The organism is Methylobacterium brachiatum (assembly GCF_900113845.1).
Lineage (GTDB): Bacteria > Pseudomonadota > Alphaproteobacteria > Rhizobiales > Beijerinckiaceae > Methylobacterium > Methylobacterium brachiatum.
In genome coordinates, this window is sequence record NZ_FOQW01000009.1 from 1 (window position 1) to 56581 (window position 56581).

A 56581-nucleotide genomic window follows, 5' to 3' on the forward strand; every position below is an offset into this window, starting at 1 on the left:
GATCGGCGGGGCGGCGGATGCGGTGTCGGGCTGGACGGCGGCCTGGACGGCGAATCTCGGGGCGGGCTCGGGTGTGTTGGCGGCGGCCGGCATGGGGGCTATCTTGGGATGGCTTGCGATTGTCTGCGGGCGTCAGGCCGGCTGGCCGAGGGGCCCAGGCAACTCATCAAGCGTGACACGGGAAGCGAAGCGCCGACCGAGATGACGACGGGCGTTGCAGCCCTATTCCGGGACGGTCGGCGCTTCGCGCCTGGTCCGGGTGGCCACCCGGACCAGGCATCCCGCTGCCGCGGAACACCCCCAAACTAGCAGACCTCCAACAGACAATTCCGGGGCGCCGCAGGCGAGCCCGGAATCCAGAGCCGCCGACGGTGCAAGATCCTGCTCAACCTATGGTTCTGGATTCCGGGCTCCGCTTCGCGGCCCCGGAATGACAGGGTAGATTCTCCTGCGGTCGCTCGAGTGCTGCTCGCAGAATGGCCGAGCGCGATCCGGAAGACCGCGCCCCGATTGACTTCTCCCCGCTCAACCACGGCAGTATCCAGGCGTACATCCAGAACGTGCGCGGGAGCATCGACCGTATGACCAAGCCGAACGGCGTCCCGGGCCTTTTCGAGACCGCGGAAGGGCAGCGGCTGGTGCAGGCGCGCACCGACCCGGCCTGGCGGCGCTGGGGGCCGTATCTCAGCGACCGGCAATGGGGCACGGTGCGGGAGGATTACAGCGCCGACGGCGAGGCCTGGGACTCGCTGCCCCACGACCATGCCCGCTCCCGGGCCTATCGCTGGGGCGAGGACGGGATCGGCGGCTTCGGCGACCGGCACCTCAACTGGTGCCTGGCGCTCGCCCTGTGGAACGGCCGCGACCCGATCCTGAAGGAGCGCCTGTTCGGCCTGACCAACGCCGAGGGCAACCACGGCGAGGACGTCAAGGAGCTGTACTACTACCTCGACGGTATCCCGACCCATGCCTTCATGCGGATGCTCTACAAGTACCCGCAGGGCGCGTTCCCCTATCGGCGCCTGGTCGAGGAGAACCGACGCCGCGGCCTGGACGACCCGGAATTCGAGCTGCTCGACACCGGCCTGTTCGACGAAGGCCGCTACTTCGACGTCGAGATCGCCTACGCCAAGGCCGGCCCCGACGACGTGCTGATGCGGGTCACCGCCACCAATCGCGGCCCGGAACCCGCCGACCTCACCCTGCTGCCGCAGCTCTGGGCCCGGAACCTGTGGTCGTGGAAGGCGGGGACCGAGAAGCCCGAATTGTCCGCCGGCTCGGACGGGTCGGTCTGGGCGCGCCATCCGAGCGTGGCGCCGATGCGCTTTTTCGCCGAGGGCGCGGCCGAGCTGCTGTTCACCGAGAACGAGACCAACACGCACCGGCTGTTCGGCAGCGGCCCGGAAGCGGGTTTCTACAAGGACGGGATCGACCGGCGGGTTGTCCGGGGCGAGGCCGGAGCCGCCAACCACCTGTCCGGCACCAAATGCGCGGCCCGCTACGACCTGCATCTCGGCCCGGGGGAGTCGCGCATTCTCCGGTTGCGCCTGCGCCCGGAGAATGCGCCGGGCGAGCCCTTCGCGGATTTTGATGCGGTGTTCGCGTCCCGCGCGGACGAGGCCGACGCGTTCTACGACGCCCTGCAGGCGTCGATCCCCGATCCCGAGATGCGGCTCGTCCAGCGGCAGGCGCTGGCCGGCATGCTGTGGTCGAAGCAGCTCTACCATTACGACGTGCGCGAGTGGCTGGCCGGCGATCCGGCCCAGCCGCCCCCCGCCCCCGCGCGGCGGCACGGCCGCAACGCCGACTGGGCGCATCTGCGCGCCAACGACATCATCTCGATGCCGGATGCCTGGGAATATCCCTGGTTCGCCTCCTGGGACCTCGCCCTCCAGGCGATCGTGTTCGCCCTGTTCGATCCGGATTTCGCCAAGAACCAGCTGCTGCTGCTCGTCGACGAGGCCTATGCCCACCCGAACGCGGCGCTTCCGGCCTATGAATGGGGGTTCGGGGACGCCAACCCGCCGATCCACGGGCTCGCCGCCTGGCGGGTGTTCGAGATCGACCGGGCGCTCACCGGCACGCCAGACCACGTCTTCCTGAAGCGCATCTTCAACAAGCTGACCCTGAACTTCACCTGGTGGGTCAACCGCAAGGATTCCGACGACCGCAACCTGTTCCAGGGCGGCTTCCTGGGGCTCGACAATATCGGCATCTTCGACCGCTCGAAGCCGGTCGGCGACGGCGCGACCCTTACCCAGTCCGATGCGACCGCCTGGATGGCGGCCTACGCGCTCAACCTGATGCGCATCGCCATCGAGCTGGCGATGCAGGACCCGACCTACGAGGACATGGCGGAGAAGTTCTTCGAGCATTTCCTGCTCATCGCCGCGGCGACCGGCGACGGCGTCTGGGACGAGGCCGACGGCTTCTTCTACGACGTGATCGAGGCCCGCGACGGGAACCGCCTGCCGATCCGGGTCCGGACCATGGTCGGGCTGATCCCGATCTTCGCGGTCACGACGATCAGCGAGCGCGATCTGGAGAAGCTGCCCTCCCTCCGGAGCCGGATGGCGTTCTTCCTCCGGAACCGCCCCGATCTGGCCACCCTGGTCTCGCGCTGGAACGTGCCCGGCGAAGGCCAGACCGTGCTGCTGTCGTTGCTGCGCGGCCACCGGCTGAAGGCGCTGCTGCACCGGGCCCTCGACCCGGCGGAGTTCCTGTCCGAGCACGGGCTGAGGGCGGTCTCGCGCAGCTACGCGGACCAGCCGTTCTGCTTCCCGTGGAACGGCCGGGACATGGGCCTCGCCTACGAGCCGGCGGAATCGCGCTCCCGCCTGTTCGGCGGCAATTCCAACTGGCGCGGGCCGGTCTGGATGCCGGTGAATTACCTGCTGATCGCCGGCTTGAGACAGTTCTACGCCTATTACGGTCCGGATTTCCGCGTGGAGGCGCCGACCGGCTCGGGGCGGACCTACTCGCTCCGGGAGATCGCCGAGAAGCTGTCCCTGCGGCTCATCGGCCTCTCGACCCGCGGCCCGGACGGGCACCGGCCGGTCTACGGAACGAGCCGGATCGAGCAGGAGGATCCGCATTTCCGCGATCTGGTGCTGTTCTACGAATATTACGACGGCGATAACGGACGGGGCGTCGGCGCCTCGCATCAGACCGGCTGGTCCGGCCTCGTGGCGCTCCTGATCCAGGAGGTCTCGACAGCAGAGAGCCGGCCGTGACGGGCACGGCCGGCTCGATCGACCCGATCAGACCCGCTCCTACTCGGCCGCCTGCTGCATCCGCAGCTTCTGGCCGAGCCCGATCTCCCGGGAGATCTTCGAGCGCCGGGCGCTGTAGGCCGCCGAGACCAGCGGGTAATCCACCGGCAGGCCCCACTTCGCCTTGTACGCCTCCGGGGTGAGGCCGCGCAGGGTCAGGTGCCGGCGCAGGGCCTTGTAGGACTTGCCGTCCTCGAAGCTCATGATCGTATCGGGCCGGATCGACGCGCGGATCTGCGCCTCGGTCGGCCGCTTGACCTGACGCTCGGCCGGCGCATCCAGCGCGGTGATCGAGCGGTGCACCTCGGACAGAAGGCTGGGCAGAGCACCCGCCGGCACGCTGTTCTTGGTGACGTAGGCGCTTAGGATCTTGGCGGCGAGTTCGACGCTCGGTGAGGTCGTCTGCATGGTCATCTCCTAAGGTGTCTCGGTCGGACGATGCGGCTTTGTCGGGTCGTTAGGCTGTTGTGCTGTCGGCGGCCGGCGATGGAGCCCGGAACAGAAATCCGGTCCGCCATCGGGCAGCGCGTGGTGGCATTATGCGCCCGCTCGCTACGCTTACAACCACCGCGAGCATCTATTTGGCGCCTGTTTCTACTTAGAATTGATAAATACGGTCAACGCCGAATCAACATGCGGGCCTACGAGACGGCACGGGTGCGGTATTGAGGACTCACCGGCCCTGTTGGGGCGAACATCGAGAGTGACGGGAATGGAGGTTCTGGTCGTCGGCGCCGGCGTGGTCGGCTTGGCCGTGGGGCGGGCCTTCGCGCTGCGCGGCCACGTCGTCAGCGTGGCGGAGGCCGAGGAGGCGTTCGGGACCGGCGTGTCGGCCCGCAGCTCCGAGGTGATCCATGGCGGCATGTACTACCCGTCCGGTTCCGCCCGCGCCCGACACTGCGTCGATGGCGCCGAGAAGTTATACAACTTCTGCGCGAACCACGGGGTGCCGCACCGGGCCTGCGGGAAGTTGATCGTCGCCGGCGACGATGCCGAGGCCGACACGATCGCGGCGATCCGGCAGCAGGGCGAGGCCAACGGCGTCCGCGGGCTCGAGCTGCTCGACGCCGCAGCGGCGAAGCGCCTGGAGCCCAACCTCGCCTGCACCCTGGCGCTGCACGCGCCCCATACCGGGATCGTCGACAGCCACGCGCTGATGCTCGCGCTGCTCGGCGTGATCGAGGATCACGGCGGCGCCCTGGCCCTGCGCACGCCGGTGGAACGCCTGTCCCGCCGGGACGGACAATGGCACGCGGCCTTCGGCGGCAGCGAGCCGGTCGAGCTGGCCTTCGACGCCGTGGTCAACGCCGCGAGCTTCGGGGCGCCCGCGCTCGCCGCACGCACGGAGGGCTATCCGGCCGAGCGCGTGCCGGTGCTGCGCCTCGCCCGGGGCAATTATTTCGGCTGCACCGGCAAGCCGGCCTTCTCGCGTCTGATCTATCCCGCGCCGCGGATCGACGGCGGGCTGGGCATCCACCTCACCCTGGATCTCGCCGGCCGCACCCGGTTCGGCCCCGACGTGGAATGGGTCGAGGGGTTCGACTACCGGGTCGACCCGGCCCGCGCGGATAGTTTCTACGGCGCGATCCGCCGCTACTGGCCGGGCCTGCCGGACGGGGCGCTCTACCCGGACTATGCCGGCCTGCGCCCCAAGCTCACCGGCCCGGGCGAGACGGCGGCGGACTTTCGGATCGACGGACCGTGGGAGCACGGGCTGCCCGGGATCGTCCACCTGTTCGGGATCGAGAGCCCGGGGCTGACCTCAAGTCTGTCGCTCGCCGAGGCGGTGGCCGGGCAGCTCGACGCCTGAGGCTCAGAACAGCAGGTGCAGCGCCAGGGGCGCGAGGATCGCGGTCAGGAAGGCGTTGAGCCCCATGGCGATCCCCGCGAAGGTGCCGGCGGTCTCGCTCACCTGGAAGGCCCGGGCCGTGCCGATGCCGTGGGCGGCGAGCCCGGCCGCGAAGCCCCGGGCGCGCATGTCGCGGATCCGAAGGAGATTCATCAGCGGCGTCACCAGGATCGCCCCGATGATGCCGGTGAGGATCACCAGGATCGCGGTGAGCGTCGGGTCGCCGCCCAGCGCCTCGGCGATGCCCATGGCCACGCCCGAGGTCACGGATTTCGGCGCCAGCGAGATCAGGATCGGCTGCGGGATGTCGAGGAGCCGCGCCAGCGCGATGACCACGGCCAGCGTCGTGGCCGCGCCGGCCAGGAGCGCGGCCAGCATCGGCACCAGGGCGCGCAGGACCGTGGCCCGGCGCTCGTAGAGGGGCATGGCCAGCACCACGGTCGCCGGCCCGAGCAGGAAGTGGACGAACTGCGCGCCCTCGAAATAGGTCGGATAGGGCGTGCCCGTCACCGCGAGGACGGTGCCGACCAGGATCACGGTGATCAGCACCGGGTTGGCGATCGGGTGCCGGCCGGTGGCGGCCGCGATCCGGTCGGCCAGGACGTAGGAGGTCAGGGTCACGGTCAGCCACAGCAGCGGCGTGCCGGCGAGATAGACCCAGAGCGAGAAATCGCCGTGCACCGCTCAGGCCTCCCCGTCGGGCCGGCGCCGCTCGACCCGGGACGCGACCGCGCGGAACACCAGCACGGTCACCAGCAGGGACAGGGCGGTGGAGACCACGAGCACGATGGCGAGCTTGAGCCCTTGCGCCCGGAGCAGGTCGAGGCGGCCGACGACGCCGACGCCGGCGGGGACGAACATCAGCGACAGGTTCATCAGGAGCCCCCGGGCCGTGGTCTCGAGGGTGCCGTCGGTGAGGGGCTTCGGCAGGATGCGCGGCAGGCCGAGGCGGCTGTCGCGCAGGAGCAGGAAGCCGAACATCAGCCCCATGCCGATCACCGGCCCCGGGACCGGAACGCCGGCGCCCCGGGCCAGGATCTCGCCCAGGAGCTGGGCGAGCAGGATCAGCGCCAGGCTCGCGATCATCGTCCGACCGGGCCCGCTAGACGGCGCCGACGCCCCGCTGCCCGGTTCGACGGGACGCGGCGATCGCCGCCTCGTCGAAGCCGAGCAGCCGGCCGAGGCGCTCGACCAGCGCCTCCTCGAACTCGTCGACGGTCCCGTCCGCGGCGGCGACCGACCAGGCCATGGTCAGGAGGTCCTGGCGCTCGGCCTTGTTGGCCTCATGGGGAATCATCTCGACCAGGCTCGCCAGGTCGCGGGTCTCGGCATCGACCGCGGTGGCGCGCGCGATCAGCGCCCGGGCGGCGTCGGGCCCCTCGGCATAGTGGCCCTGCACCAGCCGGGACAGGCGCTCGCTCTCGGCGGGGGCCAGGATGCCGTCGACCCGGGCGACGTGCACGAGGAGCGCGGTCGCGGCGAGGTGGGTGTCGTCCACCGGCTCGGTGGCGCCGACGCCGAGGGCCTCGGTCGCGTAGGCGCGCAGGCGTGCGATCAGGGACATGTCGGCTCCGGGGGTTCCTGACGCACAGTTCGGTTCGTGGGACACGCCGTCAAGGATGCCGGATCACGTCGGCGGCCAGCGTGGCACGGCTGCATCGTTTTGACGGTCTCACCCCCGCGCCGCCTCGGTCGCCCCCGCCACGAGCGGCGCCAGGATCGCATCCGCCGCGCGCAGGATCGCCGGCCCGGCCTGCGCGGGGGTTCCGGCCCGGAACGGCGGCTCCGGGGCGTATTCGGCGACGAGTTGCGCGGTGCGGGCGTAGTCGGGGCCGCGCAGGCGGGCGGCGAGCGCCAAAGCGAGGTCGAGCCCGGCCGAGATGCCAGCGCCGGTGGCGCGATTGCGGTCGAACACCACGCGCTCGGCCACCGGCACGGCACCGAGCAGCGGCAGGACGGCGTCGCGCACGCACCAGTGCGAGGTGGCGCGGTAGCCGCGCAGCAGGCCGGCCGCACCGAGGATCAGCGACCCGGTGCAGACGCTCGTCACCCAGGCGGTGCGCGGCGCACGCGCGCGCAGGAAGGCCAGCAGCGCAGCGTCGCGCATCTGGTTGGGCGTGCCGTCGCCTCCCGGAACGAACAGGACGTCGAGATCGGGCGGGCAGGCCGCGAAGGTATGCGTCGCCACGAGGCTCAGGCCCGTGTCGCTCGCGACGGGGCCTTCGGCTTGCGCCACGCAATACAGGCTGCCGGGGGCGAGGCCGGCGAGCAGCGCCTGCGGGCCGACGAGGTCGAGGGCGGTCATGCCCGGATACAGCACCATGGCGATCCGGACCGGACGGTCCTGCGGGATCGGACCCGGCGCGTCGGCGGCCTCGGAGCGGACCGGCCCGAACGCGGCGGCGGCCGCGGCGGCCGCGACCACGGCCCGGCGGCTGAGGTCCGGCGACGTCACGCCCGGGCCGGGCGCGTCACAGCGGCCAAGACGCGTCCCGGTAGGCGCTGTCCCAGAACAGCCATTCGAGCCGCGTCGCCTGCGTGAACGCGTCGTGCATCCGCGCCTGCAGGGCCGGCGAGGCCGAGGCCGCCGCGCGGTCGGTGGCGGCGATCATGCCCGCCACGGCATCGGCGAAATCCTCGCCGGCATAGGTGTCGATCCAGGCGCGATATCGGTTGTCCGGCGCGGCGCGGGCAAAGATGTCGTCGCCCACCGCCTTGTAGATCCAGAAGCATGGCAGCAGGGCCGCGCACAGGACCTCGAACGGCTCGGCATAGGCCGTGGCGACGAGGTAGGAGATGTAGTGGTGGCAGGCCGGGGTCAGCGGCGTGCCCGCGAAGGCCTCCGGGCCGATCCCGTAATCGCGGAAGAAGCCGCCATGCAGCGCGCGCTCGACCACGATGGCGTCCTGCGCGGCGCGGGAGAACTGGACGATCCCGTCCGGGTCCGGGGCCTTCGCGGCCGTGAGGCTCAACGCCCGGCCGAAGCCGATCAGGTAATGCGCATCCTGGACGATGTAGTGGCGGAACGTGGCCTGCGGCAGCGTGCCGGCGGCGAGCTCCGCGTTGAACGGCATCGTCCGGATCGTCTCGTAGGCGGCCGCATTGCGCGCCCACGCCGCCTGAGAGAAGGCATTCGGGCCACCGTCACCGTCGGTCAAAGGCACCTCCTCCTCGGTCGCGGACGCTATCCCTGCCGCTGCGCGTGCGTGACGGCCACGTGGATCAACTCCGCAAGGGTCCGCACGCCGAGCTTCTGGCGCATCTGCGAGCAGGCATTGGTGACGGTCTTGTAGCTCACCGACAGGTCGGCCGCGATGGCGCCGTAGGAACGGCCCTGGGCCAGCCGCGCCAGGATCTGCTGCTCGCGGGGGGTGAGCTGGGATTCCGGGGTGCGGCGGGCATCGGCGCGCAGCATGGCGACCTCGGTGGCGAGCCGGCGGTCGAGATAGACCTCGCCGACCCGGACCTTGCCGAACGCCTCGAACAGCTCGGCGGAGGCGTGGTCCTTGAGCACGTAGCCGAGCGCCCCGGCCTCCAGCGCCCGCGCCACGATCACCGGGTCGTTGTGCATGCTGAAGACCAGGATCCGCGTCTCCGGGGCGACCGCCCGGATGCGGCGGATCAGGCCGAGCCCGGCCATGCCGCTGCCCTGGAAGGTCAGGTCGCAGATCACCACCGGCGGCCGCAGCCGGTGGAAGATCCGGTAGCCGCCGACAACCGTGGTCGCCTCCGCGATGGTCTCGACCCCGGAATCCTCGAGGACCCGTCGACAGCCCTGGAGAACGATCGGGTGATCGTCGATCACGAGGACCGGCAAGCGTGTCGCGGCGGCGTCGATCTGGGAGGCGATGGCGTTCATGCGCTCGGCGCGTTGTTGTTCTCGTCGACCCGCTCGGGCGGAACGGGGATCATGATCCGGACGATTGCTCCGGGGCCGTCATTGTCAAGGCCGAAGGTACCATCCAAGGCCTCGACACGCTCGCGCATCCCCGAAAGACCGAGCCCGGTGCGGTGTTCGGCCGGGATTCCGCTGCCGTCGTCGCGGATCGTGACGCGCAGCTGGCCCTCGACCTCGGTGGCTTCGGCCTCGACCCGGGTCGCGCCACCGTGGCGGACCGCATTGGTCGCGCTCTCCTGCACGCAGCGGAACACCGTGAGATCCACGAGGTCGCCGTAGCCGCGGGCCAGGCCGTCGAACGTCCCCACGAAGGTCGTGCCGGGATGCCGCTGGCCGAAGCCGCGCAGCAGCAGGTCGAGACAGGTGGCCAGCGGCGCCTGCCCGAGCCCGTGCGGGCGCAGGCGGTTCAGCAATTCCCGGTTGACGGTCTGGACCTGCCCGACGATGGCGCTGATCTCGGCCGCCCGGGCGGCGAGTTTCTCGCGGTTGGGCTCGGCGGGCCCGGAGGCGATCCGGGCGATCGAAGCGGCGTTGGCCTCCAGGGCGAACAGGCAGGGGCCGAACTCGTCGTGCAGCTCGAGCGCGGTGCGGCGGCGCTCGTCGTCCTGGGCGGTGAGCAATTGGCGGTTGAGGCGCCCGTTGGCGGCGCGGACCTCGCTCAGGGCCTCGGCGACCTTGTTGAACCGCTCGGCGATCACCGCCAGCTCGCGGGCGCCCGGGGTCTCAAGACGCGCGGTGTAATCGTGATGTTCCAGCTGGGTCAGGCCGTCACCGAGCCGCTGCAGCGGCGCCAGGATTCGGCCGAGCGCCAGGTAGAGCGCGATCAGCATCCCCGCGTTGATCGCCAGGGTGGTCATCGAGAGGGCCCTCGCATAGCCCCAGATCTCGTCGATCTCGTCCATCGGCTGGGTAGTGATCTGCGCGGTGCCCAGCCTCTGGCCGTTGACGACGATCGGCAGCGTATGGCGCTCGATCGGCGGCATGATCAGCTCGGCGAACCAGCGGGGCGCCTCGCGCTCGGACCGGTGCGGCGGCATCGGGCTGCCGACCTGATCGCCATCCGCGTCGAGCACCGCGACGCGGACGTGGCGCAGGGTCTTGAAGCGCAGGTCCAGCGTCTGCAGCAGCGTGTCGGGCGAGGCCGCGTCGGACAGGCGGATCGTGTCGGCGACCAGGGACTCGACCGTAGCCAGCGAGGCGCGGGTCTCCACCCGCACCGCGTTCCGGGCGTTCAGCACGATCACCCCGCAGGAGATCAGCGCCGCCAGGGCGTCGATGAACAGCACCACGGCGACGAGGCGCGCGCGGGTCGACCAATCGGCCCAGGGCCGGAAGCCGGCCCGGCGGCTTGCAGGCGCGGTGTCGGGCGTCGAAATCACGGTTGATCTTGTATCCACCGGCAGACGCATAGCGAGCGCTCCGGCGAAGTCCATGCCGCCCCGTCCCGCCCGGCATCGGGAAGGCCGACCCGCCGCCCCTTCCCGGTCGCGCCAGCAGGGCAGAACCGAATACGGATTCTTAAGCGGCTTCGCTTTATCTTGTGGATAGCCGAGCCTCGACTGGCCGGGCCTGCAATGGGCGGCGACATCTTTGCGCCGTATTGCGGTTTCTCTATCGACGACAGAGTCGACCCATCTCCAACGTGATGGAGAGCGGCGGCCGGTCATGGGGGGCCCGGTCGCGCGTGTCGTGCATCGTGTCAGAGACCCCGGATCATGAACGATCTCGCCCTGGACCCGTCCGACAGAAGACCGCATCGGTCGCCGGAGCCACGTCCCGGTCGCAAGCCCGGCCTGAAGCTCGTCCTCGCCGGGCTGGTCGGCGCGAGCGCGATCGCAGGCTTCGGCGTCGCCGCCTCGACACTGATGGCCGGGCTCGCCGCGCCCACGCCGATCAAGCACGCCCCGATGGGCCGGGCCGCGGACTGGCCCGAATTGAAGGACGGCCTGCCGGCCGTGGCCGGGATCGCACCGGCGCCCCCCGTCGCGGCGAAGCCCGCGGAACCTGAGAAGCCGGCCCTGCGCATGGCGGCACTGCCGGAAGCTCTGGCGCCGGCGGTCACGCCCGCCCCCGCGAGCCCGGTCGCCCCGCCCCCCGCCAAGATCACGCCTGTCGCCGCAGCGCCGCCGGCCAAGAGCGTGGCCGTGCCCGAGGCACCGACCAAGCGCATTCCCACCCCGACCCCGGTGACGCCGATCGCCACCCGTCAGGTGGTCGTGCCGCTGCCGCCGACCCGGACCGCGGCGCTCCAGCCTCCGCGCGCCTCCGAGACCGTCAAGGCGCGCGACGTTGCCGTGCCCCCGGCCGCGCCCGCGGCCAAGCCGGTTGCCGCGACGCCGGCCGCAGCCCCGCCGGAGAAACCCGCCCGCAAGGCGGTCGCGGCGCACAAGCCGCCCGCCGCCGCAAAGGCCGCGGACGCCGCCAAGCCCGGCGTGAAACCCGGCGCCGCACCCGCGACGGTCGCGCAGGCCGAGACCGCCGACGAGGAGACCGAGGTGCTCGGCATTAAGCTGCCGTCGCTGGCGCCCGCCGGCCGGAAGCTGCGGGAGAGCGTCGACGCGCTCGGCGACGCGGTCAAGAAGGTTTTCTGAGACCTCCGCCTGCGGGGGCGTCAGCGCCTCCGCAGGTCGATCCGAACAGGATCAGCTGCGGCCGGTATTCCGGCCCGGCTTGGACTCGGACCGGGGACCGGACCGCTCGGCGTGGCGCTGATGCTTGCCGGCGCGCGGGCTGGCGAACCCCTTCGGGCCGCCCGGTGCGCTCTTGCGCTCGGCCGGGGCGGCGTCCCCCGCCAGCGCCTCGACCTGGATCTCCGGCGAGCCGTTGCGGGCGAAGGCCTCGGCGAAGCGCGCGGCGGCGTTGCCGCGGATCTCGAACTTGGTCTCCCGGTCGAAGATCCGGATCGCGCCAATCTCCTGGCGGCCGATGCCGCCGCGACGGGTGAGCATCGGCAGCAGGCGGCGCGGATCGGCGTTGTCGCGCCGGCCGAGGTTGAGCCGGAACCACACCGCCGGCCCGAGGGCGGCGATCTGCTCAGGATTCATCGGATCGTAGGGCGGGCGCTCGCTGACGCCGCGGGGGGCGCGGCCCTCGCCCGGATCGCTGACCTCTTCCGGGGCCGGCAGGCGGGTGCGGTAGACCCGGGCCAGGAGGGCGGCGAGCTCTTCCGGGGTCTTGCTGGCGAGCAGGGTCCCGGCGAGCGCGACATCCTCCTCGGCCGGCGGCTCGGAGAAGAGCGGGTCGGAGAGCATGCGCTCGCCGTCGAGCTTCCGGATGTCGTCGGCCGAGGGCGGGCCGGACCACTCCGGGCTGACCTTGGCGATGGCGAACATCTGCTCAGCGCGGCGGCGCCGGGAATTCGGGATCAGGAGCACCGAGGTGCCCTTGCGGCCAGCGCGGCCGGTGCGTCCGCTGCGGTGCTGGAGCACCTCTGCATCGTGCGGCAGATCGGCGTGGATCACGAGGCTGAGCGACGGGAGGTCGATGCCGCGGGCAGCGACGTCCGTGGCGACGCAGACCCGGGCCCGGCCGTCCCGGAGCGCCTGCAGGGCGGCGTTGCGCTCGCCCTGGCCGAGCTCGCCCGAGAGCGCCACCACCGAGAAGCCGCGCTCGGTCAGGCTCGCCTGAAGATGGCGCACGGCGTTGCGGGTGTTGCAGAAGACGATCGCGGTCGGCGCATCGGCCTCGCGCAGGAGGTTGAGCACCACGTGCTCGGTCTCCCGGGGCATGATCCGCACCGCCCGATAGGCGATGTCGGCGTGGCCCTTGCTCTCGCCCTTGATCGCCAGCCGCAGGGCGTTGCGCTGGTAGCGCTCGGCCAGGGCCTCGATCGCCTTGGGCAGGGTCGCGGAGAACAGGTAGGTCGCTCGCTCCGGCGGGGTGGCCGAGAGGATGAACTCGATGTCCTCGCGGAAGCCGAGATCGAGCATCTCGTCGGCCTCGTCGAGGACGACGGCCCGCAGGTTGGTCGGATCGAGGTTGCGGCGCTCGAGATGGTCGCGCAGGCGGCCCGGGGTGCCGACCACGATATGGGTGCCGTCGGCCATCATCCGGGCCTCGCGGCGGGGATCCATGCCGCCGACGCAGGCGGTGACCCGCCCGCCGGCCGGAGCGTAGAGCCACAGCAGCTCGCGCTGGACCTGGAGGGCCAGCTCACGGGTCGGGGCGATCACCAGGGCGAGCGGCGCGCCGGGGGGCGGCAGCATCTCGGCCTCGCCGGCCTCCGGGCCGATGAGCATGTTGGCCATGGCCAGGCCGTAGGCCACGGTCTTGCCGGAGCCGGTCTGGGCGGAGACCAGGAGGTCGCGGGCGCCGGCAGCCGCCTCCAGCACCGCGGCCTGGACCGGGGTGGGATCGGCGTAGCCGCGCTCGGACAGGGCCCGCGCGAGGGGGGCGGGCAGGGTCGGGAAGGGCAAGTGACGGAAACTCTCAACGGCCGCGCCGCGCCCGGCAGCGCGCCATCGCGCGGCGGAGGAATCAGGCACCGGACTTTATTCGGGTTCCTAGATGGTAGCGCCAACCGGGCCCGCTGACCACTCCCGCCACGGCATGGGCCGGTTGCGCGGGCTCGGTCCTGCGGGCGAGCGGTCGCCGTCCACGTCAAAATGCCGGTCGCGCTTCGCCAACCCTGGCCTTGCCGCTCGTCTGACCTAAGACACGGCCTGACCTTACGCAGTGCCGCATTAAGGCGATCCGAGCGGAGACGACCAAGACTATGACGGGAGCCCTGCGGCTGGTAGTGGCGTGGGCGACGGTTCTCGCCTTCGCGTGGTTCGGAAAGGGCTGGCTCGGCGACCTGGCGCAGCCCTGGTTCGCGGGTGGGCTGTTCGCCTGGCTTCTGGCCGTGATCGTCTGGTCGGCCTTCGGGGTCGTGCACGAGGCGGAGGACCTGGCGCACCGGCTGGGCGAACCGCTCGGCACCCTGGTCCTCACCCTGTCGATCGTGATCATCGAGGTGGCGCTGATCTCCGCCGTGATGCTCTCGGCCAAGGAAGCGCCGACGCTCGGCCGCGACACGATGTTCGCGGTGCTGATGATCGTCCTGAACGGCGTGGTCGGCCTCGGGCTGCTGATGGGCGGCCTGCGCCACCACCAGCAGAGCTACAACCTGCAGGGGGCCTCGGCCTTCCTGTCGGTGATCATTCCGCTGACCACCATCGCGCTGATCATCCCGAACTTCACCAGCTCCACCGCCGACGGGACGCTGACCACCCTTCAGGCGGTGGCCTTCTCGGTCTTCACCCTGGCGCTCTACGGCGTGTTCCTGCTGATCCAGACCAGCCGGCACAGCGATTTCTTCCAGGATGCCGAGGAGGCGGCGGAAGCGGAGGCCGCCGCGGGGGCGCGCTCGGCCGGCGCCATCGGCAAGCACGTGGTGCTGCTGCTCGCCAACGTCGTGCCGATCGTCCTGCTGGCCAAGAGCCTCGCGGTGATCCTCGACCACGGCATCGCGGCGCTGGGCGCGCCCTCGGCGCTCGGCGGCGTGCTGATCGCCGCGATCGTGTTCACCCCGGAGGCGATCTCGGCCCTGCGGGCCATCGCCCGCAACGAGCTGCAGCGGGCAATCAACCTGTGCCTGGGCGCGGCGACCTCGACGGTGGGCCTCACCGTGCCGGCGATCCTCACGATCGGCCTGCTCACCGGGCAGACCGTGGTGCTCGGCCTCAAGCCCACCGAGATGACGCTGCTCGCGGTGACGCTGATCCTCAGCACCCAGACCTTCTCGGGCCTGCGCACCACGGTGCTGGAGGGCGCGGTGCACCTCGTGGTGTTCTTCGTCTACCTCGTGCTGATCTTCAGCCCCTGATCAGCTGCCGAACCGCTCGGTGCGGATCACCCCCGCCGGGACGCCCGCTTCCAGGATCAGGTCCGAGGCGGCACCGACGAAGCGGTTCGAGCCGCAGAGGAAGACCTTTTCCGGCCGTCCGACCCGCGCCAGGGCACCGGCCACCAGGTCGGCGTCGATCCGCCGGCCGCCGGCATCCCGCGTGGTGGTGAGGTGCAGGGAGAATCCGGTGCCGTCGCCGGCGAGGCGCTCCAGCTCGGGGAGCGCGATCGCCTCCTCGCGGGTGCGGGCGGAGTAGATCAGGGCCGCCGGGATCTGCGGCGCGATCAGGGCGCGCCGGCGCAGCATCGCCAGCAGCGGCACCACGCCGGAGCCGCCGGCCCCCAGCAGCAGCGGGCCGCCATCGGGACCGTCCCAGGAGAAGGAGCCGCCGATCGGCCCGCGCAGCTCGACCCGGTCGCCGACCTCGGCGGCCTGCGAGAACCAGCCCGAGACCTCGCCGTCGGGCAGCGCCTCGACCATCAGCTCCAGGGTGCCGCTGCCGTCGGGCGCCGAGGCGATCGAGTAGCTGCGCTGGGCCTGGTAGCCATCCTCAGCGGTCAGCCGGACGTCGACGTGCTGGCCGGCCCGGTAGGCCTGGGCGAGCTCGGAGCGCAGCCGAAAGCTCTTCACCTGCGGGGTGACGGGCGCGATCGCGGTGATCTCGGCCTGATGCCAGCGGAAGACGATCGGCTCAGTCACCGGTGTAGCGCTGCTCACGCCAGGGATCCCCGTACATGTGGTAGCCGCGCAGCTCCCAGAAGCCGGCGGTGTCGGTCTGGGTGAAGCGAAGGCCCTTCACCCATTTGGCGCTCTTCCAGAAGTAGAGGTGCGGCACGAGGAGCCGCGCCGGGCCGCCATGATCCGGGTGGATCGGCTGGCCGGCATAGCGGGTCGCCACCATGGCCCGGCCGTTCACGAGGTCGGCCACCGGCACGTTGGTGGTGTAGTCGTCGAAGGATTCCGCCAGCAGGAAGGCGGTCGGGGCCGCGATGCCGGCATCAGCCAGCAGGTCGTCGAAGCTCACGCCCTCCCAGGCGGTGTCGAATTTCGACCACTTGGTGACGCAGTGGATGTCCCCCTGCCAGGTCGTGCGCGGCAGCGCCTCGAATTCCTCCCAGCTCCACGTCTTGATCGGCCGCGAGCCCTCGCGCAGCGTGAACCGCCAGGTGGCGAGATCCACGGTCGGGTTGGGGCCGATCTGCAGGATCGGGAAATCCTCGGTGAGATATTGGCCGGGCGGGATGCGCGCGCCCGCCTCGGGCGGCTGCCTGCGCCCGACGAAGCCCCGTGTCACCATGCCGGCCTCCGCTGTCGGTTGTTGTTTTGGTGCATCTGATCCGGGTTTGGTGCGTCGGAACACCCCACGTCAAGTCGGGATGTGCGGCCGAACAAACGCCCCAAAGCTGAGATGTGGTAGGCAGCCTAAGCCTGACCGAATCGCACCCACCAGGGGGAATGTCATGAAGTACCTTCTCGCGACGAGCCTCGTCGTCGGGAGCCTCGCCACCCTCGCGCCGGCCGCCCAGGCCCGTGACGGGATCGGCGCTGGCGGCGCGGCTGCCCTCGGCGTGCTCGGCGGCCTCGCGGTCGGCGGCGCCATCGCGTCGTCGGCCAACAACGGCTACTACCCGGGTCGCCCGGTCTACCGCGCCCCGCCGCCGGTCTACGTGGAAGAGGATTACGGCCCGGTCTGCCACTTCGAGCGCCGCCGCACCGTCGATCCCTACGGCGACGTCTACATCCGGCGCGTGCGCGTCTGCGAATAAGCGGCTTCGGGGGTCGCCGCGGCCGGCGCCGGCTTCAGGCGCTCGGCACAGGCGATCCCCCCAAGCACGAGAGCCAGGGCGACGGCCTGAACCGCCCCGAACGGCTCGCCGACCAGCAGGACGGCGAGGATCGCGCCGAAGATCGGCACCAGGTTGACGAACAGGCCCGCCCGGTTCGGGCCGATCAGCTCGACGCCGCGCATGAAGAACAGCTGCGCCAGCAGCGACGGCCCCAGGCCGACGAAGGCGACCATCGCCCAGCCCTCCAGCCCCGGCCAGACCGCGTGCCCGGTGGCCCATTCGACGGCGAGCGGCGGCAGCGAGGTCACGAAGGCGGCGATCGCCATGGCGGCGAAGAAGGCCAGGGCCGAGACCTTCGGACGCGTCGGCAGGAAGATCGTGTAGCCCGCGTAGAGCAGGCAGGCCCCGAACACGAGCACGTCGCCGCGGTTGAAGTCGAGCCGGGTCAGGACCGTCCAGTCACCGTGGGTCGCCGCGATCCCGGCGCCGATCAGGGTCAGGACCACGCCGAGCATCTGCCCGAGGGTCACCGGCACCCGGTAGGCCAGCCGGTTGAGCACGATCACCAGGACGGGGATCGCCCCCTGGAACAGGGCCAGGTTGACGGCGCCGGTATGGACGCCGGCCGCGTAGAACAGGCAGTTGAAGGCCGTGTAGCCGAGGCCGCCCATCAGCAGGATGCGCAGCCAGTGCGGGCGCAGGAGCGGCCATTCCGCGACGAGCCAGCGGGCCGCGAACGGCGCCAGCACCGTGCAGGCCACCGCCCAGCGCAGGGTCGTGATGACCTGGGGGGAGACGTGGCCCGGCGCCCAGCGGCTGCTGACCGCGTTCCCGGCCCAGAGCAGGGCCGTGAGTGTGAGAAGCAGATAGGCCGGCGCGACCGAGGAGACCCGGGTCGCGCGCGCGGACGTCAACGGCGGCGGAACTGGCCGCCCCGGACCTGGGGCCGCGGGCCTGCGGAGCGCTCGTCCTTGTGCCGGAACACGAGGCGGCCCTTCTCCAGATCGTAGGGCGACATCTCGACCGTGACCCGGTCGCCCGCCAGCGTCTTGATGCGGTTCTTCTTCATCTTGCCGGCCGTGTAGGCCACGATCTCGTGGCCCTGGTCGAGCTGCACGCGGTAGCGCGCGTCCGGCAGGATCTCGATCACGAGACCGTCGAACTGCATCAATTCTTCTTTCGCCATGCACCTTCTCCAGTCGGACCGTCCGGCAGCAGGCGTTCCGGCAAAACTTCTACGGCTGTCATCAAGCTCGGGAAACGCCGCAGGGCGCGGATCCGATCCGACGGACGGTCCGCGCCTGCTGAGCGACGCCGCCCGCATGTAGTCGTCACACGATCCCGCTGCAAGTCATGCTCTCATCCGCGCCCTGAGTCGTGGACATGATTCGTCGGTCTTCAAGGCCCCGGGACCTCGTTGCCGGCGTAATCGAGGCGTCCGTCCGGGGTCCGGCGCCAGATCCGCAGGGCGACGGTGCCGCCGGTGCGGTCGCCGCGGGAATCGAACCCCACCGGGCCGAGAATCGTGCGCAGCGGCGGGGCGCTGCGCAGGGCGTCGGCGAGCTTGCGGCCCTCCGGGACCCGGCCGGCCTTCGGATCCGCCGCGCGGGCGCGCTCCAAAGCCTGGGCCAGCAGCTCGACCGCCGCGTAGCCCGACGCCGCCACGCTCTCGGCCTCGGGCCCGCGCGCCGGTGCCTTGCCGCCCTTCGGCTCGGGCAGGCGCGGCGGATCGGGCGGCAGGGTCATCACGGTCCCCTCCCCGGCCGGCCCGGCGGCGGCCGCGAAGGCGGGGTCGAGGATCCCGTCGCTGGCGACCAGTGTGGCGCCGAGATTGGCCTCGCGCAGGGCACGGAGCAGGGTCGCTGCCTCCGGCGCGAGGCCGCCGAAATACACCGCCTCGACCCGGGCCGCCTTCAGACGGCCGACGAGATCGGCGAGGTCGCGGGTCCCGCGCGGAAAGCCGTCGAACAGCACCTCCGGGGCGCCGACCTCCTTCAGGCGCGCCGACACGGCCTCGGCGAGCCCGCGTCCGAAGGTCGAGCGGTCGTTGAGGATCGCGATGCGCCGTCCGGCAAACGCCTTGGCGAGATAGGCTCCTGCCGCCCGCCCCTGCTGCGCATCGCTCGGTGCCAGCCGGAACAGGTTCGACGCGCCGCGGCCGGTCAGCGGCGTGTAGGTCGCCCCCGGCGTGACCAGCAGGGCCCCGGCCTCCTCGTAGACCGGCGTCGCGGCGGCGACCGCAATGGACTCGAACGGCCCGATGACGAGCCGCACCCCGTCGGCGGCAAATTTCTTCGCGATCGCGACCGCCTGCCGGGCGTCGCCGGCATCGTCGGCCGGCACGAGGGCGAATCGCGGCCGCCCGCCCGCGGCGCGGTTGAGCTCGGCCACCGCCTGCTCGGCGCCCTGCCGCAGCCCCAGCCCGAAGGCAGCATCCGGCCCCGAGAGCGGCGCCGACAGGCCGATCCGCACCGGCGCCTGCGCGGCAACCGGCGCCGTCATCAGGAGGCCGGCGAGGATCGGGGCGAGGGCGTGCTTCATCGATACACGTTAAGGTCGGGCGACCGCCGCGGGAAGCGCGCATCGGGCCCGGACCGGACGCCCCGCGGTTTCAGAACCCGTTCATCGTTGAAGGGATCGGGATGCTGCCGCGCGTAAGAGCGCTGGCGGGCGGGCGCGTTGTGGGAAATAAGGGCGTCGGCCGGCCCGCGACTTTGGATAGAACCGCCCGCACGCGCCGCATCGAAGCCCCTCTGGGACGATTGACGATCATGACCTCGCTGTTCGCCGGCATCCAGGACGCGCCGCTCGACCCGATCATGCGCCTGTTCGAGGCCTTCAACGCCGATACGAGCACCAAAAAGCTCAACCTCGTGGTCGGTGTCTACACGGACGCCGACGGCAAGGTGCCGCGTCTGCGCGCCGTCCAGACGGCCGAGAAGCGCTGGATCGAGAAGGGCCTGCCGAAGACCTACCGGCCGATCGAGGGCACCAAGCCGTTCCGCGACGCGGTCCAGGCCCTGCTGTTCGGCGAGGGCGCCCCGATCCTGAAGCAGAACCGCACCGCGACGCTCCAGAGCATCGGCGGCACCGGCGCGCTCAAGACCGGCGCGGACGTGCTCGCCCGGCTCAATCCCGGTGCCACCGTGGCGGTGAGCAACCCGAGCTGGGAGAACCACAAGGCGCTGTTCACCCAGGCCGGCTTCACGGTCGTCGATTACCCGTATTTCTCGGCCGAGACGGGCGGCGTCGACTACCCGGCCATGCGCGCCTACCTCCAGGACCTGCCCAAGGGCTCGATCGTGGTGCTGCACGCCTGCTGCCACAACCCGACCGGCGCCGACCTGACGCCCGACCAGTGGAGCGACCTCGCGCCCCTGCTGGCCGAGCGCGGCCTGACCCCGTTCCTCGACATCGCCTACCAGGGCTTCGGCGACGGCCTCGACGCGGATGCCGCGCCGGTGCGGCTGTTCGCCGAATCCGGCCAGGAATTCTTCGTCGCCTCGTCGTTCTCGAAGTCGTTCTCGCTCTACGGCGAGCGCGTCGGCGCCCTGACGATCGTGGCCGAGAACCCGGCCATGAAGACCAAGGTCGAGGCCCTGGCCAAGCGGCTGGTGCGGGCGAGCTACTCGAACCCGGTGACCCACGGCGCGGCCATCGTCGAGATGGTGCTGACCGATCCGGAGCTGCGCGCCGATTGGGAGCGGGAGCTCGCCGAGATGCGCGAGCGGATCCGGTCCATGCGCGTGCGCATGGCCGACAGCCTGCAGCAGCGCCATCCCGAGCGCGGCTTCGACGCGATCAAGGCGCAGAAGGGCATGTTCTCCTACACCGGCCTGACCCCCACGGAGGCCACGCGCCTGCGCGAGGAGCACGAGGTCTACGCCCTGGAGACCGGCCGGATCTGCGTGGCGGCGGTCAACACCCACAACATCGACCACGTGGTCGATGCGATCGACGCCGTCGTGAAGGGCTGACCCGGTGGCGGCCCTCAAGCGCGTCTGCCGGTTCAATCTCTGGATCAACCCGGTCTTCGATGCGCGGCTGAGGGCCGAACCCGACATCGACCTGCAGGTCGGCGACCTGCAGGGCCCGGCGGAGACGCTCGAGGCCCTGTTGGCGCAGGCCCATGTCTTCCACGTCTCGCCGGCAAGGGACGAGCTGCCCCGCCGCTGGCACGTCACCGACGCCCTCCTCGCCGGCTGCCCGAACCTGCTCGCGGTCTCTTCGGGCGGGGCGGGCTTCGACACGGTGGACGCGGCAGCCTGCACCCGCGCCGGCGTCGTGGTGGTCAATCAGGTCGGCGGCAATGCCCGCTCGGTGGCGGAACTCGCCATCGGCCTGATGCTCGCCGTCTCCCGCAAGATCTGCGTCTCGGACCGGCTGCTGCGGACGGAACGGGGATTCTCGCGGGAATCGCTGATGGGCCACGAGATCGGCGGCGCGACCCTCGGGCTCGTCGGCATCGGCCATACCGGCCGGGAGGTCGCCAAGCTCGCCCGGGGCTTCGACATGCGAGTCCTGGCCTATGACCCGCTGCTCTCTCCGGACGAGATCCGGGTGCGCGGCGCCGAGCCGGTGGATCGGGCGCGGCTGCTCGCGGAATCCGACATCGTGTCCCTGCACTGCCCGCTCGACGCCACGACCCGGGGCAGCTTCGACGCCGAAGCCTTCGCGGCCATGAAGCCCGGGGCCCTCTTCATCACCACGGCGCGCGGCGGCATCCACGACGAGGCCGCGCTCGCCGAGGCCCTGGTCTCCGGCCATCTCGCCGGGGCCGGGTTGGACGTCTGGGCGCCCGAACCGCCGCCTCTGGACTCGCCTCTGCTCCAGCTCGACACCGTGGTGGCGACCTACCACACCGCCGGCGTCACCCACGAAGCGCGCCGCAACGTGGCCTCCTGGGGCGCCGAGCAGATCATCGGCCTTTTGCGGGGCGAGACCCCGCCGCGGCTGGTCAATCCGGAGGTCTGGCCGGCGGTGCTGGAGCGCCGGGCGCGGCTGCTCGGCACCCCGTAGCAAAGCCGGACTCGCGCGCAGCGGCCTTCCGCTTAGTTGCTCAACGGCAACAGGGCGGTGATGGCGTGCGGCAGCTTTGAGTCATTGTAAGCTATTCGTCTGCCAGATCAAAGTCATTCCAGGTTTTCGACCGCCGTCATCGCGGCCGGCAAGCTTGACCGCACGGGTCCCGCTCGACCATCTCGGCGGCCTGGCAGTGTCTTGGCTTGCGAACGTGTCGACAGAACTTACCCATATTGGAACGAACTCTCCGTATTGGAGAACAAATCTCGCCGCCTCTGCCATCATGATCGGGATCTCCGCTCTATTGGGCGCGCATGAAGCCTGGGCGGATCCTGCTGTCGACGCGAATCACGAGGTCCAGCTCGAGGAACTCTCGGTCACCGGCCAAGGCGGCGGCGCCCGGGCTTCGGAGGGCTACGCACCCGCGACCACGATCAGCGCCACCCGCACCGACACGCCCCTGCGCGATGTCCCGCAGACAATCGTGCCGGTGACCCGGCAGGTGCTGGAGGACGCCGCCGCGACACGGATCGACACCGCGCTCGATCTGGCCGGCGTCGGCCGCTCCAACAATTTCGGCGGCCTCGGCCTGAGCGAAGTCACGATCCGCGGCTTCTCCGTCTTCGAATATTATCGCAACGGCTTCCCGATCAATCGCGGCTACCCGAACACGCCCGATGTCGTGGCGATCGAGCGGATCGAGGTGCTCAAGGGGCCGTCGGCCTTCCTGTACGGCCGCGGCGATCCCGGCGGCACCTTCAACATCGTGACCAAGCAGCCCCTGGCCGAGCGCTCGCTGGCGATCGGCACGCAGTACGGCAGCTACGGCGCCAAGCGCAGCACCTTCGACGCCACCGGGGCGCTCGACGAGAACGGCCAGGTGCTCGCCCGCATCACCGGCGCGGTGGAGGACAATGGCAGCTTCCGCGACTACGTGAGCGGCGACCGCTACCACGTCGCCCCCGTCATCGCGTGGAAGCCCAGCGCGGATACGACGATCACCCTGGAGGGGGCGTTCGTCAGCACCGGCACGACCTTCGACCGCGGCATCGTCCCCCTGCAGGGCCGGCTGCGCAACGTGCCGCGCTCCCGCTTCCTCGGGGAGCCCGGCCTGCCGCCGAGCGTGGTCCAGGACGCCCTCGGCCAGTTGCGGATCGAGCACCGGTTCGACCAGGATTGGGTCCTGACGGCCGGCGGTCAAGTGCTGGGCGGGAGCCTGAAGAGCTGGGGCGTCGGCGCCGCGGCCAACGGCTTCCTGCCGGACGGCCGCACCCTGCGCCGGAACCTGGAATGGCGCGACCTCAACTGGTCCGACACCGATCTGCAGGTCAACCTGGCCGGCAAGTTCGATACCGGCTTCCTGCACCACACGCTGCTGCTCGGCCTCGAATACGACCGATACCGCTACCGGGAACGCTTCGACCGCTCGAACGCCGCGACCTACCCGTTCCTGCTCGACCTGCTGGCGCCGCGCTACGGCCAGGCCCTGCCGCGCAGCCTGCCGACCATCACCAATTTCCTGCAGCACACCGAGAGCTTCGCGGGCTACGTCCAGGACCAGATCGACATCACGCCGCAGCTGCACGCCCTGGTCGGGGTCCGGGTCGAGGATGTCGGCCAGGATTCGACGTCCTACATCACCAACCGCACGACGAACCTGCAGGGCACCCAGGCGCTGCCGCGTTTCGGGCTCGTCTACGACCTGTCCGACGCGGTCTCGGTCTACGGAAACTACGCGCGCTCGTTCAAGCCCAGCACCGCCGTGGACCGGCGCGGCCAGCCCCTCGCCTTCGAGGGCGGCGAAGGCTACGAGGCCGGCGTGAAGGTCGGGCTGCTCGACGGGCGGCTCAACGCCACCGCGGCCGTGTTCGACATCCGCCGCACCAATGTCCCGACCACGGATCCGGTCGATTCCGCCTTCAGCGTCGCCGCCGGCGTGGTGCAGAGCCGCGGGTTCGATCTCACCGTAGCGGGCGAATTGGCACCCGGCCTGCGCGCGATCGGGACCTACACCCATGTCGACGCGGCGGTGGCGCGGGACAATTCGATCCCGGTCGGAACCCGGCTCGCCAACATCCCGGCCAACAGCTTCGCCATGCAGGCGGTCTACGAGATCCAGGGCGGCGACCTGAGGGGGCTCGGCTTCGGGGGCGGGCTCACAATCGTCGGCAAGCGCGCCGCCGGAGCGGCCCTGTCCACCTTCACGATGCCCGCCTACACGCTGGTGAACCTGATCTCGTATTATCAGATCACGCCGGATGTCCGGGTCTACCTTAACGTCGACAACCTGCTCGACGAGACCTACTACGACCGCGCCTTCCAGAACCGCTACGCCACCCCGGGCCAGCCGCGCACCATCATGGGCGGCGTCGCGGCACGGTTCTGAGGGCCGCCCCTACGCCGAGGCCGCCCGCATCCAGCCGAGGCCGGCCTCGGTGCCGGCGGCCGGGTGGTATTCGCAGCCGATGAAGCCGGCATAGCCCACCGCCTCAAGGGCCTCGAAAATGGGGTCGAACGCGATGGTGCCGGTGCCGGGCTCGTGACGGCCCGGATCGTCGGCGATCTGGACATGGGCGATCAGCGGCGCGTGCGCCCGGATCAGCGCGGCCGGGTCGTGGCCGAGGCAGACGCAGTGATAGGCGTCGAACAGCAGCTTGACGTTGTCCCGGCCGATCGCCCGGATCGCCTCCACAGCCTTGAGCGGGTCGTCGATGACGTAATCGGCGATCGAGCCCGGGCCGATCGGCTCGACGATCACGGTCATGCCGCGGACCTTGGCGGCGTCGGCCGCGAAGGCGAGGTTGTCGAGATAGGTCGCCCACAGCCGCGCGGGCTCGGCCCCGGCGGGCCGGACGCCCGCCATCGGGTGGACCATCCGGCAGCCGAGCTGCTCGACGTAGTCCAGGGTCGGCGCAATGGTGGAGCGGTAATAGGCGACCTTGTCCGGCAGGGCGGCGAAGCCCTTCTCGCCCTTGGAAGCGTCGCCGGCCGGAAAGCCGGTCTGGACCAGGGGCACGCCGGCCCGCGCGAGCCAGCCCGCGACTTCCGCGGCCGGGGTCGCGAACAGGTTCGGATGCTCCACGGCCCGGAACCCGGCCTTGGCCGCGGCGGCGAACCGTTCGGACAAGGGCAGCTCCGTGAACAGGAAGCCGCAATGGCCGCTCAGGCGGTCGGAGAAGGCACCGAGCTTCATGGATCAGGCCCTCTCAGCCGTCTCGATCAGGGCGCGCATCCGGTCCACCGCCGCGTGCGGCGCGGTCAGGACCGGGACGTCGACGGCGGCGCGCACAGCCTCGGCCGCCCGGGAGGTCGAGAAATGCGCCAGCATGATCGCGTCGCAGTCGGAGAGTTCCGGCGCCCGCTCGGCGATGAGCCGGTTGTGGGTCTCGGCGTCGCCGGCACGCAGGCGCGCCATGGCGTCGTCGACCAGGATCGTGCGCAGGGTCGCGGCCCGGCCGGACTCGCCGACGAAGTCCTCGAACTCGTCGGTCATGGTGCCGATCGAGGGGCCGAAGGTCGCCAGCATGCCGATGCGCTGCCCTTGCGCGATGGCCGCGCGGAACATCGCCTCGTTCGGCTTCAGCACCGGCACCGGCACGGTCTCGCTCAGCCGGTCGATGGCCGGCCCGAAGGCCGAGCAGGTGATCAGGATGCCGTCGGCGCCCATGTCGTGGCCGTAGCGCCCGAACCGCACGAACCGGTCGACCATGCCCGCGGAGATCTCCCCCGGCTCCTTGGCCCGGTCGAGGGACAGGCCGTCATCCAGCAGGTTGACCGTCTCGGCCTCGGGCCAGCGCTCGGCGAAGGCCGCCTGGATCGGAGCCATCGCGACCGGCGTCGCGTGGAGGAGGACGATGCGGGGGGCCATGCTGTCTCCCGGGATGTGGCGCGGTCAGGCGTCCGGTCGCCGTTCAACGTCTTGTAAGCGATTTCAAAACGGTGGCAAGATATCGCCGATCCGCGTCAGGCGCCGTCCGGCTTGCGCGGCGGCGCCGTGCTGGCGCGCAGGATCAGCTCGGCGTCGATCTGGGTGAGGCGCACCACCGGGCGGCCCTGCATCCGGGCGATGAGGTGGTCCCCGGCGGCGTGGCCGATCTCGGCGGAATGGATCCGGATCGTGGTGAGCGCCGGGTCGAGGAAGGGCGCGAAGTCGGAATCGTTGTGGCCGATCACCGAGAGGTCGCCGGGCACGTCGAGACCCCGGGCTCGGGCCTCGATCATGGCGCCGAAGGCGATCTGGTCGGTGCCGCAGATGATCGCGGTGGGCGGCGGGCCGCCGGCCAGCATCTGGCGGAAGCCGTCGCGGCCGCCGCCGATGCCGTAGGAGATCTCGATGTCGTGCTCCGGGGCGAGGCGCAGGCCGCGAGCTTCCAGCGCCTGGGCAATGCCGGTGACGCGGGCGCCGCCGCGGTCGTTGTCCTTGCGCAGGCCGGAGATCACGCCGATCCGCCTGTGGCCGAGATCCACGAGGTAGTTCGCCGCCCGGGCCGCGGAGGCGGCGTTGTCGAAGCCGACGCACGGCCGCTCCCGCGACAAGCTGAAGGTCTGCACCATCGGGATGCCGTGCCGGGCGATGCGGGCGTGGAGATCCGGGTGGTGGATGTCGCCCACCAGCATCAGCCCGTCGACGCCGCGCTCCAGCAGGAAGGTCGCCTCGCGCAGCTCGTCCTCCAGATCGTAGCCGGCATTGGCGGCGACCAGGGTGTAGCCGGCCTGGCGCAGCCGCTCCTGGAAGCTCGACAGGACGCGCACGAACGCCTCGTTCTCGATGTTGGGCACGACGGCACCCACCGCCATGAACCGGCGGGTCGAGAGCGCCCGGGCGGCGCCGTTGGCGACGAAGCCGAGGTCCTGGGCGGCCCGCATCACGGCCGCGCGCTTGTCGGCCCGGACCCCGGCCGAGCCGTTCAGCACCCGGGACACCGTCGCTGTGGAGACCCCGGCGCGATGGGCCACGTCCCGCGCCACCGGGCTGCGTGACAGGGGTTCGAGGATCTCTTCCGGCACGCCCAGCACTGAAATCCGACTTTCCCCCTGACACCCTATCGCCGTCGCGCTGCTACGGCCAGCGATGGACACTGGCAGTATATTGACACTCCGGTCTGGCGCTGGCTATCTGAAAGCGCTTTCAAAAACCGCGCGGCGCCGGCTCATGCGAACGGCGGCGGAATCCAGGGAGGAGCGGATGGCGACGTTCGACCAGCCGGCTTCCGGCCCGGGGGCGACGGCGCGCGACTCGGCCACGGTCGGGCGGGCGGATGCCGAGGCGCCCGGCATCGCCGGCCCGCAGGCCCTCGTCACCAGCCTCAAGCGCAGCGACGCGGTCACGCCCTACCGGTTCCGCGACCTGCTCGCGCTCGACGATTTCGAGCGCCACGCCCGGCGGCTCCTGCCGCACATGATCTTCCAGTACGTCGCCGGCGGCGCGGAGACCGGGGCCGCGCTCGCCCATAGCCGCGGCGCCTACGCGGATTACGCCCTCGTGCCGCGGCTGATGCGCGACACGTCGGGCCGCGACACAGCCACGGAGCTGTTCGGCCACACCTACGCGGCGCCGTTCGGGGTCGGGCCGCTCGGCGGGGCCGCGTTCATCGCCTATCGCGGCGACATCGTTCTCGCCGAGGCGGCGCGGCGGATGAACCTGCCGATGATCCTCAGCGCCTCCTCGCTGATCAAGCTGGAGGACGTCTACGCTCAGAACCCGCAGGCCTGGTTCCAGGGCTACCTGCCCGGCGACCAAACCCGGATCGACCGCCTGCTCGACCGGGTCGCGGCCACCGGCTATCGCACCTTCGTGGTGACCGCCGACACCCCGACTCTGGGCAACCGCGAGCACAACACCCGCAGCGGCTTCTCGATGCCGATCAAGGTCACGCCCAAGGTGGCGTGGCAGAGCGCGACCCACCCGCGCTGGCTGTTGGGCACCGTCGCCCGGACCTTCCTCAAGCACGGCGCCCCGCATTTCGAGAACACCGAGGCCGAGCGCGGCCCGCCGATGATGTCGCAGGGCGCGGTGCGCAACACCATCGCCCGGGACCAGCTCTCCTGGAAGAACCTGGAGGCGATCCGCAAACGGTGGTCCGGCAACCTGGTGGTGAAGGGGCTGCTTGCGCCGGAGGATGTCGAGATCGCCCGCGGCTACGGCGCCGACGGCGTCATCCTGTCGACCCATGGCGGCCGCCAGCTCGACCACGCTATCGCGCCCCTCGACGTGTTGCCGGAGATCGCCGCGAAGAAGGGCAGCCTGAAGATCATCGTCGACAGCGGCATCCGCCGCGGCACCGACGTGATGAAGGCGCTGGCGCTCGGCGCCGACTTCGTCCTGCTCGGCCGGCCGTTCATGTTCGGCGCCGCGCTCGGCGGGGCGGCGGGCGTCGAGCACGCCATGCGGATCCTCAAGGAGGAGCTCAACCGCGACATGGCGCTGATCGGGATCAACCGCCTGTCGGAGCTCAACCCGGACTTCCTGCGCCGCGTCCCGCGGCGAAGCTGACCCGGAGACCGGCATGACCGACGACGCGCCCCGCTCCCCCCTCGGCCTCGCCTTCGTCGGCTGCTTCACCACCGCGCGGCGCCGGGCTCGGGGCCGGGGCATCGACATCTACCGGGTCGGGGCCGGGCTCGAGGGCTGGACGCATCTCGGCCGGGTCGACGGGCTGGACAACCCGTCCTTCCTGGTCACCGATCCGGCCCGGTCGGTGCTCTACACGGTCCAGGGCGACGGCGCGGTCGCCACCGCCTTCGCGGTCGCACCGGACGGCACCCTGCACGGCCTCGGCAGCGCGGAAACCGGCGGCACCAACAGCGTCCATCAGGCGATCGACCCGAGCGGGCGGTTCCTGATCGTGGCCAACTACGCCAGCGGCTCGGTCGCCCTGATGCCCCTGCGCCCCGATGGCGGGCTGGAGCCGGCCGCGCAGGTCTTGCCGATGCCGGGCGAGCCCGGCCCGCACCGGACCGAGCAGGCCAGCGCCCACCCGCACCACGTCGTCCTGTCGCCGGACGCAGGCCACGTTCTGGTGCCCGACAAGGGCCTCGACCGGGTCTTCGTCCTGCGCCGCGACGGCGACCTCCTGGAGATCGTCTCCGAGGCCGTCCTGCGCCCGGGCGCCGGCCCGCGCCACATCGCGTTCCACCCCGGCGGGGCGCTGGCCTTCCTGGTCAACGAGCTGGATTCCACCGTCGTGACCTGCCGCTGGGATGCGGCATCCGGGACGCTCACGCCCCTCCACTGCGTCCCGACGCTGCCGCCGGACTTCTTCGGCGCGAGCACGGCGGCGGCGATCGTGGTCACGCCCTGCGGGCGCTTCGTCTACGCCTCGAACCGCGGCCAGGACGGGATCGCGCGCTTCCGGGTGGCGGGCGACTGCCTCGAACCGGCCGGCTGGACGCCATCGGGCGGCCGGGACCCGCGCTTCATGACGCTCGCGCCGGACGGCGGCCATCTGCTGGTCGCCAACGAACAGGGCGACAGCCTGGTCGAATTTGCCATCGACCCCGGCAGCGGCGACCTCACCCAGACGGGCTCACGCCAGAGCCCAAGCCCCTGCACGATCGCGTTCCTGTAAAAATACAAAACCAAAACATGATGATCCCGGAGGAAGCCCGATGTTCGCCAAACGATACAGGTTCCTGATCGCGACCCTGCTCTTCATTGCCGGGATCATCAACTACATGGATCGCGCCGCGCTCGGCGTGGCCGCGCCCTTCGTCAAGCAGGACCTCAACCTGTCGCCCTCCGAGCTGGGGGTAATCTTCAGCACGTTCTTCTTCGGCTACGCCCTCTTCGCCTTCGTGGGCGGCCAGCTCGCCGACCGCTACGGCCCGCGCAGCGTCTACACCTGGGCGGCGACCGCCTGGTCGGTCCTGTGCATGCTCACCGGCGCGGTGACCGGCTTCGCCCAGATGTTCGTGGTCCGCGCCCTGTTCGGCTTCGCCGAGGGGCCGATGAACTCGACCACGAACCGGACCATCACCACCTGGTTTCCCCGCGAGGAGACGGCCCGGACCATCGGCTTCACCTTCTCGGGCCAGACGGTCGGCAGCGCCATCGCGGCCCCCGTGGTCGGCCTGTTGGCGATCCAGTACGGCTGGCGGGTGGCCTTCATCGTGATCGGCGCCGTCGGCCTGGTCTGGGTGGTGGCCTGGCGGATCCTGATGACCGACCGGCCCCGGGACAATCCCCGGGTCTCCGCGGAGGAGATCGCGCTGGTCGAGCGCAGCCGCGCCGTGTCGCACCTCGCCGCCTCCGACCACGAGCGATCCTTACGCGACTACCTGTTCCTGCCGAGCACCCTGTCGCTGGGGCTCGGCATGTTCGCGGTGAACTACACCCTCTACATCTTCCTCTCGTGGCTCCCGAGCTACCTCACCGACGCCCTGCACATGCCGGTGCAACAGATGGCGTTCGTGGCCTCGATCCCCTGGGCCTGCGGCTTCGTCGGCTATGTCGGCGGCGGCATCGTCGCCGACCTGCTGTACAAGCGCATGGACGACAAGCTGGCGGCAAGGAAGATCACCACGATCGTGCCGCTCGCCATCGCGGGCGTCGCGCTGATCACCGTCAACGCCGCGCCGAACGCCGCGGTGGCGGTATCCCTGATCGCACTCGCGGTGCTGATGCTGACGAGCTCGGTGCAATCGTGCTGGGCGACGATCCACGAGCTGGTGCCGGAGGCGCGGGTCGGCGGCGTGAGCGGCTTCATCCACCTGCTGAGCAACATCTCGGGCATCATCGGCCCGACCGCCACGGGATTCGCCGTGCAGTATCTCGGAGGCTATGCCAGCGCCTTCGTCATCGCCGCCCTGATCGCCGCGGCCGGCGTCATCGCGATGGCGATCTTCGTGAAACGTCCGCGCCGCCCGCAGGCGGCCCCTCCCCTCAACGCGGTGAAGACCGCCTGAACCCGGAGCGAACCCGATGAGCGCATCCCCCGACACGATCCCGCAGAAGCCCGTCCTGCTCACCGGCGCCTCGGGCGCCCTCGGACGGGTGCTGACGAAGGCGCTCGGCGCGCAGGGCTGGACCCTGCGCCTGACCGACCGGGTGCCCTTCCCCGACCCGCTGCCCGAGGGCGCGCGCTTCCAGCTCGCCGACCTGGAGGACGGCCCGGCGATCCTGCGCCTGGCGGAGGGCTGCGGCACGATCCTGCATTTCGGCGGGATCTCGGTGGAGCACCCGTTCGAGACCGTGATCGGCCCCAACATCCGCGGGCTCTACCACGCCTACGAGGCGGCCCGGCGGGAGCGCGCCCGGATGGTGTTCGCCTCCTCGAACCACGCGATCGGATTCCACGAGCGGAAAGAGGTGCTGGACGACGACTGCGCCCTGGCGCCGGACGGCTATTACGGCCTGTCCAAGGCCTATGGTGAGATGATGGGCGGCCTGTACCGCGACAAGCACGGGGTCGAGAGCGTCTTCCTGCGCATCGGCTCCTGCTTTCCGGAGCCCATCGACGCCCGGATGCTGGCGACCTGGCTGTCCTATGCCGACCTGACCCGGCTGATCACCCGCGCCACCCTGGCCCCGAGCCTCGGGGCGAAGGGATCGGTGGTGATCTGGGGCGCCTCGAACAACAGCCGGATGACCTGGTGGCGCCGGGACGGCCGCGACGTGATCGGCTGGGCGCCGCAGGACAGCGCCGATTCCTACGCCCCTGCGCTGGAGGGCAAGACCAGCGGCAACCCGGTGATCGAGCGCTACCAGGGCGGCGGCTTCACTGCCCTCGACTATTCCCGCACCGAGCCGACCGCCCGGTGATCACAGCCTCCGAGACGATGGGAGCCGGCATGGCGGACGAGCAGCAAGCGACGCGGCTGAAATGCGCTTTGGTGGTGCGGGGCGCCTTCGACGCCCATGTCGTCCCCGCCTTCGCGGCGGCGGGCGGCCGGGCGGCGATCGACTGGGCGCCCACCGCGGTGATCATGAAGGCGCTGGAGGCGGGCGAGACCGCCGACGCGGTGTTCGTGCTCTCCGACGCGATGGACCGGCTGATCGCCGCCGGAAAGGTCGAGCCGGAGACCCGGGTGGACGCGGTGCGCTCCCGCTACGGCATCGCCGTAAAGGCCGGGGCGGCGCATCCCGATATCGGCAGCGTCGAGGCGCTCAAGCGGACGCTGGTTGAGGCGCGCTCGGTCGCCTATTCGCGCACCGGTGCAAGCGGCATCTACTTCGCCGGACTGCTGCCGCGGCTCGGCCTCGAAGACGCGGTCAACGCCCGGGCGACGATCATCCCGCAGGGCTTCACCGCCGAGAAGCTGGTCTCGGGCGAGGCCGACATCGCGGTCCAGCAGATCAGCGAGCTGATGGTGGTGCCGGGCATCGAGGTGGTCGGGCCGTTCCCGGGGCCCGTCCAGGAGGTCACGACCTTCGCGGCCGCGATCCTGCGCGGCGCCGCCGACCGGGACGGCGCCCTGCGCTTCCTCGCCGGGCTGACCACCCCGGAGGCCGCCGCCGCCTACCGCGCGAGCGGCCTCGAGCCGGCTTTCTGAGAAGGCGCGCGACCGCCGTCCTCGCGAGCGCTGCGAAGCACCCCGGGGACGCGCGTCGTTCGGGGCTCGCGCGCCGTACCGGGCCACATCGCTCACGATGGCGGCCGTCGAAAACAACACAAACAGCGAGGACACCATGGTCGCCAGCGAACAGGCCCGGATCGTCCGGCAGGTGTTCTTCCGCGTGATGCCGCTGCTCTTCGTGGGCTACGTCATGGCCTATATCGACCGGATCAATGTCGGCTTCGCGGCCCTGCGGATGAACGCCGATCTCGGCATCGGGCCGGCGGTGTTCGGGCTCGGCGCCGGGATCTTCTTCATCGGCTATTTCCTCTTCGAGGTGCCGAGCAACCTGATCCTCGAGAAGGTCGGCGCACGGCGCTGGATCGCCCGGATCATGATCACCTGGGGCCTGCTCTCGGCCGCGATGATGTTCGTGCAGGGCTCGACCAGCTTCCTGATCCTGCGCTTCCTGCTGGGTGCGGCCGAGGCCGGGTTCTATCCCGGCGTGATCCTCTACCTGACCTACTGGTTCCCGAAAGCGTATCGCGCCCGGATCTTCGGCGCCTTCGCGGTGGGCATCCCGGTCTCGCTGGCGATCGGCGCGCCGCTCTCGACCACGATCATGCAGCTCGACGGGGCCCTGGGCCTCAAGGGCTGGCAATGGCTGTTCCTGCTGGAGGGCATCCCGACCACCCTGTTCGGCTTCGTCTTCCTGGCCCTGATCCCGGACCGGCCCAAGGACGCGATGTGGCTCGCCCCGGCCAACCGCACCGCCCTGCAGACCCTGATCGATTCCGAGCAGAGCAGCGTCGCCGGCACCCACGGGACCAGCCTGCGGACGGCACTCTCGGATCCGCGGCTGATCGCGCTGTCGTTCATCTACTTCGCCAACACCGGCGCCAATCTCGGGCTGGCGTTCTTCCTGCCGCAGATCCTGAAGAGCACCGGCCTGTCGGACATGCAGACCGGCCTGATGACCGCCGTGCCCTATCTCTTCGGCGTCGTCGGTGGCCTCACCGTCGGCTGGATCTCCGACCGCTACGACGACCGCCGGATCACCCTGGCGACCGCCCTCGGCCTTACGGCGACCGGGCTGGCGCTGGCCGTCCTCGCCACCGGCTCGCTCTGGGCAGTGGCCTTCATGGCGCTCGCCGCCGCCGGGCTCTACGGCGCCAAGGCGCCGTTCTGGGCGCTGCCCTCGGTGTTCCTGAGCGGCAGCGCGGCGGCGGGCGGGATCGCGCTGATCAACTGCATCGGCAATCTCGGCGGCTTCGTCGCCCCCTCGATGGTCGGCTGGATCCGCGAGGCCACCGGCAGCTTCGAGGCCGGCCTGTACTTCCTGGCCACGCTCGCCCTATCGGCCGTGGTGGTGACGCTGCTGGTGGTCAATGCCCGCTTCGGCGACGCGCGTCGCCCGGCGGTCGCCCTGCCCCTGCCGACGGCGCCGCGACCGTAACGCCCGTACGCTGACGGCCCCGGCGGCTCTAATGTCGCCGTGGGACGCATCCGGGGCTTCGCGACCGCAAAAAAGTCCTTATGCTCGTGCTGTCCGGACGCCCAATCGTGTCCGAACGGATCGCCCCTTTCATGCTGAAGACAGCCTTCGTTGCCGCCCGCGACCGTCAGAGGCTGTCGGAGATCGCGACGATCCTGATCGGCTTCGGCGTCACCCGCGTCGTGGACCGCCTCGGGCTGCGCTACCTGCCGTTGCTGCCGCGCCGCCGGCCCCGGGTCGACGTCACCCGCCTGTCCGAGCCCGAGCGCCTGCGCCGGGCGATCGAGGCCCTGGGCCCGACCTTCATCAAGTTCGGCCAGGTTCTGGCGAGCCGGCCGGACCTGCTGTCGCCGGCCTGGACCGAGGAGCTACAGAAACTCCACAGCCAGGTCGTGCCGGTGCCGTGGGAGCAGATCGGCCCGCAGCTCGAGCTGGATATCGGCGGGCCGCCCAACGCGGTGTTCGCCGAGTTCGACACCAACCCGATCGCCTCCGCGTCGATCGCCCAGGTCTACCGGGCGCGCCTGCACTCGGGCGAGGACGTGATCGTCAAGGTCCTGCGGCCGAACCTGCGCAAGATCATCGAGGCGGATCTGCGCCTGATGGCGCACGGCGCCCGGATCGTCGAGAACGAGTGGCCGGACATGGCCCGCTACCAGCCGCGCGAGCAGATGCGGCACCTCGCCGAGGGCCTGAACGGCGAGCTCGACCTGCTCAACGAGGCGCGCAACTGCGAGCTCCTGGCGCAGATCTTCGAGGACCGCGACGACATCGTCTTCCCGAAGATCCACTGGGAGTATTGCTCAGAGCGCGTCCTGGTGCAGGACTTCATCCACGGCATCCCGCCCAACGACGAGGCGGCGCTCCGCGCGGCCGGGCTCGACAAGAAGCTGCTCGCCCAGAAGGGCACCGACGCCTTCCTGCAGATGGCGCTGATCGAGGGCGTGTTCCACGCCGATCCGCACCCGGGCAACATGCTGGCGCTGCCGGGCAACAAGATCGGCTTCATCGATTTCGGCATCATCGGGCGGCTGTCGCAGCGGCGGCGCTCGCAGCTGTTGGTGCTGATCGGCGCCATGCTCAAGCAGGACGCGGACGGCCTGATGGCCGTGCTGCTCGACTGGACCGGCACCAGCAACCCGGACCTGACCCGGCTCCAGGTCTCGGCCCAGTCCTTCGTGGAGAGCCACTCCTCGATCCCGCTCAACCTCGGGCTCGTGCTCACTGACTTCATGAACATGGCCCGCGAGAACGACCTCGCCATGCCGACCGACCTGGCGATCCTGTTCAAGGGCCTGGTCACCGCCGACGGCGTGATGCGGCACCTCGATCCGGATTTCGACCTGTTCGCGGCGGCCGGCCCCACGGTCAAGGCGAGCATGCAGACGCAGTTCTCGCTGGGGGCCCTCAAGCAGAAGGCCGAGGCGTTGGGCGTCGGCCTCTACGGCGCCGCCTCCGAGCTGCCGACCCTGATCCACCTGATGCTGGTGCGCCTCAAGCAGGGCCGCGTCACCGTCGAGATCGAGGTGAAGGGTCTCGACAAGGTGACCCGCGGCATCGAGCGGGCCGCCGCCCGGGTCGCGGTGGCCCTGGTGGTGGCGGCCTTCGCCACCCAGCTGGCGCCGCGGCTGATCGACCTCGGCACGCCGGTCTTCGTCTCGATCGGCCTGGTGATCTTCATCCTCGGGATCGGCTGGCTGGTCCTGCTGATGCGGAACAAATGACGGACTTCGTCGCCGCCCGAACTTGATCTTCTGGTTGCCCGGCGGCGGCGAATACACGGCTCATTTGATTATCCCAGATATCGTGCTAGCCTCGCCTACCCTTCGTTTCGTGCGGTCGCGAGCGGAGCGCGTCACCAGAAGCGGTTCGATCCGCCGGCGCGCCCGAGCTTCGACATCGCGTCGCCGCGCCGCGCCGTCGGAGGGTCTTTTGCGGCGCCTGCGCCGCGGGGGATGGTAGCCGAGACGGGGGCGAGCGATGGATGCGGGCCTCGTGTTGCCGCGGGCGGACGGGACGGACCGACGCCTCGCCGCGCTGGAAGCCGAGAACCTGCGCCTGCGCGACCTGCTGATGCAGGCGACCAAACAGGCGGATGCTGAACGGCAGCGCAGCCGGCGGCTCGGCCGCATCATCGAGGCCGCGAGCCGCGTCGAATCCGGGCGCCTCGGGCGTGAGCCGTTTCCTGCCCCGGCGCCGCCACCGCTCCATCACCCGGAATCCGGGCGCGTCGAGACCTGGTCCGCGCCCTCCTGGGCGGGCGCGCTGACCGCTCCAGGGATGCTGCAGGTCGCGGCCGATGTCCTCGAGATCCTGGATTGCGACGGCATCCTGATCACTGCGGGCGAGAACGGTCCGGCCGGGCTCTGCGGCCGGAACCTCGCGGACCTGATCGGCCGCCCCTGGATCGACCTCTGGATCCGCGACGAGGACCGGGAGGCGGTCGCGGCGTCGCTCGCCAAGGCGCGGCTCGGCGGCGCGAGCCGCTTCCAGGCCAAGCTCGAATCCGGCCGGACCGTGACCTGGTGGGATATCGCGGTGAGCCCGGTCGGCGGCCGGCCCGGTCGCCCGGACCGCATCCTGGCGGCCTCGCGCGACATCACCGAGCTGAAGCTCACCGAGGCGCGCCAGACCCTGCTGATGCAGGAACTGTCCCACCGGATGAAGAACACCCTGGCCATGGTCCAGGCGGTTGCGGCGCAGACCCTGCGCAACGCCGGCTCGCTCGAAGCCGCCGGCGAGGCGCTGGCCGCCCGGCTGCTGGCGCTGGCCCAGGCCCACGACGTGCTGCTTCAAGGCTCCTTCGCGGCGGCCTCCCTGGTCGGGCTGGTTGAGGGGGCGGTCTCGCTCCACGGCGACGGCGTCGCCGGGCGGTTCCGGGTGGAGGGGGCCGACGTCACGCTCGGCCCGCGCCACGGCATGGTCCTGGCGCTGATGCTGCACGAACTCGGCACCAACGCCGCCAAGTACGGCGCGCTCTCGGTGCCCACCGGGCAGGTGGTCATCGCCTGGGCCGTCACCGGCGCCGGCGAGGGCGCGACCCTGCGATTCCGCTGGGAGGAGGTCGGCGGCCCGCCGGTCAGCCCGCCGACCCGGACCGGATTCGGGACGCGCCTGATCGCCCGGAGCCTCGCCCACAGCTTCGGCGGCACCGCGCAGCTGAGCTATCCGCCGACCGGAGCGGTGCTGACCTTCGAGGCGCCGCTCGCCGCCGTCACGGCCGGGTGAGATCCTACTCGGCCGCCCGCTTGTCGTCGCGCAGATCGCGCAGGGCCGCCACGGTGGCGTCGCGCAGCTTGCGAAGGTCCACGAGCGCGGCCGTGAAATCGCCGCCGCCGCCCTTCGCGGATTGCTCGAAATCCCGGCACGCCCGGCTCAATTCGGCGCAGCCCAGCATGCCCGACATCGACACGAGGGTGTGCGCCTCGCGGGCGTAATCCGCCTCGCCCCGCTCGGCGCCGTCGAAGGCCGTGGCGAGGCTCGCGGTGAAACGGTCGAGCAGGCGGGCGAGCTTCTCGGTGCCGATGACACCTTCAAGTTCGTCGAGCGCGGCCCGATCGACGAGGGATTGTGACACCATCCGTCTCCGGCAGCCGATTGGCAGAACGCTTCGACAGAAGCGCGCAAACGCCGCGAGGTCCAGCGGCCGATTTCAATCGCGCACCTCTCTGCCACCGTTTCCACAGCGTGCCCACCCGGATATCCGCTTGGCCGGGGGCGGCCGGCGCCCCGGAGGACCCTGCGCCGTGACGGCCTATAGCCTGCGCGCCCGGCTGCTCGCCCTGTGGTTCCTGCTGCTGGCCTCGGCGGCGGCCACGGCCTACCTCATGTTCGGTTTCTATAGCCAATCCACCGCCGTCCAGGTTGCGCAGGCCGAGGTCGCGGTCAATCGCGCCTGCCGGGAGATCATCGATCGCTACGCCGCCCTGGCGCGTCGCAGCGAGGGCGGCATCGCCCGGGCCCGGCTCGGCCCCACCGTCGCGGCCGCGCTCGATCTCTATCCGGGCATCGAGGGCGGGGTCTGGAGCGCCGCGGACGGGCCGGTCGCCTACGCCTATCCGACCTACGAGGGTACCGGGCCGAAGACCGACCTGCCCGAGGCCGAGCGCGACAGCATCGCGGGGGTGAACGCCCAGGCGCTGCGGGTCGACCACGCGGTGTCGCTCCGCCGACCGAGCCGCACGCAGGTGCTGCTGATCCAGGGCTGCCCCCTGCACGGGCCTGAAGCCGGGCTCACCGCCTGGACCATGGGCCGCGCCCATGTCAACGACGGCCCGGCCTATACCCGCTTCCTGGCGGGCCTCGGATTCCTGGCCGTGACGGTGCTGGGCTCGGCGGCCTTCCTCGGGTGGTTCCTGTACGGGTTCTCGGGCCGGATCGCCCGGCTGGAGGCCGCCCTGGCAGCGCCGCGGCCGGACGGCGAGGACCTGCCGCATCTCGACCCGACCGGCGAGCGCGAACTCGACCGCCTGGTCGACACCCTCAACGCCGCGGGCGGGCGCCTGCGGGAGGCCCGCGCCCGGGTGGTCGCCGCCGAGCGCCTGGCCGCGGTCGGCCGCCTCGCCGCCAGCATCGCCCACGAGATCCGCAACCCGATCGCGGCCATGCGGCTGAAGGCCGAGAACGCCCTGGTCAGCGGCGATCCGGCCCGCGCCACGGTGGCGCTGGAGAGCGTGCTCGGCCAGATCGCCCGGGTCGACCACCTGCTGCGCGACCTGCTCAATCTCACCCAGGCCCGGACGCTGAACCGCGCCCCCACCGACATCGCCGCGCTGCTCGCCGATTGCGCCCGGCTGCACGAGGATCTGGCGAGCGCCCGCGCCGTCCGGATCGCGATCGCGGCGGAATCCTTGCCCCGGGGGGACCGGCCGCAGATCGACGGGCCCCAGATCGCCCGCGCCCTCGACAATCTGCTGCTCAACGCCCTTCAGCACACGCCCCCGGCCGGTCGGGTCCGCCTCGCCGCCGAGCGGGTGACCGTCGATGGCGCGGTGCGCCTGCACCTGCGGGTGTCCGACACCGGCTCCGGCATCGACCCGGCGATCCGCACCGGCCTGTTCGAGCCGTTCGTGACCGGCCGGCCGGACGGGACCGGGCTGGGTCTCGCAATCGTGCGCGAGATCGCTCTGGCGCATCGCGGCGCGGTCAGGCTCATCGACGGTGAGCCCGAGACCACCTTCGTGCTGGACCTGCCATGGCGACCATCCTGATCGTCGACGACGATTCCGCCCTGCGCGAGGGTTTGGCCGAGACCGTCGCCGATCTCGGCCATCACCCGCTGCCGGCCGCCTCCGGGGCGGAGGCCCTGGCGCGCCTGCGCGAGACCCCGGTCGCCGCGGTGCTCCTCGACCTGCGGATGCCCGGCGAGTTCGACGGCATGGCCACTCTGGCGCGGATCTGCGCGCTGCCGGGCCGGCCGCCCGTGACCGTGCTCACCGCCTTCGCGAGCCCGGCCAACACGATCGAGGCGATGCGGCTCGGCGCGCATGACCATCTCACCAAGCCGGTCGGCCGTGCCGACCTCGCGGCGATCCTCGACTCCATGCTGTCGAGCGCGCGCCCGGACCCGGGGGATCCGGCCCCGGAGGGCGGGCTGATCGGGTCGAGCGCCGGCATGCGCCGGGTCCTGAAGACGATCGGGCTCGTCGCCGATACCGACTCCACAGTGCTGATCCAGGGCGAGACCGGCACCGGCAAGGAGGAGGTGGCCCGGGCGCTCCACGCCTATTCCGCCCGCCGGGGCCGGCCGTTCGTGCCGATCAACTGCGCGGCGATCCCGCCCGACCTCCTGGAGAGCGAGCTGTTCGGCCATGTCCGCGGCGCCTTCACGGGCGCGGTCGGCGACCGGGCCGGCGCCTTCCACCAGGCCGAGGGCGGCACGCTGTTCCTCGACGAGATCGGCGACATGCCCCCGCCGATGCAGGCCAAGATCCTGCGGGTGATCCAGGACCGGATGGTCACGCCGCTGGGCGGCCGCTCCGCCCGGGTCGATGTTCGCCTGGTCGCCGCGACCCACCGCGACCTGCCCGCCCTGGTGGAGGCGGGCCTGTTCCGCGCCGACCTGTATTACCGCCTCAACGTCGTGCCGCTGCTGCTGCCGCCCCTGCGCGAGCGACTGGCCGACATCGTGCCCCTGGCCGAGCATTTCCTCGCGCCCTCGGGCAAGCGTCTCAGCGCCGGCGCGGCCGCGCGGCTGCTCGCCTATGGCTGGCCCGGGAACGTCCGCGAATTGCGCAACGTCGTCGCGCGCGCGGCCGTGCTGGTCCGCTGCGGGGTGATCGCCCCCGATGCCATCGACCTGCCGGTCGAGCGGCCGGCCTCGCGGATTGAGGAGGCCGGCCTGCCGGCGGATTGGCTCGACGGCGACCTGCCGGGCGCCGTCGCGCGGCTGGAGCGGACCATGATCGCCCTCGCGCTGCGCGAGGCGGACGGCAACCGCGCCCGGGCCGCCCGCCGCCTCGGTATCCAAAGACAGCTCCTCTACGCGAAGATCGAGCGCTACGGGCTGGCGACCCCGGGGACGGATCTGTCCGCAGAAACGACGGTGGATGTCGCAAATCCCGACGCACCGGACGAGCTTGGGAGGGGGTAAACCCCTCAACGGCCTGAGAATCACGCCGAAACGCGCAATCTTGAACGATTCCAGGGAACTGATGGATTAAGCGGGCGTCAAGCTCGTCGCGTGCCGGCCCGGATCGGGTCGTCCGCGGCGGCATGCGTGCGGGGGCCAGGGCAGGATGGACAGGACCGATACCGGAGCGGCGGCGCGCGGCGCGACCGTCCGGACTCCCTCCGCCAAGGCCCTGCGCGGCCTCGACGCCCTCAACTTCTTCCTGGCCGACGTGCGCGACGGGCTCGGGCCCTATCTGGCGATCTACCTGATCGCGGTGCGCGGGCCGGACCAGGGCTGGAACGAGGCCACCACCGGCCTGGTCATGACCATCGCGGGTATCCTCGGGCTCGTGGCCCAGACGCCGGCCGGCGCCCTCATCGACGCCACCAACCACAAGCGCGCCGTGGTGATCGGCGGCGCCGTCGCGGTGACGGCGAGCTGCCTGATTCTGCCGTTCATCTCGAATTTCTACCTCGTCACCGCCACCCAATCGATCGCCGGCGTGGCCGGCACGATCTTCCCGCCGGCGCTGGCCGCGATCACGCTCGGCGTGGTCGGCCCGAAAATGTTCGCCAAGCGGATCGGCCGCAACGAGGGCTTCAACCACGCCGGCAACGCGGCGTCCGCGGCCATCGCCGGGGGGCTCGCCTATTTCTTCGGGCCGATCGTAGTGTTCTGGCTGATGGGCGTGCTGGCCGCGCTCTCGATCGGCGCCATGCTGATGGTCCCGGCCGACGCGATCGACGACGACCTCGCCCGCGGCATGACCGAGGCGGAGGCGAAGGCGGACGAGAAGCCGTCGGGCCTGGCGACCTTGCTGCAGAACAAGCCGCTGATGCTGTTCGCCGTGCTCTGCGCGATCTTCCACCTGTCCAATGCCGCGATGCTGACCTCGGTCGGCCAGCTGCTCACCCACCTCTCAGGCAAGGACCACGCGACCTCGCTGATCGCCGTGTGCATCGTCGCGGCGCAATGCGTGATGGTGCCGGTGGCGATCTTCGTCGGCGCCAAGGCCGACATCATCGGGCGCAAGCCGATCTTCCTCGCCGCCTTCGGGGTTCTGGCGCTCCGCGGCGTCCTCTACACCCTCTCGGACAACCCGTTCTGGCTGGTCGGCGTGCAGCTTCTCGACGGGGTCGGGGCCGGGATCTACGGCGCCCTGTTCCCGATCGTCGTGGCCGACCTGACCCGGGGCGCGGGACGGTTCAACGCCGCCCAGGGCGCGGTGGCCACCGCCCAGGGTGTCGGCGCCTCTGTGAGCGCGACGCTGGCCGGGCTGATCATCGTGTCGGCCGGGTATTCCGCGGCGTTCCTGGCGCTGGCGGCGATCGCCGGGCTCGGCTTCGTCCTCTACCTGACGCTGATGCCCGAGACCCGGGGCGGGGAAGCCGCCACCGGCACGCCCGATAGCGGTGCCGGCCTGCCCCCGGCCGTGCCGGCGCGCGCCTGACCGGCCGGCAGGAGCGCCCCATGTCCGCCCCCGATCCCCGCCCCGCGCCGCGGCGCGAGCCGCTCGTCTTCCTGCATGTCGGCGACCTGCATCTGCAGGACGAAGCGGCCCGGAATGCCCGCGACCTCAACGCGATCTTCGACCAGATCGCCGCGATCGCCCCGCGCGACCTGTTCGACTTCGTGTACCTGCCCGGCGACCTGGCCGAGAACGGCTACGCCTCGGAATACCGGATCCTGAAGGCCGCGCTGGACCGGCATCCCGACCTGCCGGTGCGCCTGATCCCCGGCGACCACGACCGCCAGCACGGCCGGATGGACGATTTCCAGGCCTTCGCGGCGAGCCTGGGCGACCGCCTGCCGGAGCCGGTGGTCTGGAACCTGGAGCAGCCGCCCTCCGGCTGCCCGGAAACCTGGCCGGTCGAACCGATCCCGTGTTACTGCGCCAGCACGGATATCCGGGGCGTGCGCTGCCTGTTCGTTGACATGGTCAGCCCGGGTTTCGGCCGGAAAGGCATCGGGCTGGATTTCCGGCTCGGCCGCCCGCAGACGCAGTGGCTGAGCGACCAGCTCGCCGAGGCCGGCGCGCAGAACATGCCGTGCGCGGTGTTCATGCACGCCTATCCCGACGACCTGCGCGAGCCGGACGAACGCCTCGACATCGGCGGCCTGTTCTGGGCGACGCGGGTGCGCCTCGTGGAGATGGGCCACACCCATTACAACGAGCTCGCCCCGGACGGCCGGACCCTCTACGCCGCCGCCCGCTCGGTGGGGCAGAACGAGGACGGCTCGGTCGGCTACGCGGTCGCGGCCATCGACGGGCCGGTGACGAGCTGGCGCTTCCGCGCCCTGGACCGGACCGCGCCGTTCGTGCTGATCACCAGCCCGGCCGACCGGCGGGTCGCCACCGTTCCGACGTCGCCCGCGAGCAGCGGCATGGAGCTCGACGCCGAAGGGCGGATCACGGTCCGGGCACTCGTGCTGTCCGATGCCCCGCCGGATTACGTCCATTGCCGGGTCGATACCGGACCCTGGCTGCTGATGGAGCGTCGCCCGGATACGCGCTGCTACGAAGCGGCCCTGGCCTGGGACGGGGCCGGGCGCAGCATCCAGGTCGAGGCGGTCGATGGACGCTGGCCCGGCCACGGCCCCGATTTCGTCGATACCGACGTGATCGAGCCGGTGATCGCCGCCTCGGACAGCGTGGCACCACCACCGATGCCGCATAAACCGGGGAGCGACGCGGGCCGGATCCCATCCTGGGTCGGCAAGGGCGTGCGCGGCGACCAGCTCGGGCCTAACCGCAACGGCCGCAAGTGGTGATTGTGACCCAGTGGTGATCCTCACCACGACTCCGGGGGGAGATGTTTCGACGTGTTTGCTGGACTGACCCTGACACCGAACCTGGCGACCTGGGGCATCGCCGCGCTCGCCACCCTGGGCGTGATCGTGCGCCCGTTCTCCTGGCCGGAGGCGATCTGGGCGGTGCTCGGCGCCGCCCTGCTGGTCGTGCTCGGCCTGCTGCCCTGGCAGGTCGCCCTCGACGGCATCTCCAAGGGCACCGACGTCTACCTGTTCCTGGTCGGCATGATGCTGCTTGCCGAGATTGCCCGGAAGGAAGGCCTGTTCGATTGGCTGGCCGGCCTCGCCGTGCGCGCCGCCAAGGGTTCGCCGACCCGGCTGTTCCTGCTGATCTACATCGTCGGCACCGTGGTGACGGTGTTCCTGTCCAACGATGCCTGCGCGGTGGTGCTGACGCCCGCGGTCTACGCCGCCGCCAAGGCCGCCGACGCCGAGCCCCTGCCCTACCTGTTCATCTGCGCCTTCATCGCCAACGCGGCGAGCTTCGTGCTGCCGATCTCGAACCCGGCCAACCTCGTGGTGTTCGCCACCGACATGCCGCCCCTCGGCCAGTGGCTCGCAACCTTCGCGCTGCCCTCGGTCCTGGCGATCGTCGCGACCTACGCGGTGCTGCGGCTGACCCAGAACGCAAGGCTCAAGGGCCAGACCATCAAGACCGAGGTCGAGACCGTGCGCCTGGGGCTGGGCGGCAAGGTCGCGGGGCTCGGCATCATCGCCACCGCGGGCGCGCTGATCGGGGCCTCGGCCGCCGGAATCGAGCTCGGCCTGCCCACCTTCGTGGCCGGCCTCGCCACGACCCTGCTGGTGGTGGTGCTCAACCGCGGCGGCCTGGTCGAGGTGGTGAAGGACGTGTCCTGGGCGGTGCTGCCGCTGGTGGCCGGCCTGTTCGTGCTGGTCGAGGCCCTGGAGAAGACCGGAATCCTCACCCTGCTGGCCGATACCCTAAAAGGCTACGCCCAGGCCGACCCCGCCGCCACCGCCTGGGCGGGCGGGGCCATCGTCGCCTTCGGGTCGAACCTCGTGAACAACCTGCCGGCCGGGCTGCTGGCCGGGGCCGCCGTCCAGGCGGCCGAGGTCTCGCACAAGGTCGCGGGCGCGATCCTGATCGGCGTCGATCTCGGTCCGAACCTCTCGGTGACCGGGTCACTGGCCACGATCCTGTGGCTCACCGCAATCCGCCGCGAGGGCGAGGACGTGTCGGCCTGGCAGTTCCTCAAGCTCGGCCTGCTGGTGATGCCGCCCGCCCTCGTGCTCGCGCTGGGCGCCCTGCTCCTCGTCTGAGAGCCCGATCTCCGGTTCCCAGGACGACGCTTTTCCCAACCGCCTCGCCCTCCCACGACCGGAGACCGGACCCTTGAACGCCGCCCTGCTCTATCCCTTCATCCTGGTCGCCGGTGCGCTCCAGGCGCTCGGCAATTCCATGAACGCGCGCCTGCGCGACGCGCTGGTCAATCCGTGGCTGGCGGCGACCTACTCGTTCCTGCCGATCGTGATCGTGTTCACGATCCTGTTCTTCACCATGCCGACGCCGCTGCCGACGCTGCAGACCCTGGGCTCGATGCCCTGGTACGCGCCGCTCGGCGGGGTGGCCGGCGCGGTGGCGGTGTTCGGCGGGCTCGCCTTCGTGGACAAGGTCGGGGCCGGCCCGTTCAACGGCCTGACCATCACGGCCAACATCCTGACCTCGCTGGCGCTGGACAGCCTCGGCCTGTTCGGCCTCCAGGCCGGCGGCTTCAAGCCGATGCCCTGGCTCGGCGGCCTGCTGATGGTGGTGGGCATCGTGTTCATCGCCCGCGCCACCGGCCCGAAATCGGACGACAAGACGGCGGAATCGCGCGAGGGCGGCCTGATGGCCAAGCTGCTCTACCCGTTCATCCTGGTCGCGGGCTCGCTCCAGGCGGTCGGCGTGGTGCTCAACGCGCAGCTGCGCGGCGCCCTGGTGAACCCCTGGCTCGCCGCCACCGTGTCGTTCGTGCCCGTGGCCCTGGTGTTCCTGTTCGTGTTCCTGCTCCGCCCGACGCCGCTGCCGACCCGGGCGGATGTGGCGCGGGTGCCGTGGTGGGGCGCGCTGGGCGGCATCGCCGGCGCGGTTGCGGTGTTCGCCGGCCTGCTCTTCGTCGACAAGGTCGGGGCCGGCGCCTTCAACGGCCTGTTGATCACCGCGAACCTGTTCACCTCCATCGCCATAGACCATTTCGGCTGGCTCGGGATGAAGCGCGTCCGCGCCGGCATCGGCCGGCTGATCGGCGGCCTGCTGATGGCCGCGGGCATCGTGCTGATCTCGGTGTTTTGATCGGGCCCGAGCCACGCCGGCACCTCCGGCCCGCGGGTCCGGCGCTCGGGAGGCGCCGGACCCGCTACGTCTTTCGAGGCGCCGGGCCGGTCGGCCGGCGCGGCCTACCCCTTAAGACCATCTCGGCCCCGTGTGGTGAGCGGGCCTGCCTGGACCGTCGCTGAAGTCGAACCGGCAGGCGTCCCATGCTCCCGCATCACCTTCCCGTGCTCGATGGCTGGCGGGGCTGCGCGATCCTGCTCGTGCTCGTCGGCCATTTCGCCACCAGCCGCGGGATCAATCTCGGCCGTTTCGGCGTGGAGCTGTTCTTCGTCCTGAGCGGGCGCCTGATGGCGGAGATCCTGTTCGTGCGCGCCGTGCCGTTGACGCGGTTCGTCGTCCGCCGCGCATCCCGGATCTACCCGGCCCTAATCGGCTTCGTGCTGGCGATGACCGTCCTCGCCCTTGCCACCGGTCGGGAACGGCACCTCTACGGCTACCTCGCCGCGCTGACGCTGACCTACAACTACTACCACCTGTGGTTCGCCGAGGCGCCCAATGTCGACCATGTCTGGTCGCTCTGCGTCGAGGAGCACAGCTACATCCTGCTCGGGCTGATCGCCCTGCTCTGGCGCCGGTTCGGCTTCGCCCTGCCCCCGGTGCTGGCTGCTCTGGCCGCCCTGGCCTGCCTGAACGGCCTCATCTCCACCGCGCTCGGCGGCAGCTACACGGAGGTGTACTGGCGCAGCGACGTGCGGGCGGCCTCGATCTTGCTCGGGGCGGCGGCCTACCTGAAGTTCGGCCGCAGCGATCCCACGCGCGCGACGCCGTCCTGGCAGCCCGCGGTGCTGCTCCTCCTCGGCCTGATGCTGAACATCGACGCCGTACCGGACCCGATCAAGTACAGCCTCGGCACCGCATCGCTCGCCGCCGCGGTGGCGACGATCCCCAGCGCCGCGGACGTCCTGCGCCGGGGCCTGACATCGACGCCGCTCGTCCTGTTCGGCGCCTGGTCGTACTCGATCTACCTGTGGCAGCAGCCGTTCTATGTTCTGCACGATGCGATGGGCGGTCGCATCGCCAAGGCCCTCGTCCTGCCGGCCATCGCCCTGGGCATCGCCAGCCTGTTCCTGATCGAGCGGCCGATGCGACGCTACCTCAACCGCGCGTTCGATCGTGCGGCGGGCCGGAACCGCAGCGAGGCGAAGTCGTACGCGACACCCTGAAGACCGTCCGACTGCGCGCTCGCGAGAAAGCCGACGCAAGGCCTGCAAGTAATGAGACCGCGTCGGCATCCTGAGATGCGCCCAGCACGCCTCAAGCAAAGCTTACGATTGGGACGAGCCTGTCAGGCCGCCGCCTAAATCTCCACCGGACGCCCGAAACCGAAACGAATGTCCCGACCCGTTAAACCGCGGCCGCCAGCTGAGGCGCGGCGCCGATCATGCCGGGCGTGGGCTCGGGCGGGGCCTTGCGGGAGACGTAGTACAGATCGACCGCGCGCCAGAACGCGGTCTGCTCTTCGACGGACCGACGGGCCAGGGCCGATTCGAGGATCGCCATCGCGGCCCGTGCGGGCTCGCTCCGCTCGAGTTCGTCGAGCAGGCCGGCGAGATGCAGCATGGGGGTCTACCTCCGAACGAACGACGTCGCATAACAACGCCCAAGCTTACGAATTGGATCCATCCGCCAGAGGATCGGCTGCACGAAACTTGCCTCGCACCGGGCGGGGTCTACGATCCCGGCCGGCGAGCCCGACTCGCGATCCACCGTCAGACCACAAGGATCCCCGATGATCTCATGCCGAAGCGGCGCGGGCCGAGCCCTGCGCGGAGCGACCCTGGCGCTGGTGCTCGCCGGCACGCTCGGGGCGACCCCGCTCCGCGCCCGCGAGATGACGGATGCCAGCACTGCGGCGGCGGTGAAGAAGCCCAACGTGGTGATCCTGGCCACCGGCGGTACGATCGCGGGCGCGGGCGCCGACGCGGCCAACAGCGCGACCTACACGGCCGCCAAGGTGCCGGTGGACAAGCTGATCGCGGCGGTGCCGCAGGTCAGCACCATCGCCAATGTGCGCGGCGAGCAGGTCTTCCAGATCGCGTCCGAGAGCTTCACCGACGCCCAGCTGGTCCAGCTCGCCAAGCGCGTCTCCGCCCTGCTCAAGCAGGACGACGTGGACGGCGTGGTCATCACCCACGGCACCGACACCCTGGAGGAGACGTCGTTCTTCCTCGACCTCGTGGTCAAGAGCGACAAGCCGATCGTGGTGGTCGGGTCGATGCGGCCGGGCACGGCGATCTCGGCCGACGGCGCCCTCAACCTGCTCGACGCCGTGACGGTGGCGGCCAGCAAGGAGGCGATCGGCAAGGGCGTGACCGTGACGATGAACGACACGATCCAGTCGGGCCGCGACGTGAACAAGCGGACCAACGTCGTCCCGAGCGCCTTCTACAGCCAGTGGGGCCCGCTCGGCATGGTGATTGAGGGCAAGACCTACTTCTTCCGGTCGCTCTCCAAGCGGCACAACACCAGCTCCGAGTTCGACATCGACCAGATCGACAGCCTGCCGCTGGTCGGCATCGTCTACGGTTCCGGCAACATGATCCCCGGCATCTACGATGCCGAGGTCCAGGCCGGCGCCAAGGCGATCGTCAACGCCGGTACGGGCAACGGCTCGGTGGCCGGCTATCTCGTGGACAAGCTCAAGGACATCCGCTCCAAGGGCACGATCGTGATCCGCTCCTCGCGGGTGCCGGACGGCCTGGTCCTGCGCAACGCCGAGCAACCCGACGACAAATACGACTGGGTCGTCGCCCACGACCTCAATCCGGCCAAGGCCAAGATCCTGGCCGCCGTGGCGCTGACCAAGACCCAGGACACCAAGGAGCTGCAGCGCATCTTCTGGGAGTATTGATCACCCGTCGCTCTCAGACCGCGCACCCGCGACCTCATCCTGAGGCGGCGGCGCGCAGCGGCGCCCGCGAAGGTACCCGCCAGCCGGCCCCGCGCTGCCTGGAGCCATCCTTCGAGGCGCGCTGGCGCAGCCCGGGACGCGGGCGGGATCGGCAAGGCCATCGGCGGCGGCCGCGCTCGGCCGCCCTGCGCGGGGACCGGGTTACATCGTCCCGGGCACCGCCTAGATAGCCCGGTGCGACGCGGTCGCGGCCGGGATCGGTACCGGCCTGACGATCCGTCGGCACCCTGGACGGAGGAACCAGCATGACCGAGCTTCATCCCGAGGTCGCGGCGGTCACCGAGCGCGTCGTGGCGCGCTCCCGCGAGTCCCGGCGGACCTATCTCGACCTGATCGCCCGGGAGCGCGAGTCCGGCGTGCATCGGCCGACGCTGGCCTGCGGCAACCTCGCCCACGGCTTCGCCGCCTCCGGCGAGGACAAGCCGGCCCTCCGCGACGGCCGGACGGTGATGAATATCGGCATCGTCACCGCCTACAACGACATGCTCTCGGCGCATCAGCCCTACGGACGCTATCCCGACCAGATCAAGGTCTTCGCCCGGGAGCGCGGCGCCACAGCCCAGGTGGCGGGCGGCACCCCGGCGATGTGCGACGGGGTCACGCAAGGGCAGCGCGGGATGGAGCTGTCGCTGTTCTCCCGGGACACGATCGCGCTCTCGACCGCGGTGGGCCTGAGCCACGGCATGTTCGATGGCGCCGCGCTGCTCGGCATCTGCGACAAGATCGTGCCCGGCCTCCTGATCGGCGCGCTGCGCTTCGGCCACCTGCCGACGATCCTGATCCCGGCCGGGCCGATGCCCTCGGGGCTCGCCAACAAGGAGAAGCAGCGGATCCGCCAGCTCTACGCCGAGGGCAAGGTCGGCCGGGCGGAACTGCTCGAATCCGAATCCGCGTCCTATCACGGGGCCGGGACCTGCACGTTCTACGGCACCGCCAACTCGAACCAGATGATGATGGACATGATGGGCCTGCACATGCCGGGCGCCTCGTTCATCAATCCCGGCACGAAGCTGCGCCAGGCCATGACCCGGGCGGCGATCCACCGGCTCACGGAGATCGGCAGCGCCGGCAACGATTACCGGCCGCTCGGCCTGTGCGTGGACGAGAAGGCGATCGTGAACGCCGCGGTCGGCCTGCTCGCCACCGGCGGCTCGACCAACCACGCGATCCACCTGCCGGCCATAGCCCGCGCCGCCGGCATCGTGATCGACTGGGAGGATATCGACCGGCTGTCCAACGCCGTGCCGCTCATCGCCCGGGTCTACCCGAACGGCGCGGGCGACGTGAACCACTTCCACGCCGCCGGCGGCATGAGCTTCGTCATGGCCGCCCTGCTCGATGCCGGGCTGCTGCACGACGACATCCTGACGGTGGCCGGCCAGTCCCTGCGCGACCATGCCCGCGACCCGAAGCTCGACGGCGACGCGCTCACCTTCGAGGACGCGGTGCCGGAGAGCCTGGACGAGACCATGATCCGCCGGCCTGAGAACCCGTTCCAGCCCGATGGCGGCATGCGGCTGGTGACCGGCAATCTCGGCCGGGCGACGTTCAAGACCAGCGCGGTCGAGGAGCAGCGGCGGACCATCGAGGCCCCGGCCCGGGTCTTCTCCGACCAGGACGACGTGCTCAAGGCGTTCAAGGCCGGCGAGCTGGAGCGCGACGTGGTCGTGGTCGTCCGGTTCCAGGGCCCGCGCGCCAACGGCATGCCCGAGCTGCACAAGCTGACCCCGCCGCTCGGCGTCCTCCAGGATCGCGGCCACAAGGTCGCCCTGGTCACGGACGGCCGGATGTCGGGCGCGTCCGGCAAGGTGCCGGCGGCCATCCACCTGAGCCCCGAGGCCCTGGGCGGCGGGGCGATCGGGCGGATCCGCGACGGCGACATCATCCGCCTCAGCGCAGCCGAGGGGCTGCTGCAGGTGATGGTCGACGACGCGGAGCTGGCCGCCCGCGCGGACGCGGTCCAGCCGGTCCCGGAGGCGGGAACCGGGCGGGAGCTGTTCGCTTTCATGCGCCACGGGGCCGACACCGCCGAGCGGGGCGCCTCAGCCATGCTCGCGGCTGCCGGTCTCTGAACGTCGAACGGGAGAAGCCGATCATGAACGATCTGACCAGCATCGACGCGCTGATGCGCTCCGTGCCCGTCATCCCGGTCCTCGTGATCGAGGACGTGGACCAGGCCCGGCCGATCGCCGAGGCCCTGGTCCGGGGCGGCCTGACCGCCCTGGAGGTCACCCTGCGCACGCCCGCCGCCTTGGACGTGATCCGCGAGATGACCCAGGTCGAGGGCGCGGTGGTCGGGGCCGGCACGGTCCTGAACCCGGTCGATCTCGAGAACGCCCTGGCGGCGGGCGCCGAGTTCATCGTCTCGCCGGGGCTCACGGAGCCGCTCACCGACGCCGCCAAGACCAACGGCGTGCCCTACCTGCCGGGCGTCGCCACGGCGGCCGACATCATGCGCGGGCTCGATTACGGGCTCGACCGGTTCAAGTTCTTCCCGGCGGAGGCAGCGGGCGGGATCAAGGCCCTGAAGGCGCTGAACGCCGTGTTCGGCCAGGTCAAGTTCTGCCCGACCGGAGGCATCACCGAGGCCACCGCGCCGGATTGGCTCGCCATCCCGTCGGTGCTGTGCGTCGGCGGCAGTTGGGTGGTGAAGCCCGGCCTGCTCGACCCGGATGCCATCAAACGCGCCGCCCGGACCGCCGCCAACCTGCGTAAGGCCGCCTGACGGCGCCGACGAACGAGAACGCCCGCCACGGTGTGAGCCGGGCGGGCGTTCCATCAAAGACCGAAGCGGTTGAGACCGATCAGCAGTCGTCGCCGCCCTTGGCCGCCTGGGCGGCGGTCGGCTTGCCGCTCGACTGAGCCTGCACGTCGGAGGGCGACGTCGCGGTGCCGGCGTTCTTCATCGCGCCGACAGTGCCGGGGGACTCAGCCTTGGCGCCCGGGGAGGTCGGGTCCTTCACGCTCGGATCGACCGTCGAGGCCTTGCTGGCTTCCTTGTCGCGCGTCACGGTCGTCCCGGTCGCGCAGGGGGCCGCGAAGGCGGCGGTCGACATCAGGATGAGAGCGCCGGCACCTGCAAGGGTCGTGATCTTGGTCATGCGTTCCTCCGATTTATATAGCGCATGACAAACGGACCCAGCAGTCACTGGTTCCTTAATATTTCCATCTCGCAACTTCTGCGGGGCATTTTCCCCGGAATGTCGTGACCGAATGCACTTATTCCGCCGGTTGCGGCTCCCGGCGCTCCCGCGGGGTGAAGAGATTGCCCTGCGGCTCCAGCACGATCCGCTTCTCGTGGAACGCGTCGAGCGTCGAGCGGTGGCCGATGGAGACGATGGTTGTGTCGGGCAGGCGCTCCCGCAGCATCCGGTAGATCTTCGCCTCGGACGGCTCGTCGAGGGAGGCGGTCGACTCGTCGAGGAACAGCCAGGCGGGCTTGGCCAGGATCGCCCGGGCGATGGCGAGGCGCTGCTGCTCGCCGCCCGACAGGCGGCGCTCCCAGGTATCGGTCTCGTCGAGGCGGTCGACGAGATGGGGCAGCTGGGCCGCCGTCAGGGCGTCGCGGATCGCCGCGTCCGTGAACTGGTCGGTGGTGTTCGGGTAGACCACGGCGCCGCGCAAAGTGCCCTGCGGGATATAGGGCCGCTGCGGCAGCAGCAGCGTCGATTGCCCGGCCGGCACGTCGACCCGGCCCTTGCCGAACGGCCAGATCCCGGCGATCGCCCGGAACAGCGTCGACTTTCCGGAACCCGAGGGGCCGGTGACCAGGGTGGCGCCGCCCTTGGCGAGGGTCAGCTCCGGGGCCGAGACGATCTCGCGGCCGTCCGGGAGGGCGAGCACCAGCCCGCGGGCGGTGACGCCGTTGGCGGTCTCGTTGCCCTGAACCAGCCCGTAGCCCGCCACCTCCAGCGCCTCGGCCTTGCTCATTGCCCGGCGGAAGGAGCCGAGACGGATGGTGTTGGCCTTGTAGGATGCGAGGGTCGTGTAGGAATCCACGAAGAAGGACAGCGAGCTCTGCACCTGCGAGAAGGCCTGCGAGGTCTGCTGCAGCGCGCCGAGAGTGATCTTCTTGGCGAAGAAGGACGGCGCGGCGAGCACCATCGGGAAGATCACGCTCGCCTGCCGGTAGCTGAAGGTGAAGGCGATCAGCTTGATGCGGCGGAAGATGATGCCGACGTAATTGTCGATGATCATGTGGAACAGCGAGCCGAGCCGCGTCGCCTCCGCGCGCTCGCCGCGCAGCAGCGCGATCTGCTCCGAGTAGATCCGGTTGCGGGCCAGCGAGAAGCGGAAATCCGCCTCGACCTGCTCCTGCCGGAAGTTCAGCCCGATCAGGGGCCGGCCGATCAGGTGGGTAAGCCAGGTGCCGACCACCGCGTAGGCGATCACCAGCCAGACCAGGAAGCCCGGGATCACCGTATCGGTGAACGGCACGACGAAGTCGCGCGACAGGGTCCAGAGGATCACGATGAACGAGACGAGCTGCGCCGCCTGGCTGAGCAGCCGGATCGACAGGCTCGCGGTCTGTTGGATGAACAGGTTGACGTCGGCCTGAATGCGCTGATCCGGGTTGTCCGCCTCCTCGTCGGTGAACGGGATGCGGTAATGGGTGCCGTTCCCGAGCCAGCGCTCGTACAGGCTGTGCGTCAGCCAGGTGCGCCAGCGGATGTGCAGCGAGGAATCGACGAACAGGTCGAACATGCCGATGGCGATGTTGAGCGTCGCCAGCGGGATGAAGATCCAGAGCAGCTGGTACCAGAACGCCGCCGCGTCGTATTCCTGAAGCGAGTTGTAGATGTCGCGGTAGAAGAAGTTGAACCGCAGGGTCAGCGCCACGTCGGCGAAGTTCACGAAGATCGAGAGGGCGACGAGGTTGCGCCCGATCCGGCCCTCGGTGCTGCCGAACCAGCGGAACAGGCCGATCTCCTTGGTCGGCTTGTCGCGATTGGCGAAATACGGGTCGGCGATGTCGGTGATCGCCCGGATCGGCTCGAGATACGAGACGCCGAGCACGATGGCGCCGAACACCACGGCGCCGGTGGCGGCGAAGTCCGGCGGCAGCAGCGCGGCCACGACCGGGGGCAGGAGGCCCATGGCGGCCACCGTCTTCATGCCGGCGAGCAGCAGGTAGCCGAGCCCGTAGACCGAGACGAAGACCTTCAGATAGGCGGAGATGCCGTTGGCCGCGACCAGGATGCCGGCCATCACGAAGCCGGCGAGCGAGACGTAGAGCGGCGGGCTTGGGATCCCCGGAAGCGCCAGCAGGATCAGCGCGGCCACGGCCGTGAGCACGGCCTGGATCCCGAGCCCGGTCCTGAGTGAAGCCACGCGTGTCTCCCGCCTAACGTGAGCGCCCCTTCAGGAACGCAACCCGGCGGCCTTGGCCCTGGGTCGTGGCGAGAACGTGGCATGTCGTCGGCGCTGTCACGTGAAACTTTGGTCACGATCCCCGCAGGCGGGTCGCGAGGCGGCCTGCGGCGCTACCAGTTCCACTCCTCGAAGCCCGGCTCGCGGCAGCGATAGCCGATCGGGCATTGCGGATTGTCGCGGGTGGGGACGAAGCGCAGCTCGGCGATCTCGGCGCCGCTGCACTGGCCGGGGCCGCTGACGAAGCGCTCCGGCGCCGTGCCGCCGGCGATCACCACGTCGCCCTCGCTCTTCACCAGCGCCATCGCCTCCGCGCAGGTCATCCGCGCCGTGCCGGCGGGACGCGGCGAGCGGGACGGCTGGGCAAGCGCCTCCGCCCCGATCGACGCGGCGATCAGGTGAATGCACAGCAAGGCGAGGACCTGCGGCCTCATCGCGGCTGGGTTCCAGAATACACGACGCACCCGAGAAGAAAGTCCTCGGGCATCGCGCCATCCTGCACGGCCGGGCGGCCCGAGACTGTCACCGGAATGCGCCACCACACGGCTTTCGCCGTTGGACCGCCGCAATCACCGGATTATGGGATTCCGGGACCACCGAGAACGCTTAAGAATTCGTGACCGCGGACGCCCTTCGGGCCGCCCCGGCACGGACCTCCCGGTCGGCCCTCCGGCACGCGCCTCCGGCGCCCGGCGTGCCGGCCGTCGTGCGCTGGAGCCCAGGGACCCGCAGATGTCCGCCCTCTCGATCCTCGACGTTTCCGCGGTGCGCGCCGCCCCGGTCGCCCGCGAGCCCTACCCGTACACGCTCGGCACCAACGTCCTGAACCCCGACGCGATCGACGCGATCCGGCGCGATTTCCCGGACATCGCGAAGCCCGGCTACCTCACCGTAGACGAGGTCGCCCTCAAGGGCCGGTTCAAGGCGCTGATCGACGAGCTGGAGAGCGACGAGTTCTCGGCCCTGCTCGGCGAGAAGTTCGGCATCGACCTCGTCTCCTGCCCGCGGCTCACCACGATCATGCGGAAGAGCCAGCTGAAATACGGCTCGATCCACACCGACGGCCCGTCGAAGGTGCTGACGCTGCTGGTCTACATGAACGACGCCTGGGACGCCCCGGCCGCCGGCCGCCTGCGGGTGCTCTACGACGGCCGCAACTATGCGCCCTTCGCGGTCGAGGTGCCGCCGACCATGGGCACGATGTTCGCCTTCCTGCGGGCCGACAATTCCTGGCACGGCCACGAGCCGTTCGAGGGCGAGCGGCGCGTGGTGCAGGTCGCCTGGCTCAAGGACGCCACCGAGCTCGAGCGCAAGCGCAAGCGCAACCGGACGGCGCAATTCCTCAAGGGGATCTTCGGACGCTGAACACGACGGCGGTTTCACCCAGGCTCTTGTTGGGGCATGCTTTTCACCCGCAGGCCGGTACCCGAATCGGGGCCGGATGCCTGGACCAGGGGGATCGAATGGGCGCGGTCGTGCTGGCCGATCCGGGTGAGGATGCCCGTACCGGTTCCAAGCGTCGCTTCGTCGTGCCCGGCCTCCTCGTCCTCGGCTGGGCCGGCCTGTTCACCTACAGCGCCGCCTACCTGACCGAGGACCTGCCGTTCCGTTCGCAGACCGCCGAGACCCGGCCCGCCCCGGCGCCGAAACCGCTGGGCCGCCGGGTCGTGATGCTCGACACGCCGGATGAATCCGTCCCGGACGTGCAGCGGCCGGACGCCGCGTCGCTCGCCGCCGCGCCGGCGAGCCCGCGCCCGGCGGCGCCGGGCCTGCAAGCGGCGATCACGACTCCGGTCGCGCCTTCGGCGGCCAAGCCGGCCAGCACGTCCAGCCCGGACTTCGTCGGCATCTGGGGTCCGACCGCCGATGCCTGCGCGGCCCGCTCCCGTCGCCGGGGCTACATCCCGGCCACGATCACGCAGGACCGCGCCCGGGCCGGACGGACGATCTGCACTTTCCACGACAGCCGCCGGGTCGGGAACGGCTGGGTGATGGGCGCCGAGTGCAGCGATCGCGGCCGGCACTGGTCCTCGCAGGTCCGCCTCGTGGTCGACGGCGACCGCCTCACCTGGTCGAGCGGCCGCGGCACGGCCGCCTATATCCGCTGCGGCCGGCGCGGGGGGTGATAACTTAACTCCGTCCTTGCGAGCGCAGCGCAGCGACCCAGGGAAACGCCACGGTTTGAGCTCCCAGGCTGCACCGCGCTGCTTCGCTGCGCTCGCAAGGACGAAACGACGTCTTCGTCCGTCGGACGTGTCACGGATCCGTCAGGCGGCCCCGCTCACTCGCCCGGCGGCCGCATCCAGAACAATCCGCGCCGCGGCCCGGCTCGGGGTGTCGTCGCCGGCGAGACGCATCAGGCCGTCGATCCGGGCTAGCGCGTCGCTCTGCGCGTCCCGCTCCGCACCGCCGACCAGCAGGGGCAGCAGCGCCCGGGTCAGATGCTCGGCGGTGCAGTCCGCCTGCACGAATTCCGGCATGGCGTTCTCGGCCAGGATCAGGTTCGGCAGCACGATGCTGGGGACCTGGATCAGGCGCCGGGCGATGAACTCCTCCGCGCGCGAGACCTTGTAGGCCACCACCATCGGGACGCCGGCCAGCGCCAGCTCCAGCGTGACGGTGCCGGAGGCCGCCAGGGCCGCCCGGGCGCCCCGGAAGGCGGCGTATTTCGGGTCCTCGCCGGTGAGCACCCGCACCGGGACGGGCCAATCCTGGGCCAGCCGCTCGATCAGCGCCCGGTGGCGGGTCACGGCGGGCAGCACCGCCTCGACCTCGAGGATGCGGGAGACCTGCTCCAGCACCTGCCCGAAGACCGGCATCAGCCGGTCGATCTCGGCGCGGCGCGAGCCCGGCAGGATCACGAGGCTGTAGGGCACCGCCTCCCGTCGCCGGCTCTC

Annotated in this window: 51 protein-coding genes (1 of these 51 cut by a window edge); 28 read left to right on the plus strand and 23 right to left on the minus strand. The window is 70.8% G+C overall.

Annotated elements, in window-relative coordinates; all coding sequences use genetic code 11:
• Positions 1-581: 581 nt before the first annotated feature.
• The gene (locus tag BMZ47_RS12825) at positions 582-3233 is read left to right on the plus strand and encodes an MGH1-like glycoside hydrolase domain-containing protein (protein ID WP_091863118.1); all 2652 of its coding nucleotides are present in this window, start codon (positions 582-584) and stop codon (positions 3231-3233) included.
• 39 nt (positions 3234-3272) lie between these two features.
• On the opposite strand, the gene BMZ47_RS12830 is transcribed toward BMZ47_RS12825, so the two are convergent.
• Positions 3273-3680: a Ros/MucR family transcriptional regulator gene (locus BMZ47_RS12830; protein ID WP_007561203.1), complete on the minus strand. Its 408-nt coding sequence runs from the start codon at positions 3678-3680 to the stop codon at positions 3273-3275.
• A 304-nt stretch (positions 3681-3984) separates the two neighbouring features.
• On the opposite strand from BMZ47_RS12830, the gene BMZ47_RS12835 reads away from it, so the two are divergent.
• The gene (locus tag BMZ47_RS12835) at positions 3985-5082 is read left to right on the plus strand and encodes an NAD(P)/FAD-dependent oxidoreductase (protein ID WP_091862693.1); all 1098 of its coding nucleotides are present in this window, start codon (positions 3985-3987) and stop codon (positions 5080-5082) included.
• A 3-nt stretch (positions 5083-5085) separates the two neighbouring features.
• Here the strand turns inward: BMZ47_RS12835 and BMZ47_RS12840 are convergent, their stop codons facing one another.
• The 7 genes from BMZ47_RS12840 to BMZ47_RS12870 form a co-directional block, all read right to left on the minus strand.
• Positions 5086-5802 carry an LrgB family protein gene (locus BMZ47_RS12840; protein ID WP_050733821.1) on the minus strand — a complete coding sequence of 239 codons (717 nt, stop codon included), beginning with the start codon at positions 5800-5802 and terminating at the stop codon, positions 5086-5088.
• Between the two features lie 3 nt (positions 5803-5805).
• On the minus strand, positions 5806-6207 hold the full coding sequence (locus BMZ47_RS12845; protein ID WP_050733820.1) for a CidA/LrgA family protein: 402 nt from the start codon (positions 6205-6207) through the stop codon (positions 5806-5808).
• Positions 6208-6223: 16 nt separating this feature from the next.
• A complete protein-coding gene (locus tag BMZ47_RS12850) occupies positions 6224-6685 on the minus strand; it encodes a tellurite resistance TerB family protein (RefSeq protein ID WP_007561194.1) in 462 nt (153 codons plus the stop codon).
• Between the two features lie 108 nt (positions 6686-6793).
• Positions 6794-7576 (minus strand): DJ-1/PfpI family protein, encoded by a 783-nt coding sequence (locus BMZ47_RS12855; protein WP_208601047.1) that lies wholly within the window; start codon positions 7574-7576, stop codon positions 6794-6796.
• A gap of 16 nt (positions 7577-7592) precedes the next feature.
• Positions 7593-8279, minus strand: coding sequence for a TenA family protein (locus tag BMZ47_RS12860; protein WP_091862696.1), 687 nt, complete (start codon positions 8277-8279; stop codon positions 7593-7595).
• Positions 8280-8305: 26 nt separating this feature from the next.
• A complete protein-coding gene (locus BMZ47_RS12865) occupies positions 8306-8980 on the minus strand; it encodes a response regulator (protein ID WP_007561188.1) in 675 nt (224 codons plus the stop codon).
• Positions 8977-10452 carry an ATP-binding protein gene (locus BMZ47_RS12870; RefSeq protein WP_091862699.1) on the minus strand — a complete coding sequence of 492 codons (1476 nt, stop codon included), beginning with the start codon at positions 10450-10452 and terminating at the stop codon, positions 8977-8979. The genes BMZ47_RS12865 and BMZ47_RS12870 overlap by 4 nt, the downstream gene beginning before the upstream one ends.
• Positions 10453-10734: 282 nt before the next feature.
• On the opposite strand from BMZ47_RS12870, the gene BMZ47_RS12875 reads away from it, so the two are divergent.
• Complete coding sequence (locus BMZ47_RS12875) at positions 10735-11610, plus strand: hypothetical protein (protein WP_091862702.1); 876 nt, start codon at positions 10735-10737, stop codon at positions 11608-11610.
• Positions 11611-11661: 51 nt separating this feature from the next.
• On the opposite strand, the gene BMZ47_RS12880 is transcribed toward BMZ47_RS12875, so the two are convergent.
• Positions 11662-13434 (minus strand): DEAD/DEAH box helicase, encoded by a 1773-nt coding sequence (locus BMZ47_RS12880; protein WP_007561182.1) that lies wholly within the window; start codon positions 13432-13434, stop codon positions 11662-11664.
• A gap of 299 nt (positions 13435-13733) precedes the next feature.
• Here BMZ47_RS12880 and BMZ47_RS12885 point away from each other — a divergent pair, with 299 nt between their 5' ends.
• A complete protein-coding gene (locus BMZ47_RS12885; RefSeq protein ID WP_091862705.1) occupies positions 13734-14825 on the plus strand; it encodes a calcium:cation antiporter in 1092 nt (363 codons plus the stop codon).
• On the opposite strand, the gene BMZ47_RS12890 is transcribed toward BMZ47_RS12885, so the two are convergent.
• Entirely contained in the window at positions 14826-15563 is a 738-nt protein-coding gene (locus BMZ47_RS12890; protein WP_244536812.1) for an FAD-binding oxidoreductase, read from the minus strand. It abuts the gene before it with no gap.
• Complete coding sequence (locus BMZ47_RS12895) at positions 15538-16143, minus strand: sulfite oxidase-like oxidoreductase (protein WP_007561175.1); 606 nt, start codon at positions 16141-16143, stop codon at positions 15538-15540. The genes BMZ47_RS12890 and BMZ47_RS12895 overlap by 26 nt, the downstream gene beginning before the upstream one ends.
• Before the next feature lie 163 nt (positions 16144-16306).
• Here BMZ47_RS12895 and BMZ47_RS12900 point away from each other — a divergent pair, with 163 nt between their 5' ends.
• The gene (locus tag BMZ47_RS12900; RefSeq protein ID WP_007561173.1) at positions 16307-16612 is read left to right on the plus strand and encodes a hypothetical protein; all 306 of its coding nucleotides are present in this window, start codon (positions 16307-16309) and stop codon (positions 16610-16612) included.
• Here BMZ47_RS12900 and BMZ47_RS12905 read toward each other — a convergent pair.
• From BMZ47_RS12905 to BMZ47_RS12915, 3 genes are all read right to left on the minus strand, one after another.
• Positions 16582-17547, minus strand: coding sequence for a DMT family transporter (locus tag BMZ47_RS12905; RefSeq protein ID WP_091862708.1), 966 nt, complete (start codon positions 17545-17547; stop codon positions 16582-16584). The two genes, BMZ47_RS12900 and BMZ47_RS12905, sit on opposite strands and share 31 nt — an antisense overlap.
• Complete coding sequence (infA, locus tag BMZ47_RS12910) at positions 17544-17819, minus strand: translation initiation factor IF-1 (RefSeq protein ID WP_007561169.1); 276 nt, start codon at positions 17817-17819, stop codon at positions 17544-17546. The genes BMZ47_RS12905 and infA overlap by 4 nt, the downstream gene beginning before the upstream one ends.
• Before the next feature lie 212 nt (positions 17820-18031).
• Positions 18032-19174: a branched-chain amino acid ABC transporter substrate-binding protein gene (locus BMZ47_RS12915; protein WP_091862712.1), complete on the minus strand. Its 1143-nt coding sequence runs from the start codon at positions 19172-19174 to the stop codon at positions 18032-18034.
• Positions 19175-19404: 230 nt separating this feature from the next.
• Here BMZ47_RS12915 and BMZ47_RS12920 point away from each other — a divergent pair, with 230 nt between their 5' ends.
• From BMZ47_RS12920 to BMZ47_RS12930, 3 genes are all read left to right on the plus strand, one after another.
• Positions 19405-20610: an amino acid aminotransferase gene (locus tag BMZ47_RS12920; RefSeq protein ID WP_091862715.1), complete on the plus strand. Its 1206-nt coding sequence runs from the start codon at positions 19405-19407 to the stop codon at positions 20608-20610.
• A gap of 4 nt (positions 20611-20614) precedes the next feature.
• Entirely contained in the window at positions 20615-21652 is a 1038-nt protein-coding gene (locus BMZ47_RS12925) for a hydroxyacid dehydrogenase (protein WP_091862719.1), read from the plus strand.
• Between the two features lie 286 nt (positions 21653-21938).
• Positions 21939-24041: a TonB-dependent siderophore receptor gene (locus BMZ47_RS12930; RefSeq protein WP_091862722.1), complete on the plus strand. Its 2103-nt coding sequence runs from the start codon at positions 21939-21941 to the stop codon at positions 24039-24041.
• A 9-nt stretch (positions 24042-24050) separates the two neighbouring features.
• On the opposite strand, the gene BMZ47_RS12935 is transcribed toward BMZ47_RS12930, so the two are convergent.
• The 3 genes from BMZ47_RS12935 to BMZ47_RS12945 all read right to left on the minus strand — a co-directional run bounded on the left by BMZ47_RS12935 (position 24051) and on the right by BMZ47_RS12945 (position 26662).
• Entirely contained in the window at positions 24051-24848 is a 798-nt protein-coding gene (locus tag BMZ47_RS12935; protein WP_091862725.1) for a hydroxypyruvate isomerase family protein, read from the minus strand.
• Positions 24849-24851: 3 nt separating this feature from the next.
• Entirely contained in the window at positions 24852-25523 is a 672-nt protein-coding gene (locus BMZ47_RS12940; RefSeq protein ID WP_091862728.1) for an aspartate/glutamate racemase family protein, read from the minus strand.
• A 95-nt stretch (positions 25524-25618) separates the two neighbouring features.
• On the minus strand, positions 25619-26662 hold the full coding sequence (locus tag BMZ47_RS12945) for a LacI family DNA-binding transcriptional regulator (protein WP_244536813.1): 1044 nt from the start codon (positions 26660-26662) through the stop codon (positions 25619-25621).
• 178 nt (positions 26663-26840) lie between these two features.
• Between BMZ47_RS12945 and BMZ47_RS12950 the strand changes: the two genes are divergently transcribed.
• The 8 genes from BMZ47_RS12950 (at position 26841) to BMZ47_RS12985 (ending at position 36872) form a co-directional block, all read left to right on the plus strand.
• The gene (locus BMZ47_RS12950) at positions 26841-28148 is read left to right on the plus strand and encodes an alpha-hydroxy acid oxidase (protein ID WP_091862734.1); all 1308 of its coding nucleotides are present in this window, start codon (positions 26841-26843) and stop codon (positions 28146-28148) included.
• A 13-nt stretch (positions 28149-28161) separates the two neighbouring features.
• On the plus strand, positions 28162-29223 hold the full coding sequence (locus BMZ47_RS12955; RefSeq protein WP_091862737.1) for a lactonase family protein: 1062 nt from the start codon (positions 28162-28164) through the stop codon (positions 29221-29223).
• Between the two features lie 40 nt (positions 29224-29263).
• Positions 29264-30559 (plus strand): MFS transporter, encoded by a 1296-nt coding sequence (locus tag BMZ47_RS12960; protein WP_091862740.1) that lies wholly within the window; start codon positions 29264-29266, stop codon positions 30557-30559.
• Positions 30560-30575: 16 nt separating this feature from the next.
• On the plus strand, positions 30576-31415 hold the full coding sequence (locus BMZ47_RS12965; protein WP_091862743.1) for an NAD-dependent epimerase/dehydratase family protein: 840 nt from the start codon (positions 30576-30578) through the stop codon (positions 31413-31415).
• 29 nt (positions 31416-31444) lie between these two features.
• On the plus strand, positions 31445-32146 hold the full coding sequence (locus tag BMZ47_RS12970) for a molybdate ABC transporter substrate-binding protein (protein ID WP_091862746.1): 702 nt from the start codon (positions 31445-31447) through the stop codon (positions 32144-32146).
• 136 nt (positions 32147-32282) lie between these two features.
• Positions 32283-33605: an MFS transporter gene (locus BMZ47_RS12975; protein WP_091863121.1), complete on the plus strand. Its 1323-nt coding sequence runs from the start codon at positions 32283-32285 to the stop codon at positions 33603-33605.
• A 131-nt stretch (positions 33606-33736) separates the two neighbouring features.
• Positions 33737-35368 (plus strand): ABC1 kinase family protein, encoded by a 1632-nt coding sequence (locus BMZ47_RS12980; protein WP_039902527.1) that lies wholly within the window; start codon positions 33737-33739, stop codon positions 35366-35368.
• Positions 35369-35624: 256 nt separating this feature from the next.
• A complete protein-coding gene (locus BMZ47_RS12985) occupies positions 35625-36872 on the plus strand; it encodes a sensor histidine kinase (RefSeq protein WP_091862749.1) in 1248 nt (415 codons plus the stop codon).
• Positions 36873-36876: 4 nt separating this feature from the next.
• Here the strand turns inward: BMZ47_RS12985 and BMZ47_RS12990 are convergent, their stop codons facing one another.
• The gene (locus tag BMZ47_RS12990; protein WP_208601048.1) at positions 36877-37224 is read right to left on the minus strand and encodes an Hpt domain-containing protein; all 348 of its coding nucleotides are present in this window, start codon (positions 37222-37224) and stop codon (positions 36877-36879) included.
• Positions 37225-37390: 166 nt separating this feature from the next.
• Here BMZ47_RS12990 and BMZ47_RS12995 point away from each other — a divergent pair, with 166 nt between their 5' ends.
• The 7 genes from BMZ47_RS12995 to BMZ47_RS13025 all read left to right on the plus strand — a co-directional run bounded on the left by BMZ47_RS12995 (position 37391) and on the right by BMZ47_RS13025 (position 46566).
• Entirely contained in the window at positions 37391-38854 is a 1464-nt protein-coding gene (locus tag BMZ47_RS12995; RefSeq protein WP_091862752.1) for a sensor histidine kinase, read from the plus strand.
• Positions 38839-40236, plus strand: a complete 1398-nt coding sequence (locus BMZ47_RS13000; RefSeq protein WP_091862755.1) for a sigma-54-dependent transcriptional regulator — start codon at positions 38839-38841, stop codon at positions 40234-40236. Before BMZ47_RS12995 ends, BMZ47_RS13000 begins: the two co-directional genes overlap by 16 nt.
• Before the next feature lie 145 nt (positions 40237-40381).
• Positions 40382-41707, plus strand: a complete 1326-nt coding sequence (locus BMZ47_RS13005) for an MFS transporter (RefSeq protein ID WP_091862758.1) — start codon at positions 40382-40384, stop codon at positions 41705-41707.
• A gap of 20 nt (positions 41708-41727) precedes the next feature.
• The gene (locus BMZ47_RS13010) at positions 41728-43029 is read left to right on the plus strand and encodes a metallophosphoesterase family protein (protein ID WP_091862761.1); all 1302 of its coding nucleotides are present in this window, start codon (positions 41728-41730) and stop codon (positions 43027-43029) included.
• A gap of 51 nt (positions 43030-43080) precedes the next feature.
• A complete protein-coding gene (locus tag BMZ47_RS13015) occupies positions 43081-44349 on the plus strand; it encodes an arsenic transporter (RefSeq protein WP_208601049.1) in 1269 nt (422 codons plus the stop codon).
• 73 nt (positions 44350-44422) lie between these two features.
• Entirely contained in the window at positions 44423-45361 is a 939-nt protein-coding gene (locus BMZ47_RS13020; protein ID WP_091862764.1) for a DMT family transporter, read from the plus strand.
• Positions 45362-45546: 185 nt separating this feature from the next.
• A complete protein-coding gene (locus BMZ47_RS13025; RefSeq protein ID WP_091862767.1) occupies positions 45547-46566 on the plus strand; it encodes an acyltransferase family protein in 1020 nt (339 codons plus the stop codon).
• A gap of 181 nt (positions 46567-46747) precedes the next feature.
• On the opposite strand, the gene BMZ47_RS13030 is transcribed toward BMZ47_RS13025, so the two are convergent.
• Entirely contained in the window at positions 46748-46963 is a 216-nt protein-coding gene (locus BMZ47_RS13030; RefSeq protein WP_091862770.1) for a hypothetical protein, read from the minus strand.
• 169 nt (positions 46964-47132) lie between these two features.
• On the opposite strand from BMZ47_RS13030, the gene BMZ47_RS13035 reads away from it, so the two are divergent.
• From BMZ47_RS13035 to eda, 3 genes are all read left to right on the plus strand, one after another.
• Positions 47133-48254, plus strand: a complete 1122-nt coding sequence (locus BMZ47_RS13035; protein WP_091862773.1) for a type II asparaginase — start codon at positions 47133-47135, stop codon at positions 48252-48254.
• A gap of 305 nt (positions 48255-48559) precedes the next feature.
• Positions 48560-50386: a phosphogluconate dehydratase gene (gene edd, locus BMZ47_RS13040; protein WP_091862776.1), complete on the plus strand. Its 1827-nt coding sequence runs from the start codon at positions 48560-48562 to the stop codon at positions 50384-50386.
• A 23-nt stretch (positions 50387-50409) separates the two neighbouring features.
• Positions 50410-51039 (plus strand): bifunctional 4-hydroxy-2-oxoglutarate aldolase/2-dehydro-3-deoxy-phosphogluconate aldolase, encoded by a 630-nt coding sequence (eda, locus tag BMZ47_RS13045; RefSeq protein ID WP_208601050.1) that lies wholly within the window; start codon positions 50410-50412, stop codon positions 51037-51039.
• A 79-nt stretch (positions 51040-51118) separates the two neighbouring features.
• On the opposite strand, the gene BMZ47_RS13050 is transcribed toward eda, so the two are convergent.
• The 3 genes from BMZ47_RS13050 to BMZ47_RS13060 form a co-directional block, all read right to left on the minus strand.
• The gene (locus BMZ47_RS13050; protein WP_007561111.1) at positions 51119-51415 is read right to left on the minus strand and encodes a superantigen-like protein SSL4; all 297 of its coding nucleotides are present in this window, start codon (positions 51413-51415) and stop codon (positions 51119-51121) included.
• Between the two features lie 118 nt (positions 51416-51533).
• Positions 51534-53645, minus strand: coding sequence for an ABC transporter ATP-binding protein/permease (locus BMZ47_RS13055; RefSeq protein ID WP_091862779.1), 2112 nt, complete (start codon positions 53643-53645; stop codon positions 51534-51536).
• Positions 53646-53797: 152 nt separating this feature from the next.
• Positions 53798-54118: a hypothetical protein gene (locus BMZ47_RS13060; RefSeq protein ID WP_091862782.1), complete on the minus strand. Its 321-nt coding sequence runs from the start codon at positions 54116-54118 to the stop codon at positions 53798-53800.
• 298 nt (positions 54119-54416) lie between these two features.
• Here BMZ47_RS13060 and BMZ47_RS13065 point away from each other — a divergent pair, with 298 nt between their 5' ends.
• Complete coding sequence (locus tag BMZ47_RS13065) at positions 54417-55049, plus strand: 2OG-Fe(II) oxygenase (protein ID WP_050733788.1); 633 nt, start codon at positions 54417-54419, stop codon at positions 55047-55049.
• A 98-nt stretch (positions 55050-55147) separates the two neighbouring features.
• A complete protein-coding gene (locus BMZ47_RS13070) occupies positions 55148-55810 on the plus strand; it encodes a peptidase inhibitor family I36 protein (protein ID WP_091862785.1) in 663 nt (220 codons plus the stop codon).
• 141 nt (positions 55811-55951) lie between these two features.
• On the opposite strand, the gene lpxB is transcribed toward BMZ47_RS13070, so the two are convergent.
• A protein-coding gene (lpxB, locus tag BMZ47_RS13075) for a lipid-A-disaccharide synthase (protein WP_091862789.1) crosses the window boundary here: on the minus strand, positions 55952-56581 show its 3' portion. Its footprint extends 543 nt past the window's final position; 630 of the gene's 1173 nt are visible here — the last part of the coding sequence; its start codon lies beyond the right edge, outside the window — the gene reads right to left on this strand; the stop codon is at positions 55952-55954.

Bases quoted from the DNA above. Each gene is read 5' to 3' on its own strand.
- BMZ47_RS12990 (WP_208601048.1), bottom strand. From the start codon at position 37,224: ATGGTGTCACAATCCCTCGTCGATCGGGCCGCGCTCGACGAACTTGAA.
- BMZ47_RS12830 (WP_007561203.1), bottom strand. From the start codon at position 3,680: ATGCAGACGACCTCACCGAGCGTCGAACTCGCCGCCAAGATCCTAAGC.
- eda (WP_208601050.1), top strand. From the start codon at position 50,410: ATGAACGATCTGACCAGCATCGACGCGCTGATGCGCTCCGTGCCCGTC.
- BMZ47_RS12930 (WP_091862722.1), top strand. From the start codon at position 21,939: ATGATCGGGATCTCCGCTCTATTGGGCGCGCATGAAGCCTGGGCGGAT.
- BMZ47_RS13000 (WP_091862755.1), top strand. From the start codon at position 38,839: ATGGCGACCATCCTGATCGTCGACGACGATTCCGCCCTGCGCGAGGGT.
- BMZ47_RS13010 (WP_091862761.1), top strand. From the start codon at position 41,728: ATGTCCGCCCCCGATCCCCGCCCCGCGCCGCGGCGCGAGCCGCTCGTC.
- BMZ47_RS13050 (WP_007561111.1), bottom strand. From the start codon at position 51,415: ATGACCAAGATCACGACCCTTGCAGGTGCCGGCGCTCTCATCCTGATG.
- BMZ47_RS12955 (WP_091862737.1), top strand. From the start codon at position 28,162: ATGACCGACGACGCGCCCCGCTCCCCCCTCGGCCTCGCCTTCGTCGGC.
- BMZ47_RS13070 (WP_091862785.1), top strand. From the start codon at position 55,148: ATGGGCGCGGTCGTGCTGGCCGATCCGGGTGAGGATGCCCGTACCGGT.
- BMZ47_RS12935 (WP_091862725.1), bottom strand. From the start codon at position 24,848: ATGAAGCTCGGTGCCTTCTCCGACCGCCTGAGCGGCCATTGCGGCTTC.
- BMZ47_RS12950 (WP_091862734.1), top strand. From the start codon at position 26,841: ATGGCGACGTTCGACCAGCCGGCTTCCGGCCCGGGGGCGACGGCGCGC.
- BMZ47_RS12870 (WP_091862699.1), bottom strand. From the start codon at position 10,452: ATGGACTTCGCCGGAGCGCTCGCTATGCGTCTGCCGGTGGATACAAGA.
- BMZ47_RS12915 (WP_091862712.1), bottom strand. From the start codon at position 19,174: ATGAAGCACGCCCTCGCCCCGATCCTCGCCGGCCTCCTGATGACGGCG.
- BMZ47_RS12885 (WP_091862705.1), top strand. From the start codon at position 13,734: ATGACGGGAGCCCTGCGGCTGGTAGTGGCGTGGGCGACGGTTCTCGCC.
- BMZ47_RS12975 (WP_091863121.1), top strand. From the start codon at position 32,283: ATGGTCGCCAGCGAACAGGCCCGGATCGTCCGGCAGGTGTTCTTCCGC.
- BMZ47_RS12850 (WP_007561194.1), bottom strand. From the start codon at position 6,685: ATGTCCCTGATCGCACGCCTGCGCGCCTACGCGACCGAGGCCCTCGGC.
- BMZ47_RS12875 (WP_091862702.1), top strand. From the start codon at position 10,735: ATGAACGATCTCGCCCTGGACCCGTCCGACAGAAGACCGCATCGGTCG.
- BMZ47_RS12845 (WP_050733820.1), bottom strand. From the start codon at position 6,207: ATGATCGCGAGCCTGGCGCTGATCCTGCTCGCCCAGCTCCTGGGCGAG.
- BMZ47_RS12825 (WP_091863118.1), top strand. From the start codon at position 582: ATGACCAAGCCGAACGGCGTCCCGGGCCTTTTCGAGACCGCGGAAGGG.
- BMZ47_RS13005 (WP_091862758.1), top strand. From the start codon at position 40,382: ATGGACAGGACCGATACCGGAGCGGCGGCGCGCGGCGCGACCGTCCGG.
- BMZ47_RS12965 (WP_091862743.1), top strand. From the start codon at position 30,576: ATGAGCGCATCCCCCGACACGATCCCGCAGAAGCCCGTCCTGCTCACC.
- BMZ47_RS13065 (WP_050733788.1), top strand. From the start codon at position 54,417: ATGTCCGCCCTCTCGATCCTCGACGTTTCCGCGGTGCGCGCCGCCCCG.
- infA (WP_007561169.1), bottom strand. From the start codon at position 17,819: ATGGCGAAAGAAGAATTGATGCAGTTCGACGGTCTCGTGATCGAGATC.
- BMZ47_RS13025 (WP_091862767.1), top strand. From the start codon at position 45,547: ATGCTCCCGCATCACCTTCCCGTGCTCGATGGCTGGCGGGGCTGCGCG.
- BMZ47_RS12835 (WP_091862693.1), top strand. From the start codon at position 3,985: ATGGAGGTTCTGGTCGTCGGCGCCGGCGTGGTCGGCTTGGCCGTGGGG.
- BMZ47_RS13060 (WP_091862782.1), bottom strand. From the start codon at position 54,118: ATGAGGCCGCAGGTCCTCGCCTTGCTGTGCATTCACCTGATCGCCGCG.
- BMZ47_RS12895 (WP_007561175.1), bottom strand. From the start codon at position 16,143: ATGGTGACACGGGGCTTCGTCGGGCGCAGGCAGCCGCCCGAGGCGGGC.
- BMZ47_RS12980 (WP_039902527.1), top strand. From the start codon at position 33,737: ATGCTGAAGACAGCCTTCGTTGCCGCCCGCGACCGTCAGAGGCTGTCG.
- BMZ47_RS12960 (WP_091862740.1), top strand. From the start codon at position 29,264: ATGTTCGCCAAACGATACAGGTTCCTGATCGCGACCCTGCTCTTCATT.
- BMZ47_RS12970 (WP_091862746.1), top strand. From the start codon at position 31,445: ATGGCGGACGAGCAGCAAGCGACGCGGCTGAAATGCGCTTTGGTGGTG.
- BMZ47_RS12865 (WP_007561188.1), bottom strand. From the start codon at position 8,980: ATGAACGCCATCGCCTCCCAGATCGACGCCGCCGCGACACGCTTGCCG.
- edd (WP_091862776.1), top strand. From the start codon at position 48,560: ATGACCGAGCTTCATCCCGAGGTCGCGGCGGTCACCGAGCGCGTCGTG.
- BMZ47_RS12920 (WP_091862715.1), top strand. From the start codon at position 19,405: ATGACCTCGCTGTTCGCCGGCATCCAGGACGCGCCGCTCGACCCGATC.
- BMZ47_RS12900 (WP_007561173.1), top strand. From the start codon at position 16,307: ATGAAGTACCTTCTCGCGACGAGCCTCGTCGTCGGGAGCCTCGCCACC.
- BMZ47_RS13035 (WP_091862773.1), top strand. From the start codon at position 47,133: ATGATCTCATGCCGAAGCGGCGCGGGCCGAGCCCTGCGCGGAGCGACC.
- BMZ47_RS13030 (WP_091862770.1), bottom strand. From the start codon at position 46,963: ATGCTGCATCTCGCCGGCCTGCTCGACGAACTCGAGCGGAGCGAGCCC.
- BMZ47_RS12985 (WP_091862749.1), top strand. From the start codon at position 35,625: ATGGATGCGGGCCTCGTGTTGCCGCGGGCGGACGGGACGGACCGACGC.
- BMZ47_RS12940 (WP_091862728.1), bottom strand. From the start codon at position 25,523: ATGGCCCCCCGCATCGTCCTCCTCCACGCGACGCCGGTCGCGATGGCT.